Below are 56,603 nucleotides of genomic sequence, written 5' to 3'. Positions count from 1 at the left end.
TGCCGCTATCGATCGCGCGCTGGCGTTCGAATATCGCGTCAGGCCAGCTTCTATGGCTATGACCTACGGCACTGGCCAGGTGATGCCAGTCGTGTGCCGGCAGGTCTCCGACCAGGACGCCGACACGCATGGGAATGTGCATGAACAATGTCCTGCACCACCACCGCAGCCACACCCGGGGCGAGGGGACATTGCCATCTGCGCCCGGAACGCATTCGCCGCAAAACCGCCCATGGCAGCGTTCCGCGTAGACGCCCTGCTGGACGCCTGGCGCCGCGCCCACAAGCCAGACGTGTTCCGTCGAAAACTGCAGCAGCGCGCTCATTTGATAGAGAGCAGTCAACGGAAGCCACAGTGCGATCGCGGTTGCATTCACGCCAAGGCATGCGGGCATGACCACGATGAGCACGACAAGCCACACGACCACGAGACACTGTTCGATCAGCGGTCGCCTCAGGTTCGACATGACACGAGACTTGAGGAACCAGAGATGGAAAACCGGCGAAAAAAGCGTGCTGAGCAGGTTGTGATTCAGTTCGGCGACGGAACGCCCCGGACGGATTCCGAAGTTGAACAGCAAGGACGCGTCCGCATCATCCCTCGTCGTGAAGACCGAACGCCGATGATGGTCGAGATGCTCCTGTTCGTACTCGATTTCGTTCTGCGCCAGGACGAAGATGGTCAGGCCTTTCGACACAAGGCCATTCATCCTGCTCCCACGCCTGAAAAGTGTCTCGTGTATTGCATGATGCCCATACACGACCTGAATCTTCCGGAGCAATCCGACCAGGAACACCATCGCCATCGGCGCAACGACGTAACCCAATATGCGAAGCCAGTCTCTGGAAGACGTCAAAAGATACAAATGCACCGCGCACGTCCCGATCGCCAACAGGACATCCATGCTGAGGGAAAGCGCCGGATGCGGCGTGAACCACGCCTGCTCATTCGGGAGAGGTTTGCCAGTCAAGCGCGTCCAGAGCGGTTGCGTCCATCTCGGGAAGCGCAGGTACGATGCTCGTACGGATATTCGAGGAAGCTCACCTTCGTTGGTTAGCGATTTAGGCAAAGTCATTTGTTTTCCTAAATATATTGCCTGGCATCCGATTCGCCGACGTGACGCGCCCTGCACCACTCCGGGACGCGTCACCCTATATTCAGCCTGACGTACGAGTCCGAGGCCCATCGGCTCATCGTCGGGCAATGGTTCAGCCCTCTCTATCTCAGCTAGCCACTTCCGCGCGCACACGACCGTCTTCCGGGCAGTCCCGGTTCGGCGACAGATCACCGAGCTCACGAGGCGTCAACGGCGAGTAATCACGCGCTGCAAGAAACTCCGGGCGCGGCGGACGCGTCTGAACCGGCAGGTTCTTCACGCTGTTATAGGAAATGAATGCGACGCGCCGGTCGAACGGAGAGATATTGACGCCCGATGCGTGGAACAGATTCGCGTGAAAGACGACGATGTCTCCCGCTTTCCCCTTCGGGGCGTCCATGCCATGCAGGCGCACCATCTCGCGCAGCACGTTTCGATCGACGGTGTAGCGAAGCTTGGCCGTCGTGTTGCTGAGCCAATCGCTCTGCTTGTCGTACGTGTCGATCGTATGCTTGATGCTCTCCTTGAAGCCGTCCACATGCGACCCGGGTATCACGGTCAGCGGCGCATTGAACTCGGTAACATCATCCAGAAACACGGCGACGGTCAGGAATTGCGGTTCCGGCAGTTCGTCCTCGCGATGGTAGAACGTCATGTCCTGATGCCATTCCCACACATCGCCGACGAACGCGGCCTTGATGTTGAGCTTGAACTGGTGGACGTATACGTCCTCGCCCAGGACGAACTTCGCCGCCCCGAGAAGGGTCGGGTGCCGACACAACGTTGCGAGCGCTTCGTTGCGAAGGTGGGCTCCGTGGAGTCCGCGAACCGTCTTGCCATCCACTTCAGTCACGCGCCCCGGATCCGTGGTGTCATTCATGCAGTCGTCAGCCGCCTTGCGGAGAATGTCCAGCCCGGCAGCGTCGATTACTTTTGGAACGGTAAAGTACCCTTTATCAAGAAACTGCTGCTTGAAGGTAGCGTTCTGCATCGTCATGCTCCAGTACTTGTTTTCGCATTGTGGTTGGGGCGGACATCAAAGTCCTGCGACCATGCCTTCTATCGACACGTCGTCGGTGAAACGTTCAGGTGTAGCGCACGGCCCGATTGCCATTCACATAACGGATACTTCGACTCCGCACCCCGTCGGCAGGAAGGCGATGGTCACGCGGCAGCCGCGACGGGCGCTCGTGCTCCGGACAGGTGGAGAAAATCGGCGAACTCGTTCAGTGCGATATTCCAGTACGCTGCATAAGTGCGGGTGAGATGCAACATGCGCGCCTGCTTCTCCGCGGTATCGGCGATTGCCGTCGTGCCCGTATCGTCGTCGCTCACTGCCTTGTGATGTTCGACCTCGGCGTGGATGTGGGAATCCATCCATTGGAAGTGTTCCGGCCGGGAGAACAGGCGACCGCCGTCGACGTCGACTCTGGAGAAGACACGCTTGAACGCCACCGTGATATCCAGCGCGATGGCCTCCACGACACGCAGTTGCACGGCAGCACCGAGCGGGTCATGCGCGAGCTGGCGCATATTTTCGATGAGTCGCTTCCCACCCGGTCCGAGCAGGTTCGACGTATCGTTCGCCCCATCGCCCAACGTCGCCTTGAGCGGATCGACGATGGCACTTTCCCACCATGCGTAGTGCATGCCGGCCGGCCCGGCCGGGGCAACTTCCTTGAACACCGACATGACGTTGGACAGGTCGTCACCAATGACCTGGAATACGGTCTGGATCGCCGTCAGGAGATTGGTGTTCGGGTGGGCCTCGGCATCGGCCTGGGACGCCATCAGGCCCAGACCTGCAAGAGACGTGAACATGAACGCCTTGGTGATCTCGCGCCAACCGTGCGCGATACCCAGTGCGGCCAACGGCTCGATCGACTTCACCGCCTTGGCTTCCACAAAGAAGCGGTTCGTTTCCGTCGTCAGATGCGATGCCTCGAGGCACGCAGCAATCTCGGCATCGAAGTCTGCCAACGGTGTGTGGTCACGTTTCGAGTCTGCGTTGACTGTCGATTCGACTGCGTTCGTCATAATATGCATTCCTTATGAATGTAACTAAAAAGAAGAACATCACGAAGCTGCGAGTTGCCCAATACGTGCCGACTGCCGAACTTCCATGCACACAGAACCGACTCTCGCCCAATCGACATTCACCGCTCACGTCCGTCACTCTTGATGAGGAACGGGTGGCAACGCGACCAGGAACGCCTGTTGACTCTCGAGAGTCTTCTCTGTTCACTACAAAGCTGAATTTGAGGATTGCTTATTTGTTGTCGTTCATTTGTTTCGTCGGTCGACCGTTGGTCAGACGTGCTGGTCTGCTCGACCTTCCAACTCAACACCGGGTTGTCCGCGAACTTGGCCTTTGACCTGTCGCGATTTGAACTATAATTGTCAGCATAGTCAACGTTGACACTCTGGTCAACGATTTTTTGAGGAGGCGACGGACCTATGGCAATGACTCGGCAATTCGATGAAGACGCAGTCCTCGAGAGGGTTCTGGAAATCTTCTGGATAAAGGGCTGGAAAGCGACCTCCATGGCTGACCTGGCAGAAGCAGCGAATGTTCAGCGAGGCTCGCTATACCACGCTTATGGCGGCAAGGAGCAGCTCTTCCAGCTTGCGTTCGATCGATATGCGACCCGGGTACTTGAAGAGACGCGCGCGGCACTGAATGCGCCATCTGCGCATACCGCACTGCAGCAGTTTTTCGAGAGTTCAATTGCCAGCATGACCGCGCATGTCCCGCCCCGCGGCTGCCTGACGACCAGGAGTGCGATCGAAGCGGACGCATCCGCCGACAATATTCAGGACAGTGTCCGCGGTCTGCTCAAGAATCTGGAAAATGCGATCGTCGAGGCGCTGTCGCGGGACGAGATCCGCGCATCGCTTGCCCAGTCCCCTGAAGCGACGGCTCAAATGATCATTACCTTCACGCGTGGACTCGCGGTGATGGAGCGAATCAACCACGATCCGGAGCAGTTGCGCGAGATGTGTGACCATCTCGTCAATTTGCTGTACTCGGACAACAGCCAGGCACTGGCGGCCGTCAATACCTGAGCCCCAGGCAACCCGGAGATTGGGCGGATTTTCGCCATGCAAGTCTCCCGTATCGTCAGCTTGCCGCGCATCGACGCGCGACAGTCACTGCTGATCGTCGCTTGTGCTCGCGAGTTCGCGGCCTGCAAGCGCACGATGTACGCACTCAAGATCGTCCGATTCCGGACACTTCGATGCATCCCCGTTCCAAACGGTCCATCCACACGCACCAGAACCCCATCATTCGTCACTGGCGACGCCGATTCCCGGGCGTGCCGCGAGCGACGTGGCTCCCGATCAGTCTGATCGTTGCTCACGGTGATGCACGAACGTTGCCCTGTTCAGAGCCCTTCTCGCGCGACTCGTCTTTGGAACCCGTCCGTGTCGTTGCAGGACGAGCAATCGGCAGTCGTCCGGACCGAAGATCGACTCGAATTGACGGGGAACAGCGCGCTTGCCCGGTTTCCTTCGGACACGCGCAGGTCACGTGGCGCCCCATTCGACAGCCCGATGTCTCCCGGATTTTCCTGGCATGTACGCGTTTGTCGCAGCGATACGGACGCCGTCGTCAGGGAGCGATCCAGCGGCCTTCGCAGCCGTCGTCGTTCAGGTCGAATACCGCGCGCCGATGGCCGTTGCGGGCGAGGTCGAGCCAGTCGATGTGCGTCACCTTGACGTGGAGCAGGCAGAAGTTCCGATAGCCGTCGTCGGTGGGCGTGGCGCCTTGGCCCGGAGCAACGTGTGCCTCTTCGGGCGACTCGATCGGCGTGCCCGGTCGCAACGGCGCGCGATACAACAGCAGCGTATGCGGACGGCTCGATTGCCAGATCGCACGACGTTGCGCTTCGTCGTCGCAGATCGATGCAACGCCTTCCGCACGAATCTGCACGAGCGCATCGAGATGGTTTGCAACGATCGCGATGCGCGGATCGCGGCGCAACTCCGCCACCTTCTCCGAACGCGCATCGGTATGGAACGCCAGCAGACGATCGGCGCGGCTCACTTGCCGCAACACGATCGTGCGCACCTTCGGCGCGCCGTCGAGGCCGAGCGTCGCGGCCTGCAGCATCGTAAACGGCGAGCGCTGCGCGCTGACGCCGGACTGGAGGCAGGACCAGAGACGGTCGCACGTTTGCTCGAGCGATTCGGAAGCGATATCGGACATGATGAAGCGGCGCTCCTGCGTGATTCGATCGCGCCAGCTTAACCGTTTTGGCGGCGGCCCCCTCGCCCGCTGCTCGCCGGCGCGCGGTTCAGTTGTAGCCGAGCACGACCGGCGCCGCGTCGTTCATGTCGGTCGAATCCGCGCCGAAGCGGCCGAGCACGTCTGCGATGTACTGCGGCCCCGCGTTGATCTGCGACGACTTGTGCTCGACGGGACGGATGTCGGCCATGCCCGGCGCTTCGTCCATCCATACGGTGTCGTTGACGATGAAGTTCATGCGTGTCTCCTCAGGCGGCCAGCGCCGCACCGTACGCGCGCACGAGGCGCGCGACGCCTTCCCGGATCGCATCGACATCCGGTGCGGCGAACGACAGGCGCAGCGATGCGGCATCGACGTTGTCCGCGAAGAACGCCTTGCCCGGCACGAACACGATCTTGTTCGCGATCGCCTGCTGCAGCAGCACATCCGACGACACTGCGCCGATTCGCGCCCACACGAACATCCCGCCTTCGGGACGATGGAACGTGATCGCGTCGCCGAAGCCATCGCGCAGCGTGTCGCACATCGCGTCGCATTTGCGCTTGTAGGCCGCCGTGATGCGCGGCAGATGGCGCTCGAGTGCGCCGTCGGCGAGATATTCGGCGGCGGTGGCTTGCGTCCACGGCGTGCTGCACAGGTCGACCGTCTGCTTCGCGATCACGCAGCGTCGCGCGATCTCGGCCGGCGCGATCGTCCAGCCCACGCGCAGCCCGGGCGCGACGATCTTCGACAGGCTCGCGAAGTGCACGATCCAGTCGCGCGCGCCGTCGACTTCGCTCGCGAGCGCGAGCATCGACGGCACGGCAACCCCCGCGAAACGCAGGTCGCCGTAGGGATCGTCCTCGACGATCAGGAAACGGTATTGCACGGCCAGACGCAGCAGCTTCAAGCGGCGTTCGCGCGTGAGCGTCGCGCCGGTCGGGTTCGCGAAGGTCGGCACCGTGTACAGCAGCTTCGGCTGCGCGATCTCGCCCGACGCGAGTTGCGACGCGAGGCGGTCGACGTCGAGGCCTTCGCCGTCGACGGGAATCGTCACGATACGCGCCTGTTGCAGACGCATCGCCGACAGCGTCGCCGGGTACGCCGGTTGTTCGGTCAGCACGACGTCGCCCGGCGCAACCATCACGCGCAGCAGCAGGTCGAGGCCCTGCTGCGAACCGGTCGTGACGAGCAGTTCGGCCGGCGTGCAGGTTACGTTGCGGCGCGCCATCAACGCGATCAGTTGTTGCTTCAGTTCGGCGAGACCGTCGGTCGGACCGTACTGCAGGCAGCGGACCGGCTGCGCGTATGCGCGTTCGGCGGCCGCGTTCAGGCCGTCGACGTCGAACAGGTCGCTGGCCGGGTAACCGCCCGCGAAAGAAATCATCCCCGGTTCGGAGAGGTACTTGAACAGTTCGCGGATCGGCGAACCGGCAGGATTCTGGAATGAGGGCGTGAACGCGTACATGTAGTCGTGAGCTGGATGGCAGGGACGGCCGGGATAGCCGACAAGTGCCGGCCGCCGCGGCGCTTCTGCGCACAACGGCGGTGGATTCGAGCCACGATTGTCGATAGTCATTAACGCGGCGGCAAACGATATCTATGCACTAGGTCTTGCGGTTTGGTCATTAATTGGGGATGTGGGGCATGCATCCCGGCGGCGGGATCCGGGGCCGTTCGATGGTTTAGCCAAGCGCGCTGGAGCGCCACGGCGGTTGCGGTCGCGATATCAGGATCGGACGTGCGCGCGCACTGCGGCCTCGCACTTTTCCGCGCGCATGTCGATGGCGAAATCCGGCGAATTCACGATACCGGAACCCTGCAGCTCGTACGGCGCATACGGATCGTTGGACCCTTGTTGGCCGACGATCTTGTATTCGTACACGAAGACCGTTTTGCCGTGGCGCCACTGAACGACATCGGCGTCTTTCAGTACGATCGGGAAATGCCCCCGACCGTCGGAGATCGGAATCTCCGCGACGTCCGTGGGCGCGCCCTGGTCGAGAATCGGTCTTCCCTTGATGGCCGGGATGGCATTGCACGCATCGTCCGTCGGCTTCTCGCGACAGAACTGTTTGATCCGCTTTACGAATCCTGGATCGATCAGAGGGTGAGTTTTGCGGCAAACTTCACCCTGAATCATGATGACGCTTTTTGAGGGTTATACGACCTTTGCGCCATCAACCTCAAGTTCCATAATTTGCACCGGATATCAAGTCGAAGCACGGGCGCGAACGCAATCGCGCTTGCAGGCCTTCGGTTTGATCGATCTCAACGCAGAGAAAGGAACAGATGATGAGGCTCAAGAACAAGACGGCTTTGATTACGGGCGGCACCAGTGGCATCGGCCTTGCGACCGCCAGGCTCTTCATTGCGGAAGGCGCCCGGGTAGCCGTGACCGGTCGCGACGAAAGCGCGTTCGAACGCGTGAGGGCCGAGCTCGGAGAGCGTGCGCTCGTGCTCAAGGGCGATGTCCGTTCGATCAACGACATGCGCACAATCGTCGCCGAGGTGAAGGAGCGGTTCGGTGGCCTGGATATCGTGTTCGCCAACGCGGGTTGGGCTTTCCCGTCCGCAGTCGGCGACATCGACGAAGACCTCTATGACGGAATCATGGACATCAACGTCAAAGGCGTGGTGTTCACGCTCCAAGCGGTGCTGCCTCAGTTGCGCGATGGCGCGTCGGTCATCCTCAACACGTCGTTCGTCGCGCAGACCGGCAAGCATGGCATTTCGTTGACGGCGGCGGCAAAGGCCGCCGTGCGATCGCTTGCCCGCAGTTGGTCCTACGAGTTTCTCGACCGCAAGATCCGCTTCAACGCGATTGCGCCGGGCGCGATCGACACGCCGCTGCTCTCCAGGTGGGGCATGTCCGACGAGTGGGTCCGCGACCGCAAGGCCGAGTTTGCCCAGGCGATTCCGGTGGGCCGCATGGGTAAAGCCGAAGACATCGCCTACGCGGCACTTTATCTTGCCAGCGACGAATCGTCCTATGTCGTCGGCACCGAACTGGTTGTGGATGGCGGGGCTTCGCAGCTTTAAGCCTTCGCCCGTCGTTCGCGAAGCGGCACACGCCGGTTCCGCCCACCGCATCCACATCGTAATTACACGTCCGCCACGCGCTTCGTCGCGAGGTCTTTCAATCTGGCCGACCTGGTTGTACTTGAAGAGGAGGCCTAAGTGCAAGGAGAGATTAACTTGACCGATCACAAAAAGAACGACGCCTCCAGCGAGAAACTCACCCAGGCAGGCCACGCCCGCCGCGATGCCCTCAAGTTCGGGGGCGTCGCCACGCTCGGCGCCGTCCTGGGTGGCGGAGCCCTGCTTGGCCGCGCCACGCCAGCTTTCGCGCAGGCAGACAGCGCGGCAGAACTCGCGCCGAGCGAGCCGCTCAATATCCTGATCGTGAATTACGACGGCGGCACCCTTCTCGATTTCGCTGGCCCAAGCGAGATTTTTCATCGGCTGCCGAACACGAATGTTCGCTACGCGAGCCTCAACGGGGGCAACGTGACCCTCGAATTCGGCGTCGTCTATGGCAACACCGAACGATTGGCCGATATCGAGAAAACCGACCTGATCCTCGTTCCCGGCGGGTCCGATTTGTCGGCGCCGATGCGCCCGGCGTATCAAGCGCAGATCCGGCGTCTCGCCGAAAGCGCGAAGCACGTCACGTCGGTTTGCAACGGGTCGCTCGTGCTCGCCGCAACGGGCGTGCTCAAGGGCAAGCGAAGTGCCTGCCATTGGGCGTTCGTCAACAAGCTGTCCGAATATGGCGCCATCCCCGTTCCGGATCGCTTCGTGGAAGACGACCACGGCCGCTTCATGAGCGGCGGTGGCGTGACGGCGGGCATCGACTTCGCGCTGCGCGTTGCCGCCAGGCTACGCGGTCGGCAGGCCGCCGAATTCACGCAACTCGTGATCGAATACGATCCCGCTCCGCCGTTCCATTCCGGCCACCCGCGAGATGCGCGGCCGGAGGTCATCGCGATGGTCGACAAGGAACTGCCCGGCGCATCAAGCGGTCTCGCGCGTATCCCGGGCGTTCGCTGAACAGCCTTGCAGGCAAGGTTTGCGAAAGTCCGCACAGGCCGCGACGAAGAACGCAATCGACCTTGCCTGCTCCACCTGCACGACGCTGCAGCCCTCTTCAATTCAAGCCACGACTGGAAATCATCGAATGCATCCGATCCGTTTTTGTACTGCCGCTCTTGCAGTCTGCCTCTCCTTTTCGGCATTTGCGGCGCCGGCCGTCGCCGGCGGTTCGCCACATCCGCCCGGCGCGGCGATCAAGGCCGAGAACGCGCGCTGGGCTGAAGCCTTCGCGCGCGGAGACTACGAGGCGATCGGCCGCCTCTATACGAACGATGGCACGCTCTTGCCGCCGGGCGGCGACAAAATAACCGGGAGCCGCGCAATCACCGAGTACTTCACCAAAGGGTACGCCGGATCGAAGCCGGCTACCGTGACGTTCAGCAATTACGAGTTCTACGGGAATGACCGGGTCGTGACGGAGGTGTCGGATGCGGAAATCCACGACCACGACGGAAAGCTCCAATACCGCGGCAAGCAGACCCTCGTCTTCCTGAAACAGGGCGGCACCTGGAAGCTGCATCGCGACATGTGGAACGACTACGGTCCGCTGAAACCCGCAAGCAATTGAGCGCCCGACGCAACGCGGACAATCGCGTACCGGAAATGCCGGCACGCCATCAGGCTCGCGCTGGCCGAGCGGCGCGCTGATGAACTGTCGATCGATCAGCGCTCACCGTTCAATCGGCTCTGACGCCGGATCGATTGCGGCGGGTGTCCGTGCAATTTGACGAATGCCCGCCGCATCCGCTCGGGATCCGTGAATCCCACCGCTAGCGCAATCTGTTCGATCGGCTCGCTACCATCCTGCAGGCGCAGCCGAGCGGCTTCGACGCGCAAACGCTCGACCGCCCTGGCCGGCGTCTCGCCGGTTTCCCGACGAAACGCGCGTCCGAATTGCCGCGGGCTCAATCTCGCCGCATCGGCAAGCCGCTCGACGGGTAGCGCCTCGGCCAAATGTTCGCGGGCAAAATTCAGCGCGATGCGGATACGGTCCGACTCCGGCTCCATTTGCGACATCGCGGAAAACTGCGACTGCCCGCCCGGCCGCCGATACGGAACGACCAGCAGCCTCGAGACAGCGCGCGCAACGTCGGGCCCCATGTCCCTTTCAATCATGGCGAGCGCCAGGTCGATGCCGGAGGCGATGCCCGCCGACGTCCAGATGTGGCCATCCGCGATATAGATGCTGTCGCCCTCGACCCGGGTGAGCGGAAAACGCGACTGCAATTGCGCCGTGTATCGCCAGTGCGTCGTGGCTCTGCGACCATCCAGCAAGCCGGTTTCCGCCAGCAGAAATGCGCCCGTGCACACGCTTGCGACCCGCGACGCTTTCGCACCCAATTTCCTGGCAGCCGCGACGTTCTCCGACGTCTGCATCGGATCGATGTCGCCGCCTACGAAAACGACGGTGTCGAACGTTCGTCTCCCGGCCGGCTTCGTCTCGATCGGAACGCCCGAATTGCCGAGAACCGAGCCGCCCGGCTGCGAGATGACGTGAAGATCGTACGGGGTATGGCCGGTAACCGTGGCCACCTGATTGAACGCGGATAGGGGGCCGCCGAGATCGAGAACATCGTACCCACGGCAGACGAAGAATCCAATTCGATGCATGCGGACGAGTCACTGGGAATGTCGATAAAGGCGTATTTTACGGAAAAACCTCAAACCCGGACATATGGCTTCAAATGAGGGAAAAACGTCCTTTTGGCCTTCGTCGGTCGGTCGTATAGTCGATTGTTCGAACGCTGCGAGGGATGTCGTTCGCGTTGAAGAAAATATCCTCGAACGGCGGTGGTTGGGCCGACGTCGTGTCGCTTCCGGCACCACACAGGATGCTCGAACGGCTACGCAAAGACACCGCTATTCGACCAGCGCGATCTCGATTCGCTCTTTTCCCTTGCCGGTATTTTTGCGTTTGAGTCTCAACGCGCCGATTTCGCCCGTCGATTTCGGATGCGTCCCGCCGCACGCCATCGTCGCAAAACCGTCGACCTTCCAGAATCTGCGCTGCGTTTGGACATCGCTGAAATCCGTCACGATGGGCAGATCGCGCGCGGTCAGGTCCGTCACCGCCGATTCGATCTCTGCAAACAACGGCGACAGACTGACATCACTTGCAAAGTCGACGCGTGCCTTTTCCTGCGCGATGTGCGCGCCGATACGTTCGATACCCGGACGAAGTCGATATACCAGTTGCAACACCATTTCCGCCGCGAAATGCAGACGCATCAGCCGGTATCGCCGTTCCCAGTCGATTTTCCATGTAACGGAATCCCCGACCTTCAGGGCATGCTCAAGCGGCAGCGTGTACACGATGTCGAGACCGCGCTTTTCCGCGCCGAGAACCGGATAGCCGCCCAGTGACCCGGCGTCGCTTTCCTGGCCGCCCGAGAATGCAAAATAGATCGTCGAATCGACTTGCACCTGATCGTCGTTCACCAGAGTAACGACCGTTTCCAGCACAGTTCGATAAGGGTCGTCCCAGAACACCTTGCGGGTCATCGTCAATCCTGTTTTCCCAGGGGGAAGAACAGGATAGGCGGACCGAATTCGTCACGCTTGTACGATCTTGCGATCAGGTGCCCGTCATGAGGGCCCCAAGGATCGCATCGAAAGAAACGCCGCTACTGCGCAACCGGGCCGCCCGACGCCCCATCCGTCGGCATGGTCGGCAGCGGCACGGCCGCCTCGTTGCCCGCCCCGCCACCCGGTGCGCCGGTCGCGCCAGCCTGCCCCCGCCGGCCCCGATGCCCGCCATGCACGACCGTGGGCGCACTCACCGTCACCGGCCGTATCGGCGGATGCGCGATGTACTGAAAGTTCTCGTTGATCGCACTGTTGCCCGTGTCGTACGGCTGGTGCACGAATACGCTGCTGGTAACGGGCGCGCTGTCTTGCGCGAACGCTGTCGGCATGCAGGCCAGCGCGGCGGTTGCCGTCGCCGCGCCCGACACGATGATGCGCATGAGCGAACCTGCATCGCGGGCTGTGAAGTGGGTGGTCACTCGGTGTGTCTCCAACGTGCATCCGGTCGGCGATCGTCGTATCGTCGATGGCGGCGGCCAAAAAAGAGGCCTGCGCCGAAAGGCGCAGGCCAAGCGAAGCTAAGACAACACCTTGGGGGGGCAAGGCAAGGCCAGTCTAGCCCGTTACGGCCCAAAGAAGATTTCAGCCCGGATTACAGCTATTACTCCATATGACGAAGTGCCGGTCGCCGTCGCGCTCGCCCAAGTGGTGACATATCGCTCGCGCACGCACGCCGTCACGCCCGGCATTCGTAGCCCTTCTTCACGTACGGGTTAACGCCGCTTCCGGCGAACGCCCCCTAACATGTCGTGCAGACCCACCACGACGGAGTCCCGGATGACCGCCACGCCCTCATCGTCACCGCAACCGCAAGCCGATCCGGCGCTTGTCGAGCGCATCGACGCGGTTCTGTCTCGCCAGCTCGACACACAGCGCCTCGTCGGCGCGGTCGTGCTGGTCGCGCACCACGGCGAGCTCGTCTATCGCCGCGCCGCCGGATTCGCCGACCGCGAGTCGCGCACGCCGATGCGCGAGGACACGCTGTTCAGGCTCGCGTCGGTGACGAAGCCGATCGTCTCGACGGCAGCGATGGTGCTCATCGCACAACACAAGCTGTCGCTCGACGAAGACGTCACGCGCTGGCTGCCCGATTTCCGCCCGGCGCTGCCTGACGGTCGCGTGCCGACGATCACCGTGCGCCAGTTGCTCACGCATACGGCCGGCCTCGGCTATCGCTTCGCGGAGGCCGACGCGAATGGCGTCTATGCACGCGCGGGCATCTCCGACGGCCTGGATGGCGCAACGATCACGCTCGGCGAAAACGTGCGCAGGATCGCGAGCGTGCCGTTGCTGTACGCGCCCGGAACGAACTGGAACTATTCGGTCGCGATCGACGTCGTCGGCGCGCTGATCGAGGCTGTTTGCGGCGTACCGCTCGGTGACGCGATCGATGCGCTCGTGCTGCATCCGCTCGGTGCGCGCGACACATCCTTCGTCGCGCGCGATGCCGCACGGCTCGCGACTCCTTACGTCAACGACGCGCCGCAGCCGCATCGGCTCGCGGAAAACGAGACGGTTCCCATCGTCGAAGGGTTCGTCGGCGTGACCTACTCCCCGTCGCGCGCGCTCGACGCGCATGCGTTCCCGTCCGGCGGTGCCGGCATGGTCGGCACCGCCGGCGAAGTGCTGAAGGTTCTCGACACGCTGCGCGCGGGCGGCGGTGCACTGCTGCCTGCCGCGCTGGTCGACGAGATGGGCCGCGTACAGACCGGCGATGTCGAGTTGCCAGACCGGCCCGGCGTGGGCTTCGGGATCGGCTTTTCCGTGTTGCGCGACCCGCGGGCGGCAGCGTCGCCGGAATCGGCTGGCACCTGGCGCTGGGGCGGCGTGTACGGCCACTCGTGGTTCGTCGACCGCGCTCGCGGGCTCACCGTCGTGTCGCTATCGAACACGCTGTATGAGGGCATGAACGGGCAGTACACGGTCGATCTGCGCGATGCAGTCTACGGCGTGCGGTAACGCGTGGAATGGCACAGGCCCGGCGAAGCCGGGCCGAGCGCGGTAGCGACCCGGTGCCGATCCGGCGACGCGTCGCGCTTTCGCGCGGAAACCGTTCACGCCGGGCGCTCGGCCGGCGCGCCGCAATCATCGCGTTGAATCAGGACGCGAACTGCACGCAGCAGGTGACGGTTGATCGTCGGAATCACCGATGCCGGAATCTCGTAAGGCCCGCTCGCCCCGAAATCGGCCGCATGCATGATGTGACTCAACCCGACGTTGAACTGAACGAACGCTTCAATGGTCGGATCCTCCTGCATCGCCGCCTTCATCGCGTCATCATCGAGACCGTGTGCCGAATAGAGCGTGAACGTCGGTGCATCGACTGGCGGCAGTGCCCGGAATCCCGCATGAACGAGCCAATCGTATTGTGCGCGGTCGACCTTGACGATACTCGAAGCCCCGTACAGGTTGATACCGCTACTCGCGAGGTGGTCGATCCACCAATCGTTCTGCCATCTCTCGTAGCCCAGCAACGCGCCTTCGAGCCGCTCCATGTTCTCGCGGCCGTCCCCTTGCAGGTTGATGTGCTGCCGAATGAGCTCCAGCGCCGTGATGCGCCACTCTTCGCCCTTGAGCGTATAGAGAACTTGCCCGATGCGGCGTGCCGGATGGTTTGGGCGAGACGCATCAAGAATGATTTCCTGCGAATGGAAAACACCCTGATCGACATACGCGTCGAAGCGCGCCTTCAGTTCGACCGAAGGCTGCCATTCGCTGTTGTATTCGATGAACCCGAATGGCTTTCGCCCTTGCACCATCAGCGCCAGCTCATAGCCGGTATGGACGAGGTAAGGGACGCGAACGCCGGTATCGACGTGCTTGCAGAGAAAACCTTCGCGCGAGCCATGGTCGAACGCGATCCCGAAGGCGTCGCACACGGCCGCGACCTGTGCCGACGACAGAAGATAGGCTTCGTCGAGTGCTGCATCGCCGGACGCATCGGGATCGACCAGCCGACGCAGCATATCGAGGTCGTCCGTTTCGAACCGGACGTCGAGGCACGGGTTCCGTAAATCCGGATCGACGACGGACAGAATGAAAGACGTCTGCGGATGCGCCATGGCAGTTTTCCGGTAACCCGATTCGAATTTTTCGACAAACGGCAGACCGGTCGGACGGCACGCGAAATGACGGGGCACGCTGCTCAACCGCATACCGATTGTCGGCGATCCGTCTGACGATGTCGAATATCTGGTCCCGGTCAATTTTCGCTGCCCCGTACTACATTGGGGCGCAATGGCATTCGAGTCCGGCTAACGCGTCCCACGGGTTGTCGACATGGGAACCCTACCCTGGCAGACCGGAACAGCTTCGGTCGTTGATTTTCTCCAACTGACGGAAGAAGCCGGTGGCGAGCCGCAATGCCGCAATGCCGCGACGCAGCGCGAACGCAAGAATGTCAAAGTCTGCCGGAATGGCAGAGCCCGGCGCTCCCGATAAACGGCTACGCATCCCGGCTACGGCCCGACAGCCGCCCCCGATTACCTAGGTAATTGACACGTATAGACCTAGGTAATTGGCGTCCCTAGTATGGTTTCGACGCGAAACGAGCGCGCATCTGAAAAGGACACGACCATGAGTACCCAAAACGTCGACACCAAAACGTTACGGCGCGTGATTGCCGCGGCGTCGATCGGCAACTTCGTTGAGTGGTTCGACTTCGCCGCATACGGCTTTCTCGCCACGATCCTGACGCGCGAGTTCTTTCCGAGCGGCGATCCGACCATCGGACTCCTGAAGACTTTCGCCGTCTTCGCGGTTGCATTCGCATTCCGCCCGCTGGGCGGCCTGATCTTCGGCGTCATCGGCGACCGCATCGGGCGCAAGCGCACGCTCGCGCTGACGATCCTGATGATGGCCGGTTCGACGACGTTGATCGGCCTGTTGCCGACGTACGCAAGCATCGGCTACTGGGCGCCCGTGCTGCTCACGATCATTCGCTGCGTCCAGGGCTTCTCCGCAGGCGGCGAATACGCGGGGGCATGCGCCTACGTGATGGAACACGCGCCGCGCCGCCGCCGCGCCTTTTTCGGCAGCTTCGTGCCGGTGTCGACGTTCTCGTCGTTCGCTTGCGCGGCCGTGGTCGCCTATCTGCTCGAGTCGTCGCTGTCGTCGCAGGCGATGATCGACTGGGGCTGGCGCGTGCCGTTCCTGATCGCAGCGCCGGTCGGCCTCATCGGCGTCTACCTCCGAGTCAACCTGAATGAAACGCCGGCATTCCAGGCGCTCGAGGGCAAGCACGACCTCGCACACGCACCGCTGATGGAAACGCTGCACTCGCAGTCTTGGAATATCCTGAAGCTCGGCGCATTCGTGTCCGTGACCGCGCTGTCCTTCTACACGTTCACGACGTATTTCGCGACGTACCTGCAAGTGGCCGGCCACCTGTCGCGTGGCACGTCGCTCCTCGTGACGGTCCTCGCCCTTCTGTTCGCCGCGGCGTTGTGTCCGGTCGCCGGCCTCTTCTCCGACCTCGTCGGCCGCCGCGCAACAATCGCAAGTACCTGCATCTTCATCATCGTGTCGGTCTACCCTGCCTTTTCTCTGGGCAGCTCGGGCGTGTTGTCGCACTCGCTGGCCGGCGTCGCGCTGCTGGCCATCGGCGCGGTGTTCTCGGGCGTGGTGACGGCACCGCTGATGTCGGAAGTGTTCGCGACGAAAACCCGCTACACGGCCTCCGCGATCACGTACAACCTCGCCTACACGATCTTCGGCGGCACCGCGCCGCTCGTCGCCACGTGGCTGATTTCCGCGACGGGCACCAACCTGTCGCCGGCGTACTACCTGATCGCCGTGTCGATCCTCGCGATGATCGGCGGCCTGGCGCTGCCGGAAACGTCGAAGACCGCGCTCGAAGATGCCGGTCCGGCGACGGGGAGATCCGCCCAGTCCGCGAAGCGCGGCGTCGAACGCGCCGTTTGAACCCACGTCCGGCTCATCGAGCCGGCCTGCAAAAATCAACGCATGGAGAGACACCATGACGAGCCTTCACGACTCCAGCATCATCATCGACGGCCTGAACATTTCCAGATTCGAACGATCGGTGTTCGAAGACATGCGCAAGGGCGGCGTCACGGCCGTCAACTGCACGGTCTCGGTGTGGGAAGACTTCCAGAAGACGATCGACAACATCGCGGAAATGAAGCAGCAGATCCGCGAATACAGCGAGATTCTCACGCTGGTACGCACGACGGACGACATCCTGCGCGCGAAGCAGGAGAACAAGACCGGCATCATCTTCGGCTTCCAGAACGCGTATGCGTTCGAGGACAACCTCGGCTATATCGAAGTGTTCAAGGAGCTCGGCGTGAATGTCGTGCAGCTCTGCTACAACACGCAGAACCTGGTCGGCACGGGCTCCTACGAACCGGATGGCGGCTTGTCCGGATATGGCCGCGAAGTGATCCAGGAGATGAACCGCGTCGGCATCATGGTCGATCTGTCGCACGTCGGCGCGAAGACCTCGTCCGATGCGATCGCGTGCTCGAAGAAACCGGTCACCTACTCGCACTGCTGCCCGTCCGGGCTGAAAGAGCATCCGCGCAACAAGACGGACGATCAACTGCGCGAGATCGCGGAAGCCAACGGCTTCGTGGGCGTCACGATGTTCATGCCGTTCCTGCGACGCGGCGCCGACGCCACCATCGACGACTATCTCGAAGCGATCGAATACGTGATCGACGTGATCGGCGAAGACAAGGTCGGCATCGGCACGGACTTCACGCAGGGCTATAGCACGGAATTCTTCGACTGGATCACGCACGACAAGGGCCGTTATCGCCGCCTGACGGATTTCGGCAAGGTGATCAATCCGGAAGGCATCCGCACGATCGGCGAATTCCCGAACCTGACCGCCGCCATGCAGCGCGCCGGCTGGAGCGAGTCGCGCATCAGGAAGGTGATGGGCGAGAACTGGCTGCGGGTCTTCGGCGAAGTCTGGAACGTCTGAGCCGCACCACGCACACGTCGCCCCCATGCAGCCACAATTGCCCATCGACGTCGATCCGGACACCGGCATCTGGACCACCGACGCATTGCCGATGCTGTACGTCCCGCGCCACTTCTTCACGAACAATCATGTGGCGGTCGAAGCAGCGCTGGGACGCGAAGCCTACGCGTCGATCCTCTACCCGGCCGGCTACAAGTCGGCCTATCACTGGTGCGACAAGGAGGCGAAACAGCACGGCATCGGCGGCATGGCGGTGTTCGAGCACTACCTGAAACGGCTGTCGCAGCGCGGCTGGGGAGTGTTCAGCATCGCCGAAGCCGATCCGGCGACGTCGCACGCGCGCATCCATCTGCACCACTCGTCCTTCGTGCTGGCCCGGCCCGACGCGCACGGCAAGCTCTGCTACATGTTCGCCGGCTGGTTCGCCGGCGCGATGGACTGGGTCAACGACACCGTGGCCGACGCGGCGAGCAAAGGCCCGCGCGCGTTTTCATCCGAAATGCAATGCGCGGGCGAGGGGCATGCTTGCTGCATCTTTCATGTCGAGCCGCTCGCCCGGCAAGCGCTACAATCGGACCGGAGTGAACCTGCCCGATAGCCAGGGTCCGAATCCGGTCCGGGCCCGTCGACACGATGCCGAACATGACCGACACGATGCCCAGCCTCGACTACGAAGATCTCTTCCGGCATCTGCCGGTCGCAGCCATCGTGGCGAAGGAACGCATCATGGTCGACTGCAACGACCGCGCATTGCACCTGTTCAGGGCGACCCGCGACGACATCATCGACCAGTCGTTCGCGAAGCTGTATCCGGAGCAGAAGGACTTCGCGACGACCGGCCGTCGCCTCGCCCCGCTGCTCGCGAAACACGCGGGCTTCAGCGACGACCGCATCATGCGGCGCATCGACGGCAGCCATTTCTGGGTCACCGTCTGCGGCTTCGGATACAACCCGAAGCGCCCGTTCGAGCTGGCCATCTGGACCTTCACCGACCTGTCGGGCGGCACGAAGCATCCCGACGTCACCAGCACGCTGACCGAGCGCGAGCGCGACGTTGCCGCGTTTCTGGTGCACGGCCTGACGAGCAAGGAAATCGGCAAGGAGCTGAACATCAGCCCGCGCACCGTCGACATCCATCGCGCGAGCCTGTTGCGGAAGTATGAAGTCCGGACGACACACGATCTCATCGCCCGCCTGCTGGCCTGAGTCTCGCGCCGGCCGCACGCTTGAGTGAGGTCGAAAAATGTTCACCGGGGAATTCCGGGGAGAAACGTCGGTGTTCGGCCGGGAACGGACGCTCGACCATAAGGGCTGAATCGCAGACGATCTTGAGCACACGCTTGCCTTTGGTCAATAACGATGAAAGTTTCGAGAGATTTCGGGATCGTTGTCCGACGGGCTGCGCTAGCGGCCAAGAATGTCGACCTATCCGCGCTTATGGTCGAGTTCAATTTTCGGAAATATTTTGACGAATCCGACAGCCTTATATCACTTGGCCCGTTCTTTGGGGGCGATGCGGCCGACGAGTGTACGAGGTCATTGGAGCGGCTTGGGCTGACATACATCGACGACTTTTTTGTCTTCGAGGGGTTTGTGCCCGACTGGTGTTCGTTCGAAGTATTTTGACGTGCGTGCCGATATCGAGCTTCCGAAAACTGCTGTCGGCCATGAGCCGACCTTCGCCAACGGCCGCCTTGCGGTCGGAAAATCACAAGGGCACTTACGACCTCATCACTATGACACCCGATCAGATTAACGCCGTCTACCAGAATCTCTGCCAGAGGACGCTGAATCCTGCAGAACTTCAGCGGCGACTGGACAGCGCCGTAAACAATTTCACTGCTGTCGACGCTGTCCTCTACTTGCCGATGTATTCGATGGGAATGGGCCAAGCCAGCATAACTCGACGCATTGACGCGCTCCGAGAGCTGCCATTCGCGATAGAGGATGCCGTCAGTGGTAGACAGACGGTTGCCGACATTGAGCAGATCGCCGTAGCCGGTGGAAAAGAATTCGGGATGCGCAGGCGCGTCGAGGAACTCTTCATGCGGGCGAAAGAGATTTCCGCTTATGGAACGGACCGGCTCGCGACGGTTCTTCAACCGAAGAAGAATTGGTCACTCGACGATATCGTAGATCCGTTCACGGTCCTCTATACCTTTACAGGTGTCGCAGACAAGGCGGCGCTTCATATCCTGATGGACCTGGGATGGGGAGTGGTAAAACCGGATCGGCATATTTGTCGGTTCGTCAGCAGGCTAGGTGGCCAATGGAAACGATACTTTCCTGACGGCGCTACGGATGATCTCCGCCCAGCGCTCACGCTTCCGTTCGTGAGAGCATGGCAGGACGCTTGCGCACCCTTCTCTTCGAGTGCGCTGGCGCCACCGCCATCGCGCAACGGTGTGATGTTCCCAAGTGTCTCTGAGCTCAGCTCTCGCCAAGTCGATCGCTTGGTTATGTGGTACGCGCAGGACCGAGCGAAGGAGGAGCACGGGTGGCGCCCAAAGCCTGTTTGCGGCAAACAACCGGACTGCCAAAGTTGTTCGGTTCAGGATTGTGACGCGCGCGAGCAAGACTCGGCATGACACAACACTCGACGTACGGAAGTGACATCAGCCCATAGTTTTCGGGAGTCTGCTTTTCGGCTTCGAATCCTGACCGCGGAAGTTCCGGATTGGGTCGGCAAGCGACGTCCACGGAAATCCGCGATGAACCGAAAAAAAAGCCCGGCAAAGCCGGGCCAGTCAGATTGAGACACAAGGAGAATCCCGCCCACCCCGCACCGGGCGGTCACGCCGCGCTACACGACGTTCTTTTCGACGATCGGCCGGTTTTCCAGCACGCGCGCCCAGCCGAGCGACGACAGGTCGAGCGAGTCATACCGCCCGCCCAGAATCAGTTCACTCACCCCGCGTCCGGTCGCGGGCCCTTGCTGCAACCCGTGGCCGCTATACCCGTTCGCGAACACGACGTTGTCGAGCTCCGGGTGATAGCCGATGATCGCGTTGTGATCGAATACGTTGTACTCGTAGTACCCGGACCAGCAATTCTCCACGCGCAGCGCTTCGAACTCCGGCACGCGATTCGCGAGCGTCGGCCAGATCACTTCGTCGAACAGGTCGTGATCGACCTCGTCGAGCGGCAGATCGTCCGGGTCGCGGTCCGGGCTCGGCGACGTCCCGCAGATATACGTGCGCCCTTCCGGCCGGAAATACACGCCGGTCGGGTCGATCAGCAGCGGGCAATCCGTGAGCTTCGCCGGCGACGACACGTTGAAGATGCTGCGGCGCCGCGCATACACGGGAATATCGATGCCCATCATCGACGACAGCGCGCGCGTCCACGCGCCTGCCGCATTGACGACCGTGTCGCACGCATAACGCTCGCCGTCGCCCGTCACGACATGCGTGACCTTGCGGCCATCGCGCACGACCGACTTCACGTCGGCCGGTACGTAGCGTGCGCCGAGCGCCTGCGCCTTCTTGCGCAGCGCCTGCACAAGCCCGTAGCCGTCGAACCATCCTTCGCCGCTCACGCCGTACGCGCCCGACACGAGATCGTCGACGTTCAGCCACGGGAACTTCGCGCGCAGCGCATCGCGGTCCATCAGGCGAATATCGGCGCCGAGCTTCGTCTGTAGCGCGTGGTTCTCGCGCAGCGTCGCGTCGCCTGCGGGCGTCGCGAGAAACAGATACCCGCCTTCATGCAGATCGATCGACGGCCGGTTGCCGTCGACCTCGAGCCGCTCGCCGATATTGCGCAGGAAGTCGATCCCGAACAGCGACATCTCGATCGACAACGGCGTCGAGAACTGCTGGCGAATCGACGCGGCCGACAGCGCCGACGACGACTTCGCATAGGTGGGATCGCGTTCGATGACGGTCACGGAAACCGTCGGATCGGTAGCACGCAGGAAATAGGCGATCGAGCTGCCGATCACACCACCGCCAACGATGACGACTTGAGAACTCACGACTCACTCCAGTTGCACGTAAAAGGCACGGCCAGCCGGCCGCGCCCGAAGGTTGTTCGTGCCGCGTCGCACGCGGCGCATGTCCGGGCGGCCCCCCGGCGAACCGCCCGGACATGCGCCGCGATCGCATGCGATCGCTCCTGGTATTTCAGCACGTCCGGGCGCGCCGCGAAAGTCCGCGCGCGTTCGGGTGTTCAGTTCGCCGTTTGCGTGGTGACCGGCTGCCACGCGGCGTTCTTCACTTCATACAGCGTCGAGCTCGGGTTCTTCAGGTCGCCCGTGTTCGTGAACGCGATCGTGCCCGTGATGCCGTCGTAGCGCGTGCTCTTCAGTGCGCCGTTGAAATCGGCCGGCTTCGTCGAGTTCGCCTTCCGCATCGCGTTGATCGCGATCCACGTCGCATCGTACGCAAACGGTGCGTACGCAAGCATGTCGACGCCGTACTTCTGCTTGAATTGGGCTTCGAACTGCTTGCCCTTCGCGAGACGCGCGAGCGGTTGCCCGTATTCCCACACGGCCGCGCCTTCCGCCGCGTTGCCGGCGAGCTTGATGAAATTCGCGTTCATCACGCCGCCGCCGGCCAGGAACTGCGCGCGGATGCCGAGCTGGCGCATGCGCTTGACGAGCATCGCCGATTGCGCGTCGAGGCCGCCGAAGAACACCAGGTCGGCGTTCGTGCTCTTGATCTTGGTGAGCTGCGCGCTGAAGTCGACAGCCTTGTCGTTCGTGAACTCGCGCGCGACGATCGTGCCGCCGTTGGCCTTCACGGCCTTCTCGAATTCGTCGGCTTCGCCCTGGCCGAACGCGGTGCGGTCGTCGATGATCGCGATGCGCTTCGCCTTGGTCACACCGGCCGCATACGCACCGGCGTTGCCAGCGTTCTGCGTGTCGGTCGCGATCACGCGATACACGGTGCCGAGCCCGGCGCGCGTGATGTCGGGATTGGTCGCCGACGGCGTGATCATCGGAATGCCGGCCTTCGCGTAGATCTTCGACGCGGGTAGCGTCGTGCCCGAGTTGAAATGGCCTATCACGACGGCCACCTGCGCGTCGGTCAGCTGCTGCGCGGCCTGCACGCCGATGCGCGGATCGCTCTGGTCGTCCTGCGACGTGACGACGAACTTCACCGGCTTGCCGCCGATCGTCGTGTGCGCGGCGTTCGCCTCGTCGACGGCCATGCGCACGCCGTTCTCGATGTCCTTGCCGTAGGCGGCGCCGCTGCCGGTCAACGGCACGGCCACGCCAACCTTGACGACCGTCTCCTGAGCGTGGGCCATGCCCGTCTGGAACGCGAACATCGCGGTGGTCAACGCAATGCCGGAAAGCGAACGAATGCGAAACGTCATCGGCCAATCCTTCTTCTGTATGTCGGGATGCGACGCGCGACTGCCGCGCGCCGGCGATCTTTCGCGCGCCGGCGGATCACCGCGGTTCCGTCTCCGGGGAACCTGTCGGCGCGAAAGAGGTGAACCGATTGTGGGTAGCCAATACGCGTGCAGCAAACGAAATATCGGAACTATGTTGTGAGGAATTGTCATCAAGTACCGTCGCATCGGACGGCGGACGGCCCGCGCGACGACGGGCCGGGAGGGAAAACGTCAGGCGGGATGCGCGCAGATGCCTTTGCACCGAGGCTGTGCCGGGTAATGCCGATGGAGAATTACCACTGCTTCGGGCCACCTCGGCACGTCACGCGTCGCGCGATCCGCGCCGATGACACCCGCGGCGTCAGTGCCGGTCGATGTGCGTGTCGGTGCCCGTATGCTTGCGCACCGCATCGGCCGCCTCGCCGGCCTTCTCCTGGAGCTTGCCGGCCTGCTGCTCCGCCACGCCTTCCGCTTCCGTCTCACGATCGCCCGTCACCTTGCCGAGTGCTTCCTTGACCGAACCCTTCACTTGCTTGAGCTTGCCTTCGATGCGATTCCTGTCCATGGTCGTCTCCTGCGATGATTTGGGGAGACGGCAATGCGGCCACTCGCGGGGCCCCCGCGCCGCACCGCCGAGTGGACAGGATCGCAGCCGCGCGCCGCGCGGGGCAGATACGGATGCACCAGCCTGCATGGTGCATTCGCACCGATGACGCCGATGGCGGGAACGATCGGTATCAGCTCTTGCCGTTCGCGCCGCCCTTCTCGCCCCGCGCGCCGCTCGTCTCCGCCGAGCCGACGATGCCGCGCTCGCGCGCCCACACGATGGCCTCGCCGCGGCTATGCACGTCGAGCTTCGCGTAGATCGTCGCGACGTGGTTGCGGACCGTATTCGGCGCAAGGCCGAGGCGCCCGGCGATCTCTTTATCAGCGAGACCGCGACACAGCAGGTCGAACACGTCGCGCTCGCGCGCAGTGAGATCCGACAGTTGCGCGCCCGCATCCGGCGCATTCGCGCGCCGCACGTTCGCGAGCTTCTCGATCAGCGTGCGGCTGAACCACGACGCATCCTGCATCGCCGTCTCGATCGCATAGACGAGTTCCATCTCGGTGCGCTTGCGGTCGCTGATGTCGAGCAGCGCGATCAGCAGGCAATCCTGCCCGTGAATCGCCACCGGGTCGGCCGACACGACGCAATCGCGCACGTCGCCGTCCTGCGTGCGGATCTGCACGTCGGCGTTGCGCACGTTGCCGTCGCGCGCGAGCTGGCTGTCGAGGTGCTGCCGCGCGCCGCGTTCGGCCCACAACCCGATCTCGTCGGCGGACTTGCCGAGCAGGTCGTCGCGCGTATGGCCGGTCATCCCGACGAAGGCATCGTTGACATCGAGCAGCTCGAACCGATCGGCCGTGACGATCGCGGTCGCAACCGGGGCCATCCGGAACGCCTTCGCGAACCGTTCCTCGCTCTGCCGCAGCGCGAGCTCGGCCTGCTTGCGCGGCTCGAGATCCATGAACGTGAACAACATGCACGCCTCGTCGCTCATGTCGATCGGCTGCCCGGCGACGACGACCGCCTTGGTGCTGCCGTCCGCGCACTTCAGCACGGCCTCCATCTGCGGAATCGTCGCGCCCTCGCCGAGCCGCTCGATCGCGAGCTCGCGCCGCTCGGCCTGCTCCAGCACGTCGACCTCGTAGACGGAGCGGCCGAGCACGTCGTCGCGCACGTAGCCCGTCATGTCGAGGAAGCCCTGATTGACCTTCACGTAGCGCAAATCGTCGAGCCGGCAGATCACGGCCGGTGCGGGATTCGCGCTGAACGTGCGCTCGAAGCGCTCCTCCGCGCTCGCCCATTCGGTCGCGTCGTGCAGCACGAGCGCGAGACAGTCCGGCTCGCCGGCGGCGTTCGTCAGCACGAGGCTGCGGATCCGGTGAACCCAGCTCACGTTCTCGTCGGCGGCCGATTCGACTTCGACCGTCACGTCGCTGAACTCCTCGCCCGCGATCACGCGATCCATCGGATAGTGGCCGTCGCGCACCGGATGGTTGTTCCGGTAACGCAGGCGGAAACGCTCGCGATACTCGGTGACGTTCGCGCCCAGCGCCTCGAGCCCGGTGACGCCGTGCATCGCGAGCGCGGCCTCGTTCGCCCACACGATGCGCTGGTCGGGCTCGATCAGGATCACGCCCTCGGTGAGCCCCGCGATGATCTGGTGCAGCTGGCGCCGGTCGGTATGCGACTTCAGCGCCTGTTCGTTTACTTGTTCGTCCATTGAATCGTGGCCCACGTCGTCAACATGATTGCCGGTCCGGCCGCATCGTGGCCGGCACGCGCCGGCTGGCGCATGCGGCGATGATCGCGTGCCGCCGATTCAGGCGACAGGCGCGGATGCACTATGCCCAATAGTACATTCGCACGCCGCTTCGGCATCGTGCGATACCCCGCCGAGCGGCGCAACACCTCCCCCGCGTCCGTCGTCGCGCGTTGCACGTGCAACGGGCGCATTCCCCGTTCCCGCGCACCGTTCCGTCCCCCGTGCAAACGCACTAGCGAACCCGGTGAATTTGCGCGATGTCCGCGTGCGTTCGCACCGGTACGCTGGTACTGCATCGGCGCTCCCGCGCTGCCCTTCCACACCGCAGAGGAGGTTCCCCTGATGAAGCTGCATCAGACACCCGATCCGACGCGGCCCGAACCGGCCCCGGACAATCCGCCCGAACCGCCGCCCGGCACCGATCCGCCGGTGCCGCTGCCGCCCGACGTGCCGCGCCCGGACATGCCGCCGCGCGAGCCCGGCTACGACACGCCGATCGTGCGGTAAGCGGCGCACGCCACGCGATCCGCCGGCACGAGCCGACTCGCTCATTCACCAAGCCAATCGAAGGAGAACATCGATGAACAAGACCTCGCACCTTTCGACGCTGCTCGCCGTCAGCGCGGCCTTTCTGCTTTCCGCCGCGCCGCTCACGAACGCACAGGCCCAGGCTTCGTCGGCCGACACCGGCATGACGGCCGAATCGAACCAGCCCGTCACCGACACGTGGATCACGACCAAGGTGAAGAGCGAACTCGCCACCACCGACGGCGTGAAGAGCACCGACATCAGCGTGAAGACGGTGGACGGCGTCGTCACGCTCACCGGCGTGCTGCCGACGAAGATCGCCGTGAAGAAGGCCGTCGCCGTGACGCGCGCGATCAAGGGCGTAACGCACGTCGACGCATCCGGGCTGAAGGCGAAGGCCTGAGCTATCCAGCGGCCGAGCGCCGCTCTTTTCTCCCCCAACTCGATGAGGAGCACACGATGAACGAGGACAAGATCAAGGGCCAGTGGAAGCAGCTCACCGGCAAGCTGAAGGCCAAGTGGGGCAAGCTGACCGACGACGACCTGACGGTCGCCGAAGGCAACCGCGACTATCTGGTCGGCAAGATCCAGGAGCGTTACGGAATCGCGCGCGACGAAGCCGAGAAGCAATTGCGCGATTTCGATCGCGAGCTGTAACGCGCAAGTCGTCTCACCCCGCCGCGACGCACCGCGCGTCGCGGCACCGAGGAGAACATCGACATGGGCAAGTATCTGATCGCATGGCTGCTCGGCGTACCGATCGGGTTGCTGGTGCTGTTCTTTCTGGTCACGCACATTTTCTGATCGCGCGGCGCCGCCACGCGCCGCCGCCATTCCACGGCATACTACGGCGACCGCCACGACACCCGCGGGCCCTTCGCCATGCCCCAGCCGCTTCTGCAGGACACCAACCATCCCGACTATGCTATCGCCGGCGACACCGTGATCCGCCGCGCGGACGGCCTGCCGCTGTGGGGCAAGGACGGCAAGCCGCTGCCGATCGAGCGGCCGCAAGCATTTCGCTGCATCGGCGGCCGCTGGTTCACCGACGGCGTGCACGTGATCGTGCAGGCGCAACTCGGCAGCGCGATGGTGTCGCTGTATTACTACCGGATCGAGGACGCCGATCTCGACACGTTCGAGATCCTGAACCAGCGCTACGCACGCGATGCGCGGCAGGCGTACTACATCACCGGCCGCACGATCCGCACGCGCAGCCCGCACGCATTCCGGCCGCTCGTCTACGAAACCTGGAACAGGCCGGACGACGCACACGGCGTCACGTTCGAGATGCGCGAGCACGCGTACCTGGCGACCGACGACGAATCGATCTACATGAACGGCCGGCGCATCAACGGCTCGCATGGCGCGAGCGCGATCGGCTTCCCGGGCGGCTATTTCGCCGATGCGAATCGCGTGTATTACTACGGCCGGCCGAAGGACATCGATCGCGAGAGCTTCCTGTGCGGGCCCGACGCGGCCGGCTACCTGCGCTGCACCGACCGGATCGGCCCGATCGAATCCGGCGAGCGGCAGACGGTGCAGGAAACGCGCCTCTTCGACGAATGGCACAGCTTCTTCACGATGCGCCCGGCGCTGCACGACTACTGGTGGCACCGGCGGCGGCAGCCGGCCGCGGCGGCAACGGTCCGGTTCCGGGACGCGACGCTGACCGGCTTCGATCCCGCGACCTTCGCGGCGCGCGAAACGCTGTTCGATTTCGGTGCGATCGACTGGCTGTGCGGCGATGCGCACGGCATTCACTGGGCGCACCGGACCTGCGCGGAAATGCCGGTCGAGCTGACCCGCTTCTCGGACCAGCCGATCGATGCGGTCCGCGTGCTCGGCAAGCATTACTTCACCGACGGCGCCACGGTGTTCTACGCGTTCTCGCCGTCACAGCCGCAGCCGCTACGCGGCGCCGATCCGGCTGCGTTCCGCGTGCTGTCCGGCGGCTGGGCGCGCGACGCGACGCGTGCGTTTCATCTCGGCGTCGTCAAGAAGGGCATCGACCCGGATCGGCTGCATGTCGAAGGCAGCTACGCGTGGGACGGCGAGCGCCTGTTCTGCGACGGCAAGCCGCTGCAGGTCGACGTGCCGGCCAGCGAGTTCCGGGTGCTCCACCCGACGTTCCTGCGCGCCGGCGACAAGCTGTTCTTCGGCCGCCGGCCGGTATCGACGAAGCGCGTGCATCTGCCGACGCTCGAATTCATCGACGACGATTTCGCACGCGACCGCAAGCACGCGTATATCGTCGGCCATGTGAGCCTCGTCGAAATCGACGGCGCCGATCCGGCGAGCTTCCGCGTCGTCGAGCCCGGGACCGCGCGAGACGATACCCGCCGTTATGACGCGCGCACGCTGCGCGACGCCACGGCCCCGCGCGACTGACACACGCCGCCCAACGCAAACGGGCAGGACGCTGCCGCGCCCTGCCCGATCGGTTGATTCCTCTGGCCGCGGCTCGCCGATGCCGGCGCGAGATTCACGCCGCCGCCCGCACCGCCGTCCGCTTCGCGTCCGCTATTTCGCGTTCGCCGTCATCTTGAAGATGCCTTGCGCGTTACCCGCATCGAAGCGCAGGTCCGTCACCCAGCGGCGCGCCGCCTGGTCGAACGTGCGACGGCGCGTGATGAATTCGTAGAACGATCCCGGCACGTTGCGCTTGACCGTGCCGCCGTCGCGGGTGCGGAATTCGCGCTCGACGATGTCCGCGCGATAGGCCGTCTGGAACACGCGGCCCGAGCGCGAGCGTTCGACTTCCGGCTTCATCGGCCGGCCCTTCGCCTTCTCGTCGTCGGACAGCTTGAATACATCGGCCACACGATCCGTCGCGTGGTTGAACGCGTTGCCTTCGGTCGCGATCCAGGCCATCTCGGCCGATTCGAGCAGCAGCGTCTCGTAGTCGAGTTCGTTCGGCAGATCGTGCTGGCGGGCGAATGCGCCGACGATTTCGGGCAGCAGCGCGTGCGCGGCGTCGAGCGACAGCCAGCCTTCGCGCTCGATCTCCCACAGGAGCGCGACGGCCGCCGGCGACAGCGGGTCGCGCGACGAGCTCACGACGTTCGTCACGGCCTGCTGGAATTCCTTCGAGAAGCGCTCCGGATGCAGTTCGCTGACGAAGAACTGCGCGATCTCGTCCGGTGCGTCTTCATGCGCGTATGCGCGACCGGTCATGCCGAGCTTGTCGAGCGGATAACGGCCGTTCAGGCGGAAGCCGAGCGGACGCAGGATGCGCGTGAACGCGGCTTCGCCCGGCGGCAGCGCGCCGGTATGGGGCCAGCGCACCGTGCGCAGCGCGCCGTGATCGAAGTACACCGAACCGCCGCTTTCGATCGCGTCGGCCGTATAGGCGCGACCGTTCGCCGAACGTTCGAGCAGCCCCTCGAACAGCGCCATGTTCATCGCCTGCGCGATTTCCGCGCGCGTGACGACGTCGGCTTCCCACTCTTCGAGGATGGCCGGCATGTTCAGGGTCGCGAACAGGGCGTCGGTCTTCGCCTGTCCCAGCAGCTTCGTCAGCAAGCTCTCGATATTCGGATTGCGCATCAGGATTCTCGTGTCGGGGGACCGCCGGCAAACGTGCCGGCAACTCGGTGGCCGGCCGCCCGGCGGGCGCCTGACCTTGCACGGGAAGCATTATTCAAAGGGTTGCAGCGGGGCGTAAAGCGAGATTAAATTGACACGTGATGAGTTTTTGGAATTATTCACGCCCTCCGCACGCGTCCGCCGGCCCGCCTCGGGCGGGTCCGTTCGTCAGACAAAACATCATGCGCAAATTCAAGATCCCCAACATGGGTGCGCTCGTGGCTTTCGAAGCCGCGGCGCGCCACGAGAGCTTCACGCACGCGGCAAAGGAGCTGTTCCTGACCGAGAGCGCGGTGTCGCGGCAAATCGCGACGCTCGAAGCAAGCCTCGGCGTGCGGCTGTTCGCGCGCGTGAAGCAGCGCGTCGTGCTGACGCGCGCCGGCAAGCTGTACGGCACGCAGGTGCGGCGCGCGCTGGAGGCGCTCGACCGCGACACGCTGTCGATCATCGCGCACGGCAGCGGCGGCGGCTATCTGGAGCTCGCGGTGCTGCCGACCTTCGCGTCGCACTGGCTGATCCCGCGCATCAAGAGCTTCTACGACCGCACGCCGGACGTACGCGTGAACATGGGCAGCCGCACCGATCTGTTCTCGTTCGAGGACACGCACTTCGAAGCCGCGATCCACTACGGCAAGCCGACCTGGCCCGGCACGTCGTCGGACTACCTGTTCGGCGAGGAAGTCGTGCCGATCTGCTCGCCGTCGCTGCTCCACAGGCCGGTCGAACGCGTGGAGGATCTGCTCGCGTATCCGCTGCTGCACTCCACCACGCGTCCCGGCGCGTGGGCGCAATGGTTCGAGACGCACGGCATCGAGGACATCCGCACGATGCAGGGCGTGCGCTACGAGCTGCATACGATGCTGATCAGCGCGGCCGCGGCCGGGCTCGGAATCGCGCTGGTGCCGAAGTTCTTCGTCGAGGAACAGTTGCAGCAGCTCGGTCTCGTCGTGCCGTGCGACGCGGCGACGGTCGGCGATTCGGCGTACTACCTCGTGTATCCGACGGAGTTCAGCCACAGCAAGCCGCTGGAATCGTTCCGCGCATGGCTGCTGGAACAGGCGAGCGCGTATGCGGCGCCGGGGCAGGAGGAACGCGACGAGGAGGATGACGAAGACGACGAGGACATCGAATAGCGCCACGTGCGTCAGGCGTTCAGCGGCTGCTTCGCGGCGGGGGAAACCGGGGGAGGGGAAATCGCGGCGACGAAATCGCCGGAAGGAAGGACCGAGCGAACGACGGGCCCTGTGTCCGGTGCGCGTCGGGCCGGGGCAGCCCCGACCCGACGCTCCGGGCAGCCGACCTCGTATCGGCGGCGCGGCGGACTTTCTTCTTCACTGCGTAGGTTCTCTCAGGTTCCCTGCATTTTTTTGCTTTGCCGCGCCGGTCATTATCCACTCAAACCGGCCGAAGTAAAACGTTTGCGCACGCACTGAGCGGCATATCCCTCATAACCGGACACAATCCTTCGAATTCCTTTCGGATTGAACGATGGCGGTCGGCAATTCTTGCAATCGGCACGGCGTTGCTTTTTAATGGAACTGGTTCCATTCCGTATTTCGGCCATGCCGCCGCGTGACGCGACGTCGTGCGCGCGTCATGATGCCGATTCAGGATCGAGGATCATTCAGCTCAGGATTCCGTGTCGCCCGTCCTTTCCGGCCACCCGTCAAACGAGACCGTCATGCCCGATTCCGCCTCTCTGCAGCAGCTGTTTCCCGCCTATCAGGACATCCCCGCCGAATACCGGCTCGCTTCGCCGATCCACCAGCGCGTGTCGCTGGTCGACGGCGAATTGCGCCCGTGGGACGGCACGACCAAGACCGTGCTGTCGCCCGTGTGCGTGCGGCAGCCGGACGGCAGCGTCGCGCAGATGGAGATCGGCAGCTACCCGGTGATGGGCGAAACGGAAAGCGACGCGGCGCTCGACGCCGCGGTGCGCGCGTACGACTCGGGCCGCGGCGAGTGGCCGACGATGAAGGTCGAGCAACGCATCGCGTGCATGCAGGACTTCATCAAGCGGATGGTCGCGCAGCGTGAGCTGGTGGTGAACCTGATCATGTGGGAAATCGGCAAGAGCCTCGCCGATTCGCAGAAGGAGTTCGACCGCACCGTCACGTACATGACGCAGACGATCGATGCGCTGAAGGAGCTCGACAACGCGAACTCGCGCTTCGTGATCGCCGAAGGCACGATCGGCCAGATCCGCCGCACGCCGCTCGGCGTCGTGCTGTGCATGGGGCCGTACAACTATCCGCTTAACGAGACCTTCGCGACGCTGATCCCCGCGCTGCTGATGGGCAACACCGTGGTGTTCAAGCCGCCGCAGTACGGCACGCTGCTGTTCGAACCGCTGCTCGAGGCGTTCCGCGACGCATTCCCGAAAGGCGTGATCAACACGATCTACGCGCCGGGCGCCGTGGTCGTGCCGCACATGCTCGCGTCGGGCAAGATCAACGTGCTCGCGCTGATCGGTTCGAGCAAGGTCGCCGATTATCTGAAGAAGCAGCATCCGAAGTCGCACCGGCTGCGCGCGATCCTCGGCCTCGACGCGAAGAACGCGGCGATCGTGCTGCCCGACGCCGATCTCGACCTCACCGTGAAAGAGTGCCTGCTCGGCGCGCTGTCGTTCAACGGCCAGCGCTGTACCGCACTGAAGATGCTGCTCGTGCATCGCTCGATCGTCGACGAATTCCTGAAGCGCTTTACCGCCGCGCTCGAGCAGCTGAAGATCGGGATGCCCTGGGAGAAAGGCGTCAGCATCACGCCGCTGCCGGGCATGCATCGCACCGCGTACATGACCGACGCGATCGACGACGCGAAGGCCAGGGGCGCGCAGGTCGTCAACCAGTCGGGCGGCGAGTTCAGCAAGACGCTGTTCTATCCGGCCGTCGTGTATCCGGTCGCCGAAGGGATGAAGCTGTATCGCGAGGAACAGTTCGGGCCGATCATCCCGGTCGCGCCGTTCGACGACGTCGAAACCGCGCTCGACTACGTGACCACGTCGGAGCACGGCCAGCAGGTCAGCATCTTCGGTTCCGATCCGGCGCAGATCGGCGCGCTCGTCGATCCGCTCGTGAATCAGGTGTGCCGCGTGAACATCAACTGTCAGTGCCAGCGCGGGCCCGACGTGTTCCCGTTCGCGGGGCGCAAGGATTCGGCCGAGGGCACGTTGTCGGTGACCGACGCGTTGCGCGCGTTCTCGATCCGCTCGATGGTTGCGGCGAAGCAGACCGACGGCAGCAAGCAACTGCTCGACTCGATCGTGTCGGATCACTACTCGAAGTTCATCAATACGGGCTTCATTTTCTGAAGCGCGGCGCGAGGCGACGGACGATCCGCCGTGCGTTCGTGCGGCGGATCGTCCGGACGGGCACGCGTCGTCCGTTCAGACGTTCGACGCGAGCAGCCGGATCCCCGCCAGACCGAACACCACCGCCAGACACGCTTCCATCGCCCGCCGGCCACGGACGTACAACCGGCGCGCACCATCGGTCGAGAACACCAGCGCATAACCGCCGAACACCATGCAGCCGATCGCGATGCAGCCCGGCACGACCGCGCCGTGCGACGCGCCCGAACCGTTCGACGACAGCGCGACGATCGACACCCACACCAGGATGGCTTTCGGATTCGTCAGGTGCAGCATCGCACCGCGCGCGTAGAAGCGTGACAGCCGCTGCCCGGGCGTCGTCTTCAGCGTCGCCGCCGCGTTGGGCGACCATGCCGTGCGGCCCGACTTGAACGCGAGCCACAGCAGGTACACGCCGCCGAACAGCTTGATCGCGACCAGCAGCTTCGACCACGCGAGCAGCGCCGCCGACACGCCGAGCGCGGCCACCATCGCCCAGCACATCGATCCCGAAATCACGCCGAGCGCGAATACGAGCGCCGCCTTGCGGCCATGGTTCGCGGCGACCGACATGATCGCGAGATTGCTCGGGCCGGGGCTGGCCGTGCCGACGAAATAAGCCGTGTAAGCCAGCAGCAGGTTGGCGGAGAAAAAGGCGTGGACGCTCATGTCGAACCTCGCGGGGGATGATCGATCGATTGTTCGCAAATGCGCGGCATCTGCCCATGGACAGTTGGCCGGCAATTCGCTGGGCCAGTTGCGCGAAGCGCATGCCTGCGCATGACGTTGCATCCGTGTCGGGGCCGGCGCGCTCGGACTGTTTCGGTTATGAAACATCCGGCGCGTGGGCATTGCGGCATTCCTCGGTCAGGGTCGGGCGTTGCGGGTCGCCGTGCCCGGCGCCGCGCGGATGCCGCGCGAACCGCCCGACCACGGCCTTCCCGCTCGTCGCCGACAGGAACACGAAGCCCGTTTTGAACCTGCGTTACGTTACATCGTTGAAGCATTTCATTCGTTCGACCGCCGCCGCACCCGCGTGCGCCACGTCGCGACGCGTATGGACGGCCGCCTCGATTTTTCGCGCGAGCCAGTCTCGGCGGGACGCAACGACCGACGCCGCGACGCGCGTCAACATTGCGCAACAATTGGATCGCGGCGCTGGTACGGAACCTGCATCCCGTTTGTCATGCAAGCCGCGCCGCCGATCGGCGCGGCCACGAACACCGCGAAGCAACGAGGCTTTCCATGGATGCGCTGCCCAACTCGTCCGACACGTCGTTCCAGCTCTTTCTCGCGAAGCTGCTCGAGCAGCCGCTGCCCGACTGGACCGAAAAGCAGCAGATGGAACTGGACATGGCGCGCACGCTGTCCGGCCAGATGGTCCGTCTCGCCGAAGACATGCGCAGTGGCACCGCCGATCTCACGCGCTGCCTCGTGCTGCTGCGCTACGCGAAGGTGCTCGACTTCATGCTGACGTCGCTCGCCGCGCGCCGCGACATCCATCCGCAGACGCTGCGCACGCTGTTCCGGCTCGCGAACCTGAAGGTCGACGATGCGTATCCGGTCTGAACCGGCGCGCCGCGTCGATCTCGATGACGAACCGCGACCGATACGCGCGCATGCCCGATGACCGCACCGGATGAGCATCAGGAACCGGAAGGCCCGGCAGAATCCCGACCCGAACGATCGCCGCTACGATCACGACGTCGAACGGGCGATGCGGCGCCTGTCGGCCGCCGACCTCTCCGATCGGCTGGCCGATAAGGGCAAGGACCAAGACGAAGACGAAAACGACGCCGCCGACCCGCGCCGCGTCCGCTGAACGCCCCTCCGCGGCACACCGGCACACCCCGCCTCCCGGCACCGCAACCGGGCCGCCAGCCAATCGGATGTACAATCGCGCGCCATGAACGCACTTCGCCGCTTCCTGTTCCGGCAAGGCGTCGCGCGACAGCTTCTGTGGGGTGTCCTCCTCGTCACGCTGCTGTCCCGCGCGCTGATGTCGGGCGCCGTGATGCTCGATCCGGACGGTCCGGATGCGGGCTCGGTGGTGCTGTGTTCGGGGCGCGGCCCGCTGATCGTCGACGTGGCAGCACGCGCCACCCGTTTCGACGCGGGTGCGCCGATCACACCGGCCAACGATGCGTTCGCGCTCGCCGACGCACTGAAGCATGACGCACACGCCGGCAATGCAGCGTCGTCCGCCGGCAGCGACGACGGCCTCTGCGCATTCGGCGCGGCGCTGTTCACGGCGCTGACATCGTTCGCGGCGCTGGTGCTGTTGTTTCCCGCCGCGGTGCCGCGGCGGTTCCGGATTCGCTTCGGCATCCCTCGCGTCGTGCGATCGATATTCGACGACCGCCCGCCCTCCCGCGCGCCTCCCCTGTTCTGCTGATCGTTTCGCCTGATGGTCCGCGCACGTCGACGTGCGCGGACCGTCACGCCGTTCGTTTCACACCACCCGATTCAAGCGATCACCCGACTGCGCCCGCCGCCCGGGCGACGTCGCCATGCGCGCCATGACCGGCCGCGCATGACGTGCCGTCGTCCGTTTCGCCGCCGCGCGCACGCGGGTGTGCCGCGCGTCGACGGCGGCCGGCCCATGCCGGCCCGACCGATCGACGAACCCGAGGAGCTGACACCATGTCGACCACCGTCGAGCGGGCCCTGTCGCCCGCCCGTTCCGCCAGCGCCGGTTACCGGACGCTCTGGCGCTGGCATTTCTATGCCGGCCTGTTCGTGATGCCGTTTCTCGTGATCCTCGCGATCACGGGAACGCTCTACTGCTTCCAGCCGCAAATCGAGCCGCTGCTGTATCCGCACCGGCTGATCGTCGAACCGCGCGCGACGCCGCGACTCGATCCGGACACGCTGCTCGCGAAGGCGCGCACCGCGATGCCGGCCGGCGCGACGCCGGTTTCGGCGCAGGTTTCCACCGCGCCCGAGCGCAGCGCCGAATACGTGTTCCGGCTGCGCGACGGCAGCCGCGAAAGCGTGTACGTGAACCCGTACGACGGCAGCGTGCTCGGCACGCTGAGCGTCGAGCAACGCTTCATGCAGGTCGACCGGATGCTGCATCGCAAGCTGCTGCTCGGCAAGACCGGCGAGCTGCTGATGGAGCTCGCCGCATGCTGGACGTTCGTGATGATCGGCACAGGTATCGCGCTGTGGTGGCCGCGCGGCGCCACGCGCGTGGGCCGCGCACTGCGGCCCGACCTGTCGCTGCGCGGCAGGCCGTTGTGGAAGAGCATCCACGCGACAGCCGGCATCTGGCTCGCGGCCGGTACGGTCGCATTCATCCTGACCGGGTTGCCGTGGTCGGGTTCGTGGGGCAAGAACTTCAAGGCGCTGGCCGCGACCGTGAACCTCGGCGCGCCGCCGGGCGCATGGGGCGGCGGGTCGATGCGTTCGACGCGCCCGGGCGCGGCGGCGTCGGCTGCCTCGGCCGCACCGGCACGGGCCGCGGCGCCGGCCGGCCATCACCATCACGAAGCCGGCGAATCGATGCCGGGCATGGTGATGGACGACCTGCCGCTGCCGCAAACGCCTTGGGCGGTGGGCAACGTACCGGTTCCCGATTCGCCATCGGCGCCGGCATCGTCCGCGCCGCTGCCGCTCGCACGCGCGATCGCGATCGTCGCCGGGCTCGGCGTGACGAGCGGCTACACGCTCGCTCTGCCGTCGGGCCCCGACGGCGTATTCACCGCGTCGTACTTCCCGGCCGACCCGAAAGCGGAGCGCACCATCTCCATCGACCAGTACAGCGGCGCGGTGCTGCAGGACATCCACTACGCGGACTACGGCGCGGTATCGCAAGCCGTGTCGTACGGCACGTCGCTGCACATGGGCCGCTACTTCGGGCTCGCGAACCAGATCGTCTGCGCGGCGCTGTCGCTCGGGCTGGCCGCGATGGCCGTCACGGGCGCGGTGATGTGGTGGAAGCGTCGTCCGGCGGGAACGCTGGGCGCACCGTCGCGCGAACGCGGCGCGCCGCCGATGCGCGGCTGGATCGCGGGGCTCGTGCTGCTCGGCATCGTGTTCCCGCTGACGGGGTTGACGATCGTCGCAGTGTGGTCGATCGACCGCCTGCTGTTCGGCCGCGCGACGCGCGCGGCAGCCTGATCGTCGAACGACGCCCCCTTCAAGGAACCCGAAACATGAAGTTCAGATTGATGCTGCCCGCCGCCGCGCTCGCGGCCTTTGCACCGCTCGGGCAGGCACAGGAAAGCGGCGGCGGCGACGGTGCCGGTACGATGCTCGAGCCGATCCGCGTCGATGCACGCAAAGTCGCGCCGCTGCGGCAGCCGCTCGATATCGGCAGCCGCCTCGACCTGACGCCGCTCGAAACGCCCGCGAGCGTCGAACGGATCGACCGCGCGACGCTCGACACGCGCGGCGACAGTTCGATCGTCGATGCGGTGAGCCGCGCCGCCGGCATCAGCGCATCGCCGCATCCCGGCAACGGCGACTCGGAGCTGAGCGCGCGCGGCTTCGTCGGCGCGTCGTCGGTCACGCAGCTCTACGACGGCGTACGCCCGTATGGCGCCATCGGCATCACCTTTCCGTTCGACACGTGGTCGGTCGACCACATCGACGTGCTGCGCGGCCCCGCTTCGGTGATCTACGGCGAAGGCGCGATCGGCGGCGTCGTGAACATCGTCCCGAAGAAGCCGACCCGCACACCGATCCGCAACGAACTGCAGGTCGGCGGCGGCACCGAACGCACGGCGCGCGTCGCGTTCGGCAGCGGTGGCGCGATCAACGACGCGCTGTCGTACCGCTTCGACATCAGCGGCAACCGCTCGGCGAACTGGGTCGATCGCGGCGATTCGCGCAACCTGTCGATCTCGGGTGCGCTGCGCTACGACGTGACGCCGGACCTGTACGTGACGGCGTCGTACGCGCAAGGCTTCCAGCATCCGATGCAATATTTCGGCGTACCGCTCGTGAACGGCGCGCGCGATCGCGCGCTCGACAGGAAGAACTACAACGTCGGCGACAGCGACATCGCGTTCCGCGACAGCTGGGCGACGGTGTCGGCTAACTGGCAGCCGAGCGACGGCCTGAACGTGACGAGCACGCTGTACCGGATGCAGAGCAATCGCCACTGGAAGGATGCCGAGTACTACACGTACCTGCCGTCGAGCGCGCAGGTCCGGCGCAGCAGCTACACGGAAATTTTCCACGACCAGCAGCAGTACGGCAACGTGACGACGGCCACCGCGACCGGCATGCTGCTCGGGATGCGCAACACGTTCTCGGCGGGCGCGGAGTTCAACCACACGACATTCCAGCACGACAACAATTCGCCGTATTCGGGCACGTCGACGGTCGATCCGTTCAGCTTCGATCCGGGCAGCTTCGTCAACGTGGCCGGCACGTATCCGAAGTACCGCAGCCAGGCGAACCAGTACGCGCTGTTCGCGGAGAACCGGCTCGAAATCACGCCGCGCTGGTCGGTGATCGGCGGGTTGCGCTACGACCATGCAAGCGTGAACCGCGACGATCTCGTGAACGGCGGTGCGTTCACGAAAGTGTTCGCGAACACGGGCTGGCGCCTTGGCACCGTGTACGACGTGCGCCCCGGTCTCGCCGTGTACGGGCAGTATTCGGTCGCGGCCGATCCGATCACCTCGCTGCTGTCGCTGAATGCGTCGAAGGCGAATTTCACGCTCGCGACCGGCCGGCAGATCGAGATCGGCGTGAAGCAGTCGCTCCTCGACGGCAAGGCCGAATGGACGCTGGCCGCATACCGGATCGTGAAGGACAACCTCCTGACGGCCGATCCGCTCAACCCGAACCAGTCGATCCAGGTCGGCCGGCAATCGTCGCGCGGGCTGGAAGCGACGGTCGGCGCGGAGATCGCGAGAGACTGGCGCGTCGACGCGAACGTGTCGATCCTGCGCGCGAAATACGACGACTTCCAGCAGGCGTCCGGCGGCACGACGGTCTCGCGTGCGGGCAACGTGCCGGTGTCGGTGCCGCAGCGGCTCGCGAACCTGTGGGTGAGCTGGCGCTTCGCGCCGGACTGGACCGGCATCGCCGGCATCAAGTATGTCGGCAAGCGCTTTGCCGACACGGCCAACACGCTCGTGATGCCGTCGTACACGAACGTCGACCTCGGGCTCGCGTGGAAGCCGCGCAAGGACACGACGATCACCGCGCGCGCCTACAACGTGTTCAACCGGCGCTACGTGCAGTCCGCGTACTACAACGAGACGCAGTATCTGATCGGCAACGACCGCCGGTTCGAAGTGCTCGCGAACTACCGGTTCTGACGCCGCGCGGCGCGGCGGCGCCTTGGTATGGCGGCCCGTCGACGGCCATCGTCGCCGGAAAGACGCGGTCGCCGACCACGGCGTGTGCGTGCGCGAAAGCGGCATGGGACAGGCCGGCAGCGGCGGCCGGCAGCGCGGCGCATCACACGGCAATCCGAAAGAATCGACCCGGCACACGGCGGCCCGGGCCATCCGTCATCCGGCCCGATAATGCGGCCGGACACGCATGCGCGTCACGCGCGCGGGGCGGCCGCGCGGCGTGCCATCCACTTCCGGTAGCGCCGCGTCTGGCACTGCGCGGCAAGCTGCTGCGACACCAGCGCGCGCAGCGGCGACACGTCCGGATGCGTGCGTCGCCCGACGCTCAACCGCGCGAGCTGGAACTTGACCACCGCCATGTTGGCCAGCGCGCCCAGCGCCTTGTTCTTCCAGCGGATCGGCTGCAGCACCGGCGCGCTGTCCTTGCCGGCCTGCCAGTCGCGCGGCAGGTTCGGCTCGATCGACAGCGCGGTCGCGATGCCGACCATCGCCACGCCGCTGTCGACCACCTTTTCGGCCACCGCGCGGCGGCGAATGCCGCCCGTGACCATCAGCGGCATGCGTGCGACGGCCGTGATGTCCCGCGCGAACTCGAGAAAATACGCTTCGCGGGCCAGCGTGCGCCCGTCGCGCGCCTCGCCCTGCATCGCCGGCACTTCGTAGCTCCCGCCCGACAGTTCGACGAGATCGACGCCGAGCGGATTCAGCAGTTCGACCACACGCCTGGCATCGTCCGCACTGAAACCGCCGCGCTGGAAATCGGCCGAATTCAGCTTCACCGCCACGGCGAACGCCGGCGACACCGTCGCACGCACCTCCCGCACGATGTCGAGCAGCAGCCGCGCGCGATGCTCGATGCTGCCGCCCCACGCGTCCTGCCGGCGGTTGGTCAGCGGCGACAGGAACTGGCTCAGCAGGTAGCCGTGCGCCGCGTGGATCTGCACGCCGGTGAAGCCGCTTTGCTCGGCGAGCTGCGCGGCGCGCACGAAGCGCCGCTGCACGTCGGCGATGTCGGCCTCCGTCATTTCCTTCGGCACCGGGAACTGCTTCGACAGCGCGCCCAGCGCGAGCGGCACGGCCGACGGCGCGAGCGTCGTCTGGCCGAGCGCCGCCTGCATCTGGCGCCCCGGATGGTTGATCTGCATCCACACCTGCGCGCCGCCGGAGCGCGACACCTGTGCCCATCGCCGGAAGCGGTCGAGGTGCGCGTCACTGTCGAGCACGACGCCGTTCGGGCCGGTCATCGCGCGACCGTCCACCATCACGTTGCCGGTCAGGATCAGGCCGACCCGGCCGTCGGCCCACGCCTGGTACAGGCGCAGCAACGCGTCCGACGGCGCGTGATCCGTATCGGCCATGTTCTCTTCCATCGCGGCCTTGGCGAGCCGGTTCGGAATCACCGCGCCATTGGGCAGTGTCAGGGGCGCAAACAGGTTCAAGGTGGATCTCCTCGATTGACGATGCCCAACCATAACTTTAAAGTCAGCTTCAAGGTCAAGCCTCTTTGGAGCCCAACATGAAAATCGGTGAACTGGCACGGGCCAGCGGCCTCGCGGCGTCGCGCATCCGCTTCTACGAAGCGAGCGGCCTGCTCGAACCGGCACGCCGGCAGGCGAATGGCTATCGGGAATACGGGTCGGATGCGCTGACGCGGCTCGCGATCATCGACCGCGCGCAACGCGCGGGCTTCGCGCTCGACGAGATCCGGGCGCTGCTGCCGCCCGATCTCGGCGCATGGCCGCACGACGAGCTGCTGCACGCGCTGCGGCACAAGGTCGATGAAATCGCGCTGCTCGAGCAGCGTCTCGCGCAGAACCGGCGCAACCTGCAGGCGCTGATCGACGAGATCGCGAACAAGCCGGCGGGCGAGGATTGCGCGGCCGCCGCACAGCGCATGCTCGACAAGCTGTGCAAGGAGGCGGCGGAGCCGGAGCCCGCGCCCGTGCCGGCATCGCCGCCACGGCTGCTACGAAAGCGCGCGTAAGTGCACCGGCACCGGCACCGGCAACCGCGATCTGTCCGCCGTGCTGTCGACGCATGATCGGGTGATGCGCAGAGTCGCACGCATGCCGCATCGGCAACGCATTGCCGGCATGCACGATAAAAAATCCGGACGATGGCGCTCGCGCGCCGACCTCGTCCGGATCGCGCGGGCACGTGCAGCGAAGCCGCCCACGCCCGCCGCCGACGCATCGACGGCCGGCGCGGTACAGCCCCCGCACCGCGCCGTTCGATGCAGCCGGTTACTGCAGCCAGATGCCGACGTACCCCGACGACGCATCCGCGCTGCCGCGCTCGACCAGCACGTAGCGCGTGAGCCCGTACGCGGTCTGATAGCGATACGCCGACAGCACGGTGCTGCCCGGCTGGCCGCCGAGCGACACGAGCGGCGTGCCCGTGAGCGCGCCCGTCACCTGCGCGGCGGGCACCGTGATCGTCTGCGACGCCGAGCCGCCGTTCGCGACGACGAAGGTCGCGCCGCCCTGCCCGTCGAACGACAGATAGTTGCCGGTCGTCGTCGCGGGGCTCGTGCCGCCCTGCAGGCAGTCCTCGTAGTAACGCGTGAACGACACGCCGACGAGATCGGACGCCTGCGTCACCGGAACCGCGTTCGCCGGCACCAGCACATCGGTCGACTTCAGGCTCGACGGGCCCGTGCCGCCCGACAGCGACTGGCACACCATCGCGGCGGCCGGCAGGTTGAAGTCGCTCGCGTTCGAGTCGAAGCCGTTGCCGGCCGCGATCTTCGCGCCCCACGTGTAGTTGCCGTCGACGCTCGTGAACGGCGACGACACCTGCGGGCTGCCGAACGACACCGTGCCGGCGATGCCGTTGCCCGACGCACCCGCATCGAGAATCGAGCCGGTCAGGCTGGTCGTCGATGCCAGCGGCTGCCGGTAGTTGAAGTCGAGATAGTTGACCGTCGTGTTCGCCGGCGCAACCGACGACGCGAGCGGCGTCTGCGTCGTCACGCTGCCGACCGTCGCCGCGCCGCCGTTGTCGGACGCGGTCGTCGAGAACTGCTGGTTGGTGGCGGTGTTCACGTACGTGACGGACGGGTTGTCGGCCGTCGGACGAATCAGCCCGAGATGGTCGAGCACCGCGTCGACGAGCTGGTGATTCGCCTGGAACGGCGTGGTCACCGGATCGATGCTCGACCAGTCGACCCCGTACGCGGACGGCGGGAACATCGTCTGCAGATCGGCGGTGACGTTCACGTAGTAGCCCTGGAGCGTCGCCGCGTCGAGCGTCTGCAGCGAATCGGTCAGCGTGCGCGTGATGCCGCTCTTCGCGATCGTGCCGAAGAAGATACCGGTCGTGATCGGCGTGAGGTTCATGTTCGACACGATGCCCGAACCGACGTACGGCGACACCAGCAGCCCGTCGGCCGTCTGCGCCTCGATCAGGAACGGCGACGCGCAATGGATGTTCTTCATCACGTACGTGCCGTCGGCCGCGCTGACGGCGGAGCCGCACTGGTTGCCGTTCGCCTCGTAGGCCGTGATGGTCACGTTGCCGAGCGGTGCGCCGGTCGCGACCGTGCCGCTCAACGACGTCGTCACGTTGCCGCTGTTGCTGCTGCCGTTGTTCGACGACGAAGCGCCGTCGCCACCGCCGCCGCATCCGGACAGCGCGCCGAGCACGGTCGCGCCGGCAAGCAGGCCAGCCAGGGTCTGTTGTTTCATATGGTCTCTCTCTTGTGGTTCGAAAGTCGCGAACGACGAATGGCCGCGCGGCGCCGCATCGGGTCGCGACACCGGCGCCGGGATGCGCTTCACGAACGACTGCGCGCGCGACGGCAGGCACTTGCCGTTCGCGCGATGGTCGTTCAGCGAGTCAGGCCGCGTGGATCCGACGGGCCGGCGCTGCCGGGCCGGTCGGGCAAGAATCGGAATGGCATGGAGACCCCGCAGCGTTGTTGTCGTATTGATCGGGATCGTAGGGCCGGCGCACGGGCCGGACAATCGCTCGACGGATCGGCGCGGGCCTCAACCGGTGAGCGAGGGGCACTCGCTTCACGGTTTAGCGCCCGGGTGCCGACAACAGGTTCAGGGCGGAAAAACGGATCAGCTCGGCGTTGTTGTCGAGGCCGAGCTTGCGCTTGATGTTGGTGCGGTGCGCTTCGACCGTGTTCGCGCTGCGGCCGATCCGCTCGGCGATCTGCTGCTTCGTCAGCCCTTCGCCGATCATCCGCAGGATCTCGATCTCGCGCGGCGACAATGCGGCGAGCGGCGTCGTCGGTTTCGCCGCCTGACCGCGCGCGCGGCGCAGCAGGTTCTGCTGCACTGCCGGCGGGAAATACGGTACGCCGCGCAACACCGAGTCGATCGCGTCGAGGATCGTGCGGCTCACGTTCGCCTTGTTCACGTAGCCTAGCGCGCCGGCCAGCGCGGCCGGCTCCGCATACGCCACGTCCGAATGCATCGAGATGCACACGACGGCCGTGTCGGGGCAGCTCTGCGCGATTTCCTCGATGAGCCGCAGCGCGAGCGTGTCGCCGAGCATCAGGTCGACGACCGCGATGGCGGGCCGGTGCGCGCGCACGGCGTCGAGGCCGTCATGCGCGTTGCCGGCCTGCGCGACGACCCGGTAGCCGGGCACCGCATGCAGCAGTGTCGCGAGCCCTTCACGAACGATCGGGTGATCGTCGACGAGCACGATGGTCGGGTTCATGGTCAGTCCACTTCGACGGTCGTGCCGCCGGTTTCGTTGGTCAGGAAGCGTGCGTGCAGGCCGAGCAGCTGGGCGCGCGAGCGGATGCTGCGCAGCCCGAGACGCGACGCCGGCTGCGCGGCCGGATCGATGCCCGCCGCGAAGCCCGTGCCGTTGTCGCGAATCGCCAGCGCGACGCGGCCGTCGATGTCGCGCAACACGACGTCGATCCGCGTGGCGTGCCCGTGCCGCAGCGCATTCGACACCGACTCCTGCACGATCCGGTACAGGTGCAGCGACGTATCCGGCGACAGCAGCTCGGTATCGTACTCGACGCTCAGGAGGCAACCGTCGGCGACGAGCCGGTCGACGTCGCCGCACAGCTCGCGCAGCGCGGCCGCGAGATCGTGCGGCGAACCGTCGAACGGCGACAGCCCGCGCGACAGCGTGCGGATCGTCTGGATGCCATCCTCGACGATCGCCGAAATCCTGTCGATCACCTGCCGATGATCGTCCGCCGCGTCGCGGGGCGACTGCGCGAGCGTGCTCAGCATCAGCGACGCACCGGTCAGCTTCTGGCCGAGATCGTCGTGCAGCTCGCGACCAATCTGCTGGCGCTCGCGCTCGCCTTGCCGCGTAAGCTCGCGCTCGGCGTGCAACTGCGCATCGAGCAGCGTCGACACCTGGTGCCGCGTGCTCGCGAGCGATGCCGACTGCTGCGTGACGGTGTCGGCGAGCCGGCGCTGCGCGGCCAGCAGCAGATAGATGATGCAGGCCGCCGCGAGGCTGATCGCGCCGCCGAGCGCATAGCCGATCGCGCGGATATGGCGGCCGATCGCGTCCTGGAAGTGGTCGGCCGGCACCGCGATGTCGAGCACGAACTGCCGGCCGGCGACGGTGAAGGTCCGGCGTTCGGCCATCGTCGCCGCGCCGGCCAGCGCGTCGTTGTCGTACGCGAACAGCACGCGGCGCTGCACGTCGGCGAATTCGCCGGGCTTCGCGACCGTATGCAGCCGCAGCGACACGAACCGCCAGTCGTCGTCGGGCATGGCCTCGCGAATCAGCGAACGCACGTCGACGAAGATGCCCGCCGATCCCATCGCGCGCGACTCGCGCTCGGCGGGCGGCGGAACTTCGCCGCCGCGATACACCGTGAGGCGGATGCCGAGGCCGGGGCCGACGTGCCCGTCGAGCTGCGCGACACCGACGCCGGACGTATAGGGCTCCCCCATCCGGTTCGTGTCTTTTCCAACGTTCCAGCCAAAGTTCGCGGCAATGTCGCGCCCGACGTAGATCGCGTTGAAAGGCACGTTGTAGCGCAGCACCATCCGGTACGCGTGCGGCGTAGCAGCCGGAAACACCGTGAAATCGGCCTTGTGCAACCGCAAGCGCATCGCCTGCTCGTATGCCTGCGTATCCGCGGTCGCAATGTAGTCGCAGTAGTTGATCGTTTCGAGCGCGGGAAAACGCCGCGCCACGTGCAGCGACGCGACGTAATCGCGGAACTGCCGCTGCGTCGGTTCGCCGACGACCGACCACAGCCCGCGCACGCCGGACAGCACGTCCACGTAGCGCAGCAGTTGAACCTGGATCTTGTTGCTCGTGTCGGTGACGAATTCGCCGAACTTCAGGTCGGCCGCGGCCCGGGTGCGCGCGTCGAGCTCGACGACGACCAGATGCGTGACGCCGAGCAGCAGCGTCAGGACGATCGCGGCGATCGCGAGCGGATGGCGGGAAGCGCGCCGGATCATGGCGGATAGCGTGTTGGTTTCGGGCGAACGCCTGGAGCGGCCGCCGTGTTCGTTCGATTGCGTTCACGCGTATCGGCTGGCGCCGTCGGCATGCGGCTTCGTCGCCCGGTCGCGTGTGGTCTGGCCGCATTCTTACCGACGCGCGGCCGGCTGGCAAGCTGCGCCGTGCGCGCGGGATGGCGCGAGGCCCGGGGGGATTCGCTTACGTCGCAGGTAATCGACGCGCGCAGCAAGCGCGCCGATCATGGCTTGACCGATCAACCCGTCGGATCGACACCACGGAGCCCGCCATGACCGCCTACGCCATCGCCCACCTGCACGACGTCCGGATGTGCGACGACATCGTCGCATACCTCCAGCGCATCGACGGCACGCTCGCGCCGTTCGACGGCCATTTCGTCATTCACGGCGCGCGGCCGGAGGTGCGCGAAGGGGAATGGCGCGGCGACCTGATCGCGATCGCGTTCCCCGATCTCGACACGGCGCGCGCATGGTACGAATCGGAGGCGTACCGGCAGATTCAGCCGCTGCGTGCGCGACACGCGAGCGGCCCGTTGATCCTGATCGACGGCGTGGACGAGCGGCACAAGGCAACGGACATCCTGCGCTGAGCCACGCCGCATCGGGTGCTGCCGCGATTACGTCGCCTTGCGCTCCATCGGCTCGCCGACGACGAACCCGCCGCCCTGATACCGCTGCGTGGCGTCGTCGTACTCGGCGGTCGGGGCGGTTACCGGGAACAGCCCGGCGAACTGCTCGGAGCTGTCCTGCGGCCGGAAACCGAGGAAGCCGGCCTTCGTGTTGTCCCACCACTTCACCGGGTTGTCCGACACGCCGTAGACGATCGCGTGGCCGACGCGGTTCGTCAGCAGCGAGCAGCGCACGAGTTCGATGAAGTCGCGGTAGCTGAGGTACGTCACGAGCATGCGCGGGTTCTTCGGCACCTCGAACGACGAGCCGATCCGCAGGCATACCGTCTCGATGCCGAAGCGGTCGAAGTAGTACCGCGACAGCGACTCGCCGAAGCATTTCGTCACGCCGTACAGGCTGTCCGGACGCAGCGGCGAATCGGCGTCGAGCACTTCCGTGACCGGATGGAAACCGATTGCATGGTTCGAGCTCGCGAACACGACCCGCTTCACACCGTGCTTGCGCGCGGCTTCGTACAGGTTGTACGTGCCGGTGATGTTCGCATCGACGAGATCGTCGAACGGCGCGTCGATCGAAATGCCGCCGAGGTGGACGATCGCGTCGACGCCGGCGACCAGATCCATCACCGCCGGGCGGTCGGCCAGGTCGACGACCCGGGTTTCTTCGTGCGGGGCCGCGTCGTCCAGCGCCGCGATGTCGCTCACGCGCACGACGTCGGCCCAGTTCGCCAGCGCGCCGCGCACCTGGCGGCCGAGATTGCCGGCCGCGCCGGTCAGCAGCAGGCGCCCGAACGGCTTGCGCGCACCGGTGGATGAGGCGTTCATCGAATGTGTCTCCTTGAATCTGTCCTGGGGTGTACCGAAAATCGGAAAACGTTTTCCAACTATACGCGGCCAAAAAGCCGAACGTCAATGGTCGAACACGCTCCCGGCTATCCGCACTTTCCCGATATGGCCCGGCGGCCGGGCGCCGGCTTTTTCTGCCACAATCCGGGGCAAGCCAACGAAAACGTTACCCTTCCGATGAAAAAAGTTTCCCCGACGATCCGCGACGTGGCCGCGGAAGCCGGCGTGTCAGTCGCGACGGTGTCCAAGTATGTGAACGGCACGCAGCGCTTTTCGCCGAACGTCGAAGCGCGGCTCAAGGAAGCGATCGAGCGGCTAGGCTACCGTTCGAACCCGCTCGCGCGCTCGATGATTACCGGGCGCACCCGCACCATCGGCGTCGTGATCCTCGACATCAGCAACCCGTACTTCACGAACGTCGTCAAAGGCGCGAACCGCGTCGCGCTCCAGCACGACTACACGCTGCTGCTCGTCGACACCGAAGAGAGCCAGGCGCGCGAACGCTCGCTGATCGAGGCGCTCGCGCAGCGCGTCGACGGGCTGATCGTCAGCACGCGGATGCCCGACGAGGAAGCCGGCTGGATGCTCGATCTTCACAAGCCGCTCGTGCTGCTGCGGCGCAGCCCCGGCCTGCCGATTCCGAGCGTCGGCATCGACAACCGGCTCGCCACCTACATGCTCGCGCGCCACCTGCTCAATCTCGGCCACACGCGCATCGCGTACCTCGGCTTCGGGCAGGCCCGCCCGAACGACGAACGGATCCAGGGCGCGCGCGACTGTCTCGCCGAAGCGGGGCTCACGCTCGACGTGCACGACGCGCATGCGCCGACCGCCGAAGCCGGCGAGCGCGCGTGCTCGCGCGTGATGCTCGGGCCGCAGCGCCCGCAGGCCGTGATCTGCTACAACGACCTGATCGCGCTCGGCTTCATGAAGGAAGCCGCATCGCTCGGGTTCCGGCTGCCGCAGGACGTGTCGGTGGCCGGCATCGACAACGTGCCGTACGGCCAGTACGCCGCGCCCGCGCTGACCACCATCGACATCCAGAGCGAGAACATGGGCGAGCTCGCGATGCAGAAGCTGATCGACGCGCTCGCCGGCCGCACCGACGCGAGCTATTCGACGTTCGAGCCGCGGCTCATCGTGCGCGCATCGACGGCCGAGGCCGGTTGAAGCGCATCACGCTCGCATCGCACCGCGCCCTTGCTTCGCTTCAGAGCAAACGCGCCGCCCGCGAGGCGGCGCGTTCATTTGCCCGCCCGCCGCGATTACGCGTCGAGCTTCGCAGGCTTCATCTTCGGCGTGAGCACGTGCATGACGGCCAGCGCGAGCAGGTAGGCCAGCGCGCCGATCGCGAACAGCACCCAGTAGTGGCCCGTGCGTTGCAGCACCTGGCCGATCACTTCCGAGAACAGCACGCCGCCGATCGAACCGGCCATCCCGCCGATGCCGACCACCGACGCGACCGCGCGGCGCGGAAACAGGTCGGACGCGGTCGTGAACAGGTTCGCCGACCAGCCCTGGTGCGCGGCCGCGGCGAGGCCGACAATCAGCACCGCGATCCACAGGCTCTGCACCTGCGACACGAACGCGATCGGCAGCACGCAGCACGCGCAGATCAGCATCGCCGTCTTGCGCGCGCCGTTCACGCTCCAGCCCGCGCGCAGCAGCACCGACGACAGCCAGCCGCCGCCGATGCTGCCCACCGTCGTCAGCGCATAGATGCACACGAGCGGCAGGCCGATATGCTGCATGTCCATCCCGCGCGACTCGTTGAGCCACTTCGGCAGCCAGAACAGGTAGAACCACCACACCGGATCGGTCAGGAACTTGCCGATCAGGAACGCCCACGTCTCGCGCTTGCGGATCAGTTCGCTCCAGCGCGGCGCGCCGGCATCCGCGTTTGCCGCGTCGAGCGCTTCGGCTTCGTCGCGCGGCTCGTCGTATTCGGCGGCGAGCGCACGCGTGTCGGCCGGGCGGTACATCACCAGCCACACCGCGAGCCACACGATGCCGATCGCGCCGATGATCACGAACGCCGCGCGCCAGCCGTAGGCCACCGCGATCGCCGGGATGATCGCCGGCGCGAACACCGCGCCGATGTTCGCGCCCGAGTTGAAGATGCCGGTTGCCAGCGCGCGTTCGCGGCGCGGAAACCATTCGGCCGTCGTCTTGATCGCGGCCGGGAAGTTGCCGCCCTCGCCGATCCCGAGCAGCGCGCGCACCGCGGCGAAGCCCATCACCGAGCCGACCGCCGCGTGCAGCACCGCGGCAATACTCCACACCAGCATCGCGACCGCGTACGAGATGCGCGTACCGAGCCAGTCGACGATGCGGCCGAAGCCGAGCAGCCCGATCGCGTAGAACGCGGAAAACGCCATCACGATGCGGCCGTACTGCACCTGGCTCCAGCCGATGTCGTGCTGGAGCATCGGCGCGAGCAGGCCGAGGATCTGCCGATCCATGTAGTTGATGACGGTCGCGAAGAACAGCAGCGCGCAGACGGTCCAGCGGTAGCGGCTGGCCGCGGCGCGCACGGCGCCGACGACGGCAGATTGCATGAGTGTCTCCGATGCGCGGCCGCGCCCGTCGCGCCGCTGGATGATGCGTGTCCGTGACCGGCGACGGGCGCCGGGGCGGGCGGCGGTGTGCCACGTTCGTGGCACGGCCGGTCGCCTGTCGATGTCTGGAAAACGTTTTTCAAAGCATAGGACGGGCGCTGGTGGCATGTCAGTCGGGGATTTCGATGAGTCATCTCAAATCGGGCCGCGCAAAAAGAGACGACTGTTTCGCAGATTGGCATTAATCGTTTTTCCGCGATTTTCCTGCGCGGAAACGGGGTGCGAACGAGGCCATGACGCGGAAGCGCCAGCCGATACACATGTCCGATTCCAGCCAGAATCGGCGGCGCGGATGGTTTACAGTCGCCGCATGCGCCTCGATCCCGACATCTGCTACGACGCCCTGCTCTCGCGGAACCGCCGCTTCGACGGCTGGTTCTTCGCGGGCGTGTCGACGACGGGCGTGTATTGCCGCCCCGTTTGCCCGGTGAAGCCGCCGAAGGCGCAGAACTGCAGTTACTATCCGACCGCCGCGGCGGCCGAGAAGGCCGGCTTCCGGCCGTGCATGCGCTGCCGGCCCGAGCTCGCGCCCGGTCACGGGCTGCTCGACCTGTCCGGCAATCTCGCCGATGCGGCCGCCGCGCTGATCGAGGACGGTTTTCTGAACGAGCATGCGGTCGATGCGCTCGCGCGGCGGGTCGGCGTGACCGAGCGCCATCTGCGCCGGATCTTCGCCGCGCAGTTCGGCGTGTCGCCGGTCGAATTCGCGCAGACGCACCGGCTGCTGATGGCCAAGCGCCTCCTGACCGACACCGCGCTGCCGGTGGCCGTCGTCGCCTCGACCGCCGGATTCGGCAGCGTGCGGCGCTTCAACGACTTGTTCCGGCAACGCTACGGCCTCAATCCGCTGCGCCTGCGCAAGGGCGCCAGCGCAGCGGCCGGCGGCGACATGACGTTCCCGCTGCCGTACCGGCCGCCGTTCGCGTGGGCCGAGCTGATGCAGTTTCTCGCGCAGCGGCAGATCGACGGCGTCGAGCGGATCGACGCGAACGGTTATGCGCGCGTCGTCGCGCTGCCGAACGGACATGGCGGCGGCGATGTCGCCGGCTGGTTGTCCGTGACGCACGTGCCGCAGCGGTTCGCGCTCGCCGTCACCGTATCGCCCGCGCTGACGCCCGTCGTGCCGGCCGTGCTCGCGCGCGTGCGGCGGCTGTTCGATCTCGACAGCCGGCCCGACGTGATCGACGCGCACCTCGGCGAACTCGCACACGGCTCGCCCGGCCTGCGCGTGCCCGGTGCATTCGACGGGCTCGAGATTGCGATCCGCGCGATCGCGGGCGAGCAGCTGGCGGCAACGCACGCCGCCGCGCTACTCGCGCGCGTTGCCGAACGCTTCGGCTCGCCGGTGGACCACGCGTCGCCCGGGCTTACGCATACCCTGCCCTGCGCCGCGACGCTCGCTTGCGCGCCGCCGACAGCCTTCGAAGCGATCGGCATCGCGCGCGATGCGGCGCGCGCTATCGTGTCGCTGGCACGCGCGGTCGCCGACGGCACGCTCGCGCTCGAACCGATGGCGCCGCTCGACGCGACGCTCGCCGCGTTGCGCGCGATGCCCGGTTTCGACGAACGCGCGGTGCAGTACGTCGCGATGCGCGCAATGGGCTGGCCGAACGCATTCCCCGCCGACGATACATGGCTTGCACAGCGCGCCGCCGATCGTCCGCGCATTGCATCATCTGCATCCAGCGCGCCGCATGCGGCGCGCTGGGCGCCATGGCGCGCGTATGCCGCACTGCATGTGTGGCGCCTTCATGGAGAAGCTTCGCGTTGACTCCCGCTCATCTGATTCCGAGCCCGCTGGGCGACATCGCCATCCGCATCGAGGACGATGCGCTGACGGGCCTTTTTTTCGTCGGCCAGAAATACTATCCGTCGCTCGCGATCGCGTCGGATGCGAATGCGGACGCACGCAACGCATCGCCGCTCGCACGCAAGATCGCAGAAGAAGTCGCCGAGTATTTCACCGGCACGCGCGAGACCTTCTCGGTGCCGATTCACCTGCGCGGCACCGCGTTTCAGCGCAGCGTGTGGAAGCAACTGCTCGCGATTCCGTTCGGGGAGCTCGTGTCGTACGGCGACATCACCGAACGCGTCGGGCTGCCGATGAGCGCCGCGCGCGCCGTCGGGGGCGCGGTCGGCCGCAATCCGGTGTCGATCATGGTGCCGTGCCATCGCGTGATCGGCGCGTCGGGCAGCCTGACCGGATATGCGGGCGGGATCGAACGGAAGCGAGCGTTGTTGTCGCTCGAAGGGGCGGGGTTTCAGCGCGGGGAGCGCCATGCGATGCAGCAGTCGCTTGCATTCTGATTGAACGCCGACGTCCGGCGCGCCCGGGGCGCGTCAGTCGGCCAGCACCGGCCGCCGTGCCTCGCGTTTCGCATACGCACCAGGCGTCATGCGGAACTTCGCCTGGAACAGCGCGATGAACGACGACGTCGAGTCGTAGCCGAGTAGCGCGGCCACCGTCCCGATCGGCTCGCCCGCGTCGAGCAGCGGCAACGCTGCCAGCAGCCGCACGGCCTGCCGCCATTCGGTAAACGACAGCCCGGTGTCCTGCCGGAACAGACGCGACAGCGTGCGCCGCGTCGCGCCGACCTGATGTCCCCATTCGTCGAGACTGCGCGTATCGCCCGGCGATGCATGCAATGCGCGTGCGATCTTCATCAGTCGCGCATCGCGAGGCAGCGGCACCGTCAGCGGCGCCGGCCGCATGCGTGCGATCCGGTCCGCGATCACGCACACCAGCGCACCGTCCGGCCCCGTCTCGTCGTAGTTCACCGGCAACTCGCCGGTGGCGATCACCAGCTCGCGCAGAAGCGGTGTCATGCAGAGAATCGTGCAGTCGTCGCGGGGATCGTCGCGCGCGATCGCTGCATCGAGATACAGGCTGTGGAACGCAACGCAATCGCGCGTCGTTACCGCATGAGGGACGTCCGGCGGAATCCACATCGCGTAGTGCGGCGGCAGCAGATGCTGACCAAACGGCGTCGACACCTCGAGCACGCCGCGCGTCGCATACATGAGCTGCGCCCACGGATGACTGTGCGCACCAACACTCACGTTGCCGGGAATCTCGAACGCACGCACGAACAGCGGCCTCGGCAGGCGCGCCATCGGCGGCACCGCGTAAGGGTCGGCCGGTTGTCCCGCCAGCAACATAAGACGTCCTCCGAAGGTCATTGCACGAACGAGTGCGATGCTACCGTGACGGCTCCTCTTTCACACGGCTTCCGTTCATGAGCGCTCATACCCGCACCACCCGCAAGACCATCACCGCGATCCGTTCGACCAAAGGCATCGGCAGCCTCGTATCGCTGACCGCCTACTCCGCGCCGATGGCGCAGCTGGTCGACGAGGTGGCCGACATGATCATCGTCGGCGACTCCGTCGGCATGGTGCTGTACGGGATGCCCGATACGCTGCGCGTCACGCTCGACATGATGATTGCACACGGTGCGGCCGTCGTTCGTGGCGCCGCGCACGCGTGCGTCGTCGTCGACCTGCCGTTCTCGACGTATCAGGAATCGCCCGCGCAGGCGTATCGCTCCGCCGCGCGCCTGATCGCCGAAACCGGTGCGCAGGCCGTGAAGCTCGAAGGTGGCAGCGAGATGGCCGACACGATCCGCTTCCTCACCGATCGCGGCATTCCAGTGATGGCGCATGTCGGCCTCATGCCGCAGCAAGCGAACGCGACCGGCGGCTTCCGCGCGCAGGGGATGGATCCGCGTTCGGCTGCGCAGGTGTTCGATGCCGCGTGTGCCGCCGAGCGGGCCGGCGCGTTCGGCGTCGTCATCGAGGGCACCGCCGAAGCGCTCGCGCGGCACGTAACGGAAACGCTGTCGATTCCGACGATCGGCATCGGCGCGTCGCCGGCTTGCGACGGGCAGGTGCTCGTGACCGAGGACATGGTCGGCGCGTTCGATGCGTACACGCCGCGCTTCGTGAAGCGTTACGCCGACGCGAATGCGGTGATGCGCGATGCGATCCGCCAGTACGCGCAGGACGTACGGCAATCCGCGTTTCCCGAGCCCGCACATTGCTTCGGGTATGGCAAGCCGCTGCAACTGACGGACGCCGCGTGAGAACGGATTCGAGGCAATTACACGCGCTTGCGCATCGCATGCGCGACCCGTGCGTTCGCCTCGAACTTCGCGCGATGCGTCGAGAAGAACGTCCGCACGTTGCGCACGTTCGATGCGCCGGTGAACAGCCGCCGCGCGAATTCGTCGTATTCGGCGAGGTCGGCCAGATCGGCCACCACCACGAAATCCGGCCCCGGCGATACGCGATAGCACTGCGTGACCGCCGGCTCCGCGCAGACGTAGGCTTCGAACGCGTCGTAGTCTTCGGCCGTCTGCCGGTCGAGGCTGATCTCGATCAATGCCGTGACCGCCGTGCCGATCGCGACCGGATCGAGCACCGCGACCTGCCGGCGGATCACGCCCGCTTCCGTCAGCCGCCGCACGCGGCGCATGCAGGTCGGCGGCGACGACAAGGCGCGCTCGGCCAGCTCCAGGTTCGATACCGACGCCTCGTCCTGCAGGATCGCGAGAATGCGCAGGTCGAGATCGTCGAGCGTGATGCCGGCCATCGGCGGCTCCTTCCCGTCAAGACGTGAAATTTAATTTCAACATGATAACTGATCGCCTATTCGTTTCATTTATAGATGTATTTTGAAATTTAATTCCATTAGCCCGCCTCTACCATCGCTGTCACAGGTCCAGACAGGACATTTACGGAGCGCGATATGTGTGGAATTGTCGGAGCGGTTGCCCAGCGGGACATCCTGCCGAACCTCGTCGACGGGCTGAAGCGGCTCGAATACCGCGGCTACGACTCGTGCGGCGTCGTGGTCTACCGCGACCGCGCGTTGGCCCGCGCGCGCAGCGTCGAGCGCGTCGCCAACCTGCAGCGCGAGATCGCCGCGCATGCGCTGTCCGGGTACACCGGCATCGCGCATACGCGCTGGGCGACGCACGGCGCGCCCGTCACGCTCAACGCGCATCCGCACTTCTCGCCGAGCGACGACAACGCACGCATCGCGCTGTCGCACAACGGGATCATCGAGAACTGCGATCAACTGCGCGCGGAGCTTCAGGCGCACGGCTACGTGTTCGCGAGCCAGACCGACAGCGAAGCGATCGCGCACCTGATCGACCATCTGTACGACGGCGACCTGTTCGACGCGGTGCGCCGCGCCGTCGCGCGACTGCACGGCAGCTACGCGATCGCGGTGATGTGCCGCGACGAGCCGCACCGGATCGTCGGTGCGCGCGACGGAATGCCGCTCGTCGTCGGTGTCGGCGACGGCGAGAATTTCCTGGCGTCGGATGCCATCGCGTTGTCGGGCATCACCGATCGCATCGCTTATCTCGAGAACGGCGATGTCGCCGATATTCAGCTCCATCGCTACTGGATCGTCGATGCGGCCGGCCAGCGTGTCGAACGTGCGGTGCAGCGCGTGGCCGCGCATAGCGGTGCGGCCGACCTCGGGTCGTATCGCTATTACATGCAGAAGGAAATCTTCGAGCAGCCGCAGGCGGTGGCCGATACGTTGCTCGATGTCGGGTCGATCATGCCGGAGCTGTTCGGCGACGGTGCGTGGCGCGTGTTCAACGATGCCGATTCGGTGTTGCTGCTCGCGTGCGGCGGCAGTTATCACGCGGCGCTGACCGCCAAGTACTGGATCGAGCGCATCGCGAAGCTGCCCGCGAGCGTGGAGATTGCGAGCGAGTTTCGGTATCGCGACAGCGTGCCGAATCCGCGCACGCTCGTCGTCGCGGTGTCGCAAAGCGGCGAGACGGCCGACGTGCTCGGGGCCGTGCATGTCGCGAAGCGCAACGGGATGATGCATACGCTCGCGATCTGCAACGTCGCGACGAGCGCGCTGATGCGCGAATGCGCGCTGCAGTTCGTCACGCGGGCGGGGATCGAGATCGGGGTGGCGTCGACGAAGGCTTTTACGACGCAGCTCGTCGCATTGTTCTTGCTGACCTTGTCGCTGGCGCAGGTGCGCGGGCGGTTGAGCGACGACGAGGAGAAGGCGCATCTGCGTGCGCTGCGGCATCTGCCCGATGCGATGTCGAAGGTGCTCGCGCTGGAGCCGCAGATCATGGGCTGGTCGGAACTGCTCGCGCGGCGCGACAACATGCTGTTTCTCGGACGCGGGATGCATTATCCGATCGCGCTGGAAGGCGCGCTGAAGATGAAGGAGATTTCGTACATCCACGCGGAGGCTTATCCCGCGGGGGAATTGAAGCATGGGCCGCTGGCGTTGGTCAGTAACGAGATGCCGGTGATTGCGGTGGCGCCGAACGATGCGCTTCTGGAAAAGCTTCGATCGAACATGCATGAGGTCAGCGCGCGCAATGGCAGGCTTTTCGTGTTCGCGGATGTGGACTGCGGGCTGGTGCCGAGCGACGGAATCGAGGTGATTCGGCTCAACGAATACTACGGGCCGCTGTCGCCGATTCTGCATACGGTGCCGATGCAATTGCTGGCTTATCACGCGGCGCTGGCAAGGGGGACGGATATTGACAAGCCCAGGAATCTGGCGAAGTCGGTGACGGTGGAGTAAAGGACATTCGGCGGGGGCCGCGATGTAGCAACTTCGAAGAGCCTATCCGGTCTTTTGTGTGTGATGCATAAACTGACGGCCAAGGAGCCACTTTTATGCCACGCAAACGCAAGGA

Annotated in this window: 53 protein-coding genes (1 of these 53 running past the window's edge); 28 read left to right on the top strand and 25 right to left on the bottom strand. The window is 65.4% G+C overall.

Features of this window, described 5'->3' with window-relative positions:
* The 3 genes from DIE13_RS28430 to DIE13_RS28420 all read right to left on the bottom strand — a co-directional run.
* Positions 1-1,075 carry the 5' portion of a stearoyl-CoA 9-desaturase gene (locus DIE13_RS28430; RefSeq protein WP_124830374.1) on the bottom strand. Its footprint begins 140 nt before the window's first position, so only the first 1,075 of its 1,215 coding nucleotides appear in the window; the start codon lies at positions 1,073-1,075; its stop codon lies beyond the left edge, outside the window.
* A 148-nt stretch (positions 1,076-1,223) separates the two neighbouring features.
* A complete protein-coding gene (locus tag DIE13_RS28425) occupies positions 1,224-2,087 on the bottom strand; it encodes a phytanoyl-CoA dioxygenase family protein (protein ID WP_175751931.1) in 864 nt (287 codons plus the stop codon).
* 173 nt (positions 2,088-2,260) lie between these two features.
* A complete protein-coding gene (locus tag DIE13_RS28420; RefSeq protein ID WP_124830372.1) occupies positions 2,261-3,133 on the bottom strand; it encodes a DUF6202 family protein in 873 nt (290 codons plus the stop codon).
* 420 nt (positions 3,134-3,553) lie between these two features.
* On the opposite strand from DIE13_RS28420, the gene DIE13_RS28415 reads away from it, so the two are divergent.
* Positions 3,554-4,162 carry a TetR/AcrR family transcriptional regulator gene (locus tag DIE13_RS28415; protein ID WP_124830371.1) on the top strand — a complete coding sequence of 203 codons (609 nt, stop codon included), beginning with the start codon at positions 3,554-3,556 and terminating at the stop codon, positions 4,160-4,162.
* A 547-nt stretch (positions 4,163-4,709) separates the two neighbouring features.
* Here the strand turns inward: DIE13_RS28415 and DIE13_RS28410 are convergent.
* The 4 genes from DIE13_RS28410 to DIE13_RS28395 form a co-directional block, all read right to left on the bottom strand.
* Entirely contained in the window at positions 4,710-5,306 is a 597-nt protein-coding gene (locus DIE13_RS28410) for a pyridoxamine 5'-phosphate oxidase family protein (RefSeq protein WP_124830370.1), read from the bottom strand.
* A gap of 88 nt (positions 5,307-5,394) precedes the next feature.
* Positions 5,395-5,583, bottom strand: a complete 189-nt coding sequence (locus DIE13_RS28405) for a hypothetical protein (protein WP_124830369.1) — start codon at positions 5,581-5,583, stop codon at positions 5,395-5,397.
* A gap of 10 nt (positions 5,584-5,593) precedes the next feature.
* A complete protein-coding gene (locus DIE13_RS28400) occupies positions 5,594-6,793 on the bottom strand; it encodes a PLP-dependent aminotransferase family protein (protein ID WP_124830368.1) in 1,200 nt (399 codons plus the stop codon).
* Positions 6,794-7,054: 261 nt separating this feature from the next.
* On the bottom strand, positions 7,055-7,468 hold the full coding sequence (locus DIE13_RS28395) for a hypothetical protein (protein ID WP_124830367.1): 414 nt from the start codon (positions 7,466-7,468) through the stop codon (positions 7,055-7,057).
* A 152-nt stretch (positions 7,469-7,620) separates the two neighbouring features.
* On the opposite strand from DIE13_RS28395, the gene DIE13_RS28390 reads away from it, so the two are divergent.
* The 3 genes from DIE13_RS28390 (at position 7,621) to DIE13_RS28380 (ending at position 9,988) form a co-directional block, all read left to right on the top strand.
* On the top strand, positions 7,621-8,367 hold the full coding sequence (locus DIE13_RS28390) for a glucose 1-dehydrogenase (protein ID WP_124830366.1): 747 nt from the start codon (positions 7,621-7,623) through the stop codon (positions 8,365-8,367).
* A 156-nt stretch (positions 8,368-8,523) separates the two neighbouring features.
* Positions 8,524-9,378 carry a DJ-1/PfpI family protein gene (locus tag DIE13_RS28385; protein ID WP_124830365.1) on the top strand — a complete coding sequence of 285 codons (855 nt, stop codon included), beginning with the start codon at positions 8,524-8,526 and terminating at the stop codon, positions 9,376-9,378.
* Between the two features lie 127 nt (positions 9,379-9,505).
* Positions 9,506-9,988, top strand: coding sequence for a DUF4440 domain-containing protein (locus tag DIE13_RS28380; RefSeq protein WP_124830364.1), 483 nt, complete (start codon positions 9,506-9,508; stop codon positions 9,986-9,988).
* 95 nt (positions 9,989-10,083) lie between these two features.
* Here DIE13_RS28380 and DIE13_RS28375 read toward each other — a convergent pair whose 3' ends face one another.
* The 3 genes from DIE13_RS28375 to DIE13_RS28365 all read right to left on the bottom strand — a co-directional run bounded on the left by DIE13_RS28375 (position 10,084) and on the right by DIE13_RS28365 (position 12,425).
* Positions 10,084-11,031, bottom strand: coding sequence for a GlxA family transcriptional regulator (locus tag DIE13_RS28375; protein WP_124830363.1), 948 nt, complete (start codon positions 11,029-11,031; stop codon positions 10,084-10,086).
* A gap of 249 nt (positions 11,032-11,280) precedes the next feature.
* Positions 11,281-11,922 (bottom strand): alanyl-tRNA editing protein, encoded by a 642-nt coding sequence (locus DIE13_RS28370; RefSeq protein ID WP_124830362.1) that lies wholly within the window; start codon positions 11,920-11,922, stop codon positions 11,281-11,283.
* Between the two features lie 122 nt (positions 11,923-12,044).
* Positions 12,045-12,425, bottom strand: a complete 381-nt coding sequence (locus DIE13_RS28365) for a hypothetical protein (RefSeq protein ID WP_124830361.1) — start codon at positions 12,423-12,425, stop codon at positions 12,045-12,047.
* 358 nt (positions 12,426-12,783) lie between these two features.
* Here DIE13_RS28365 and DIE13_RS28360 point away from each other — a divergent pair, with 358 nt between their 5' ends.
* On the top strand, positions 12,784-13,965 hold the full coding sequence (locus DIE13_RS28360) for a serine hydrolase (protein ID WP_124830360.1): 1,182 nt from the start codon (positions 12,784-12,786) through the stop codon (positions 13,963-13,965).
* A 95-nt stretch (positions 13,966-14,060) separates the two neighbouring features.
* Here the strand turns inward: DIE13_RS28360 and DIE13_RS33575 are convergent, their stop codons facing one another.
* Entirely contained in the window at positions 14,061-15,161 is a 1,101-nt protein-coding gene (locus DIE13_RS33575; protein ID WP_260435141.1) for a hypothetical protein, read from the bottom strand.
* A 421-nt stretch (positions 15,162-15,582) separates the two neighbouring features.
* Here DIE13_RS33575 and DIE13_RS28350 point away from each other — a divergent pair, with 421 nt between their 5' ends.
* From DIE13_RS28350 to DIE13_RS28330, 5 genes are all read left to right on the top strand, one after another.
* Positions 15,583-16,929 (top strand): MFS transporter, encoded by a 1,347-nt coding sequence (locus DIE13_RS28350; protein ID WP_124830359.1) that lies wholly within the window; start codon positions 15,583-15,585, stop codon positions 16,927-16,929.
* A 55-nt stretch (positions 16,930-16,984) separates the two neighbouring features.
* Positions 16,985-17,956: a dipeptidase gene (locus DIE13_RS28345; RefSeq protein WP_124830358.1), complete on the top strand. Its 972-nt coding sequence runs from the start codon at positions 16,985-16,987 to the stop codon at positions 17,954-17,956.
* A 25-nt stretch (positions 17,957-17,981) separates the two neighbouring features.
* The gene (locus DIE13_RS28340; RefSeq protein WP_124830357.1) at positions 17,982-18,554 is read left to right on the top strand and encodes a DUF5943 domain-containing protein; all 573 of its coding nucleotides are present in this window, start codon (positions 17,982-17,984) and stop codon (positions 18,552-18,554) included.
* A 35-nt stretch (positions 18,555-18,589) separates the two neighbouring features.
* Positions 18,590-19,162, top strand: a complete 573-nt coding sequence (locus DIE13_RS28335; protein ID WP_124830356.1) for a PAS and helix-turn-helix domain-containing protein — start codon at positions 18,590-18,592, stop codon at positions 19,160-19,162.
* Between the two features lie 461 nt (positions 19,163-19,623).
* Positions 19,624-20,544 (top strand): hypothetical protein, encoded by a 921-nt coding sequence (locus DIE13_RS28330; protein ID WP_124830355.1) that lies wholly within the window; start codon positions 19,624-19,626, stop codon positions 20,542-20,544.
* A gap of 215 nt (positions 20,545-20,759) precedes the next feature.
* On the opposite strand, the gene DIE13_RS28325 is transcribed toward DIE13_RS28330, so the two are convergent.
* The 4 genes from DIE13_RS28325 to DIE13_RS28310 form a co-directional block, all read right to left on the bottom strand.
* On the bottom strand, positions 20,760-21,932 hold the full coding sequence (locus DIE13_RS28325) for an NAD(P)/FAD-dependent oxidoreductase (RefSeq protein ID WP_124830354.1): 1,173 nt from the start codon (positions 21,930-21,932) through the stop codon (positions 20,760-20,762).
* A gap of 194 nt (positions 21,933-22,126) precedes the next feature.
* Positions 22,127-23,278: a branched-chain amino acid ABC transporter substrate-binding protein gene (locus DIE13_RS28320; RefSeq protein ID WP_124830353.1), complete on the bottom strand. Its 1,152-nt coding sequence runs from the start codon at positions 23,276-23,278 to the stop codon at positions 22,127-22,129.
* A 382-nt stretch (positions 23,279-23,660) separates the two neighbouring features.
* Positions 23,661-23,864, bottom strand: a complete 204-nt coding sequence (locus DIE13_RS28315) for a CsbD family protein (RefSeq protein ID WP_124830352.1) — start codon at positions 23,862-23,864, stop codon at positions 23,661-23,663.
* A gap of 172 nt (positions 23,865-24,036) precedes the next feature.
* On the bottom strand, positions 24,037-25,569 hold the full coding sequence (locus DIE13_RS28310; protein ID WP_124830351.1) for a helix-turn-helix transcriptional regulator: 1,533 nt from the start codon (positions 25,567-25,569) through the stop codon (positions 24,037-24,039).
* 384 nt (positions 25,570-25,953) lie between these two features.
* On the opposite strand from DIE13_RS28310, the gene DIE13_RS33045 reads away from it, so the two are divergent.
* The 4 genes from DIE13_RS33045 to DIE13_RS28295 all read left to right on the top strand — a co-directional run bounded on the left by DIE13_RS33045 (position 25,954) and on the right by DIE13_RS28295 (position 28,530).
* Complete coding sequence (locus DIE13_RS33045) at positions 25,954-26,118, top strand: hypothetical protein (RefSeq protein WP_175751945.1); 165 nt, start codon at positions 25,954-25,956, stop codon at positions 26,116-26,118.
* Positions 26,119-26,191: 73 nt separating this feature from the next.
* Entirely contained in the window at positions 26,192-26,542 is a 351-nt protein-coding gene (locus DIE13_RS28305; RefSeq protein WP_124830350.1) for a BON domain-containing protein, read from the top strand.
* Positions 26,543-26,598: 56 nt separating this feature from the next.
* Positions 26,599-26,796 (top strand): CsbD family protein, encoded by a 198-nt coding sequence (locus DIE13_RS28300; RefSeq protein WP_124830349.1) that lies wholly within the window; start codon positions 26,599-26,601, stop codon positions 26,794-26,796.
* A gap of 225 nt (positions 26,797-27,021) precedes the next feature.
* Complete coding sequence (locus DIE13_RS28295; RefSeq protein ID WP_124830348.1) at positions 27,022-28,530, top strand: DKNYY domain-containing protein; 1,509 nt, start codon at positions 27,022-27,024, stop codon at positions 28,528-28,530.
* 132 nt (positions 28,531-28,662) lie between these two features.
* On the opposite strand, the gene DIE13_RS28290 is transcribed toward DIE13_RS28295, so the two are convergent.
* Positions 28,663-29,688, bottom strand: a complete 1,026-nt coding sequence (locus tag DIE13_RS28290) for a DUF1338 domain-containing protein (protein ID WP_124830347.1) — start codon at positions 29,686-29,688, stop codon at positions 28,663-28,665.
* Between the two features lie 221 nt (positions 29,689-29,909).
* On the opposite strand from DIE13_RS28290, the gene DIE13_RS28285 reads away from it, so the two are divergent.
* Both DIE13_RS28285 and DIE13_RS28280 read left to right on the top strand, forming a co-directional pair.
* A complete protein-coding gene (locus DIE13_RS28285; protein WP_124830346.1) occupies positions 29,910-30,860 on the top strand; it encodes a LysR family transcriptional regulator in 951 nt (316 codons plus the stop codon).
* 548 nt (positions 30,861-31,408) lie between these two features.
* Positions 31,409-33,037 (top strand): NADP-dependent glyceraldehyde-3-phosphate dehydrogenase, encoded by a 1,629-nt coding sequence (locus DIE13_RS28280; RefSeq protein ID WP_124830345.1) that lies wholly within the window; start codon positions 31,409-31,411, stop codon positions 33,035-33,037.
* A gap of 75 nt (positions 33,038-33,112) precedes the next feature.
* Here the strand turns inward: DIE13_RS28280 and DIE13_RS28275 are convergent, their stop codons facing one another.
* Positions 33,113-33,745: a LysE family translocator gene (locus DIE13_RS28275; RefSeq protein WP_124830344.1), complete on the bottom strand. Its 633-nt coding sequence runs from the start codon at positions 33,743-33,745 to the stop codon at positions 33,113-33,115.
* Positions 33,746-34,321: 576 nt separating this feature from the next.
* On the opposite strand from DIE13_RS28275, the gene DIE13_RS28270 reads away from it, so the two are divergent.
* The 5 genes from DIE13_RS28270 (at position 34,322) to DIE13_RS28250 (ending at position 39,354) form a co-directional block, all read left to right on the top strand.
* Positions 34,322-34,645: a DNA-binding protein gene (locus tag DIE13_RS28270; RefSeq protein ID WP_124830343.1), complete on the top strand. Its 324-nt coding sequence runs from the start codon at positions 34,322-34,324 to the stop codon at positions 34,643-34,645.
* Positions 34,646-34,715: 70 nt separating this feature from the next.
* Positions 34,716-34,898 carry a hypothetical protein gene (locus tag DIE13_RS28265; RefSeq protein WP_124830342.1) on the top strand — a complete coding sequence of 61 codons (183 nt, stop codon included), beginning with the start codon at positions 34,716-34,718 and terminating at the stop codon, positions 34,896-34,898.
* Positions 34,899-34,982: 84 nt separating this feature from the next.
* Positions 34,983-35,471 carry a hypothetical protein gene (locus DIE13_RS28260; protein WP_124830341.1) on the top strand — a complete coding sequence of 163 codons (489 nt, stop codon included), beginning with the start codon at positions 34,983-34,985 and terminating at the stop codon, positions 35,469-35,471.
* Positions 35,472-35,719: 248 nt separating this feature from the next.
* Complete coding sequence (locus tag DIE13_RS28255) at positions 35,720-37,198, top strand: PepSY domain-containing protein (protein WP_124830340.1); 1,479 nt, start codon at positions 35,720-35,722, stop codon at positions 37,196-37,198.
* Between the two features lie 35 nt (positions 37,199-37,233).
* Positions 37,234-39,354 (top strand): TonB-dependent siderophore receptor, encoded by a 2,121-nt coding sequence (locus tag DIE13_RS28250; RefSeq protein WP_124830339.1) that lies wholly within the window; start codon positions 37,234-37,236, stop codon positions 39,352-39,354.
* A 233-nt stretch (positions 39,355-39,587) separates the two neighbouring features.
* On the opposite strand, the gene DIE13_RS28245 is transcribed toward DIE13_RS28250, so the two are convergent.
* A complete protein-coding gene (locus DIE13_RS28245; protein WP_124830338.1) occupies positions 39,588-40,832 on the bottom strand; it encodes an NADH:flavin oxidoreductase/NADH oxidase family protein in 1,245 nt (414 codons plus the stop codon).
* A 77-nt stretch (positions 40,833-40,909) separates the two neighbouring features.
* On the opposite strand from DIE13_RS28245, the gene DIE13_RS28240 reads away from it, so the two are divergent.
* Complete coding sequence (locus DIE13_RS28240) at positions 40,910-41,377, top strand: MerR family transcriptional regulator (protein ID WP_124830337.1); 468 nt, start codon at positions 40,910-40,912, stop codon at positions 41,375-41,377.
* A 259-nt stretch (positions 41,378-41,636) separates the two neighbouring features.
* Here the strand turns inward: DIE13_RS28240 and DIE13_RS28235 are convergent, their stop codons facing one another.
* From DIE13_RS28235 to DIE13_RS28225, 3 genes are all read right to left on the bottom strand, one after another.
* On the bottom strand, positions 41,637-43,079 hold the full coding sequence (locus DIE13_RS28235) for a hypothetical protein (protein WP_124830336.1): 1,443 nt from the start codon (positions 43,077-43,079) through the stop codon (positions 41,637-41,639).
* A gap of 337 nt (positions 43,080-43,416) precedes the next feature.
* Positions 43,417-44,067 (bottom strand): response regulator transcription factor, encoded by a 651-nt coding sequence (locus DIE13_RS28230; protein ID WP_124830335.1) that lies wholly within the window; start codon positions 44,065-44,067, stop codon positions 43,417-43,419.
* 2 nt (positions 44,068-44,069) lie between these two features.
* Complete coding sequence (locus DIE13_RS28225; RefSeq protein ID WP_124830334.1) at positions 44,070-45,797, bottom strand: histidine kinase; 1,728 nt, start codon at positions 45,795-45,797, stop codon at positions 44,070-44,072.
* A gap of 290 nt (positions 45,798-46,087) precedes the next feature.
* Here DIE13_RS28225 and DIE13_RS28220 point away from each other — a divergent pair, with 290 nt between their 5' ends.
* Positions 46,088-46,408 carry a DUF1330 domain-containing protein gene (locus DIE13_RS28220; RefSeq protein ID WP_124830333.1) on the top strand — a complete coding sequence of 107 codons (321 nt, stop codon included), beginning with the start codon at positions 46,088-46,090 and terminating at the stop codon, positions 46,406-46,408.
* A gap of 27 nt (positions 46,409-46,435) precedes the next feature.
* Here the strand turns inward: DIE13_RS28220 and DIE13_RS28215 are convergent, their stop codons facing one another.
* Positions 46,436-47,272, bottom strand: coding sequence for an NAD(P)-dependent oxidoreductase (locus DIE13_RS28215; RefSeq protein ID WP_124830332.1), 837 nt, complete (start codon positions 47,270-47,272; stop codon positions 46,436-46,438).
* 87 nt (positions 47,273-47,359) lie between these two features.
* Here DIE13_RS28215 and DIE13_RS28210 point away from each other — a divergent pair, with 87 nt between their 5' ends.
* The gene (locus DIE13_RS28210) at positions 47,360-48,463 is read left to right on the top strand and encodes a LacI family DNA-binding transcriptional regulator (RefSeq protein WP_124830331.1); all 1,104 of its coding nucleotides are present in this window, start codon (positions 47,360-47,362) and stop codon (positions 48,461-48,463) included.
* A gap of 95 nt (positions 48,464-48,558) precedes the next feature.
* Here DIE13_RS28210 and DIE13_RS28205 read toward each other — a convergent pair whose 3' ends face one another.
* Positions 48,559-49,851, bottom strand: a complete 1,293-nt coding sequence (locus tag DIE13_RS28205; protein WP_124830330.1) for an MFS transporter — start codon at positions 49,849-49,851, stop codon at positions 48,559-48,561.
* 352 nt (positions 49,852-50,203) lie between these two features.
* Between DIE13_RS28205 and DIE13_RS28200 the strand changes: the two genes are divergently transcribed.
* Positions 50,204-51,682, top strand: coding sequence for a DNA-3-methyladenine glycosylase 2 family protein (locus tag DIE13_RS28200; RefSeq protein WP_124830329.1), 1,479 nt, complete (start codon positions 50,204-50,206; stop codon positions 51,680-51,682).
* Positions 51,679-52,218, top strand: coding sequence for a methylated-DNA--[protein]-cysteine S-methyltransferase (locus DIE13_RS28195; protein ID WP_124830328.1), 540 nt, complete (start codon positions 51,679-51,681; stop codon positions 52,216-52,218). The genes DIE13_RS28200 and DIE13_RS28195 overlap by 4 nt, the downstream gene beginning before the upstream one ends.
* Before the next feature lie 33 nt (positions 52,219-52,251).
* On the opposite strand, the gene DIE13_RS28190 is transcribed toward DIE13_RS28195, so the two are convergent.
* Positions 52,252-53,070 (bottom strand): helix-turn-helix domain-containing protein, encoded by an 819-nt coding sequence (locus tag DIE13_RS28190; protein ID WP_124830327.1) that lies wholly within the window; start codon positions 53,068-53,070, stop codon positions 52,252-52,254.
* 77 nt (positions 53,071-53,147) lie between these two features.
* Here DIE13_RS28190 and panB point away from each other — a divergent pair, with 77 nt between their 5' ends.
* Positions 53,148-53,993, top strand: coding sequence for a 3-methyl-2-oxobutanoate hydroxymethyltransferase (gene panB, locus DIE13_RS28185; protein ID WP_124830326.1), 846 nt, complete (start codon positions 53,148-53,150; stop codon positions 53,991-53,993).
* 17 nt (positions 53,994-54,010) lie between these two features.
* On the opposite strand, the gene DIE13_RS28180 is transcribed toward panB, so the two are convergent.
* A complete protein-coding gene (locus DIE13_RS28180) occupies positions 54,011-54,502 on the bottom strand; it encodes an Lrp/AsnC family transcriptional regulator (RefSeq protein WP_124830325.1) in 492 nt (163 codons plus the stop codon).
* Positions 54,503-54,658: 156 nt separating this feature from the next.
* Between DIE13_RS28180 and glmS the strand changes: the two genes are divergently transcribed.
* Complete coding sequence (gene glmS, locus DIE13_RS28175; RefSeq protein ID WP_124830324.1) at positions 54,659-56,488, top strand: glutamine--fructose-6-phosphate transaminase (isomerizing); 1,830 nt, start codon at positions 54,659-54,661, stop codon at positions 56,486-56,488.
* The last annotated feature ends 115 nt before the right edge of the window (positions 56,489-56,603 follow it).

Origin of the sequence: Burkholderia sp. Bp9016 (genome assembly GCF_003857765.1) — a bacterium.
GTDB lineage: Bacteria > Pseudomonadota > Gammaproteobacteria > Burkholderiales > Burkholderiaceae > Burkholderia.
The sequence above is the reverse complement of the archived record's forward strand: the minus strand, read 5'-3'. Positions and strand labels throughout refer to the sequence as shown.

Excerpts from the sequence above, each read along its gene's own strand:
- DIE13_RS28425 (WP_175751931.1), bottom strand. The coding sequence starts at position 2,087 with ATGCAGAACGCTACCTTCAAGCAGCAGTTTCTTGATAAAGGGTACTTT.
- DIE13_RS28420 (WP_124830372.1), bottom strand. The coding sequence starts at position 3,133 with ATGACGAACGCAGTCGAATCGACAGTCAACGCAGACTCGAAACGTGAC.
- DIE13_RS28415 (WP_124830371.1), top strand. The coding sequence starts at position 3,554 with ATGGCAATGACTCGGCAATTCGATGAAGACGCAGTCCTCGAGAGGGTT.
- DIE13_RS28410 (WP_124830370.1), bottom strand. The coding sequence starts at position 5,306 with ATGTCCGATATCGCTTCCGAATCGCTCGAGCAAACGTGCGACCGTCTC.
- DIE13_RS28405 (WP_124830369.1), bottom strand. The coding sequence starts at position 5,583 with ATGAACTTCATCGTCAACGACACCGTATGGATGGACGAAGCGCCGGGC.
- DIE13_RS28400 (WP_124830368.1), bottom strand. The coding sequence starts at position 6,793 with ATGTACGCGTTCACGCCCTCATTCCAGAATCCTGCCGGTTCGCCGATC.
- DIE13_RS28395 (WP_124830367.1), bottom strand. The coding sequence starts at position 7,468 with ATGATTCAGGGTGAAGTTTGCCGCAAAACTCACCCTCTGATCGATCCA.
- DIE13_RS28390 (WP_124830366.1), top strand. The coding sequence starts at position 7,621 with ATGAGGCTCAAGAACAAGACGGCTTTGATTACGGGCGGCACCAGTGGC.
- DIE13_RS28380 (WP_124830364.1), top strand. The coding sequence starts at position 9,506 with ATGCATCCGATCCGTTTTTGTACTGCCGCTCTTGCAGTCTGCCTCTCC.
- DIE13_RS28375 (WP_124830363.1), bottom strand. The coding sequence starts at position 11,031 with ATGCATCGAATTGGATTCTTCGTCTGCCGTGGGTACGATGTTCTCGAT.
- DIE13_RS28370 (WP_124830362.1), bottom strand. The coding sequence starts at position 11,922 with ATGACCCGCAAGGTGTTCTGGGACGACCCTTATCGAACTGTGCTGGAA.
- DIE13_RS28360 (WP_124830360.1), top strand. The coding sequence starts at position 12,784 with ATGACCGCCACGCCCTCATCGTCACCGCAACCGCAAGCCGATCCGGCG.
- DIE13_RS33575 (WP_260435141.1), bottom strand. The coding sequence starts at position 15,161 with ATGCGGTTGAGCAGCGTGCCCCGTCATTTCGCGTGCCGTCCGACCGGT.
- DIE13_RS28350 (WP_124830359.1), top strand. The coding sequence starts at position 15,583 with ATGAGTACCCAAAACGTCGACACCAAAACGTTACGGCGCGTGATTGCC.
- DIE13_RS28345 (WP_124830358.1), top strand. The coding sequence starts at position 16,985 with ATGACGAGCCTTCACGACTCCAGCATCATCATCGACGGCCTGAACATT.
- DIE13_RS28340 (WP_124830357.1), top strand. The coding sequence starts at position 17,982 with ATGCAGCCACAATTGCCCATCGACGTCGATCCGGACACCGGCATCTGG.
- DIE13_RS28335 (WP_124830356.1), top strand. The coding sequence starts at position 18,590 with ATGCCGAACATGACCGACACGATGCCCAGCCTCGACTACGAAGATCTC.
- DIE13_RS28330 (WP_124830355.1), top strand. The coding sequence starts at position 19,624 with ATGAGCCGACCTTCGCCAACGGCCGCCTTGCGGTCGGAAAATCACAAG.
- DIE13_RS28320 (WP_124830353.1), bottom strand. The coding sequence starts at position 23,278 with ATGACGTTTCGCATTCGTTCGCTTTCCGGCATTGCGTTGACCACCGCG.
- DIE13_RS28315 (WP_124830352.1), bottom strand. The coding sequence starts at position 23,864 with ATGGACAGGAATCGCATCGAAGGCAAGCTCAAGCAAGTGAAGGGTTCG.
- DIE13_RS28310 (WP_124830351.1), bottom strand. The coding sequence starts at position 25,569 with ATGGACGAACAAGTAAACGAACAGGCGCTGAAGTCGCATACCGACCGG.
- DIE13_RS33045 (WP_175751945.1), top strand. The coding sequence starts at position 25,954 with ATGAAGCTGCATCAGACACCCGATCCGACGCGGCCCGAACCGGCCCCG.
- DIE13_RS28305 (WP_124830350.1), top strand. The coding sequence starts at position 26,192 with ATGAACAAGACCTCGCACCTTTCGACGCTGCTCGCCGTCAGCGCGGCC.
- DIE13_RS28300 (WP_124830349.1), top strand. The coding sequence starts at position 26,599 with ATGAACGAGGACAAGATCAAGGGCCAGTGGAAGCAGCTCACCGGCAAG.
- DIE13_RS28295 (WP_124830348.1), top strand. The coding sequence starts at position 27,022 with ATGCCCCAGCCGCTTCTGCAGGACACCAACCATCCCGACTATGCTATC.
- DIE13_RS28290 (WP_124830347.1), bottom strand. The coding sequence starts at position 29,688 with ATGCGCAATCCGAATATCGAGAGCTTGCTGACGAAGCTGCTGGGACAG.
- DIE13_RS28285 (WP_124830346.1), top strand. The coding sequence starts at position 29,910 with ATGCGCAAATTCAAGATCCCCAACATGGGTGCGCTCGTGGCTTTCGAA.
- DIE13_RS28280 (WP_124830345.1), top strand. The coding sequence starts at position 31,409 with ATGCCCGATTCCGCCTCTCTGCAGCAGCTGTTTCCCGCCTATCAGGAC.
- DIE13_RS28275 (WP_124830344.1), bottom strand. The coding sequence starts at position 33,745 with ATGAGCGTCCACGCCTTTTTCTCCGCCAACCTGCTGCTGGCTTACACG.
- DIE13_RS28270 (WP_124830343.1), top strand. The coding sequence starts at position 34,322 with ATGGATGCGCTGCCCAACTCGTCCGACACGTCGTTCCAGCTCTTTCTC.
- DIE13_RS28265 (WP_124830342.1), top strand. The coding sequence starts at position 34,716 with ATGAGCATCAGGAACCGGAAGGCCCGGCAGAATCCCGACCCGAACGAT.
- DIE13_RS28260 (WP_124830341.1), top strand. The coding sequence starts at position 34,983 with ATGAACGCACTTCGCCGCTTCCTGTTCCGGCAAGGCGTCGCGCGACAG.
- DIE13_RS28255 (WP_124830340.1), top strand. The coding sequence starts at position 35,720 with ATGTCGACCACCGTCGAGCGGGCCCTGTCGCCCGCCCGTTCCGCCAGC.
- DIE13_RS28250 (WP_124830339.1), top strand. The coding sequence starts at position 37,234 with ATGAAGTTCAGATTGATGCTGCCCGCCGCCGCGCTCGCGGCCTTTGCA.
- DIE13_RS28240 (WP_124830337.1), top strand. The coding sequence starts at position 40,910 with ATGAAAATCGGTGAACTGGCACGGGCCAGCGGCCTCGCGGCGTCGCGC.
- DIE13_RS28235 (WP_124830336.1), bottom strand. The coding sequence starts at position 43,079 with ATGAAACAACAGACCCTGGCTGGCCTGCTTGCCGGCGCGACCGTGCTC.
- DIE13_RS28230 (WP_124830335.1), bottom strand. The coding sequence starts at position 44,067 with ATGAACCCGACCATCGTGCTCGTCGACGATCACCCGATCGTTCGTGAA.
- DIE13_RS28225 (WP_124830334.1), bottom strand. The coding sequence starts at position 45,797 with ATGATCCGGCGCGCTTCCCGCCATCCGCTCGCGATCGCCGCGATCGTC.
- DIE13_RS28220 (WP_124830333.1), top strand. The coding sequence starts at position 46,088 with ATGACCGCCTACGCCATCGCCCACCTGCACGACGTCCGGATGTGCGAC.
- DIE13_RS28215 (WP_124830332.1), bottom strand. The coding sequence starts at position 47,272 with ATGAACGCCTCATCCACCGGTGCGCGCAAGCCGTTCGGGCGCCTGCTG.
- DIE13_RS28210 (WP_124830331.1), top strand. The coding sequence starts at position 47,360 with ATGGTCGAACACGCTCCCGGCTATCCGCACTTTCCCGATATGGCCCGG.
- DIE13_RS28205 (WP_124830330.1), bottom strand. The coding sequence starts at position 49,851 with ATGCAATCTGCCGTCGTCGGCGCCGTGCGCGCCGCGGCCAGCCGCTAC.
- DIE13_RS28200 (WP_124830329.1), top strand. The coding sequence starts at position 50,204 with ATGGTTTACAGTCGCCGCATGCGCCTCGATCCCGACATCTGCTACGAC.
- DIE13_RS28190 (WP_124830327.1), bottom strand. The coding sequence starts at position 53,070 with ATGTTGCTGGCGGGACAACCGGCCGACCCTTACGCGGTGCCGCCGATG.
- panB (WP_124830326.1), top strand. The coding sequence starts at position 53,148 with ATGAGCGCTCATACCCGCACCACCCGCAAGACCATCACCGCGATCCGT.
- DIE13_RS28180 (WP_124830325.1), bottom strand. The coding sequence starts at position 54,502 with ATGGCCGGCATCACGCTCGACGATCTCGACCTGCGCATTCTCGCGATC.
- glmS (WP_124830324.1), top strand. The coding sequence starts at position 54,659 with ATGTGTGGAATTGTCGGAGCGGTTGCCCAGCGGGACATCCTGCCGAAC.